This window comes from Photobacterium sp. WH24 (assembly GCF_019204055.1).
Classification (GTDB): domain Bacteria; phylum Pseudomonadota; class Gammaproteobacteria; order Enterobacterales; family Vibrionaceae; genus Photobacterium; species Photobacterium arenosum.
The window spans coordinates 1-57671 of sequence record NZ_JAGSOZ010000001.1 but is presented as its reverse complement, the minus strand read 5'-3'; the positions used below and the strand labels follow the sequence as shown (position 1 = coordinate 57671).

The following is a 57671-nucleotide window of genomic DNA, read 5'->3' as shown; positions in this document are numbered from 1 at the left end:
CAGCCCGACAGCCCCATGGCCGCACCTGCGACCAACACGGCTACCACACGGGGCAGACGAATTTTAAACACCATGATCTCGACCATCCGGGTCGATTCACCAAACAAAGCTTTGAATGCCAGCCAGGGCGTGAGTTTGGCCGAGCCGATACTGACCGCCAGCAGGCTCATCGCCACCAGCGCCAGCATCAGCAGCGCACCTAACAGCACAGCCCGGCGCTCCACCAGCAGGGTCTTGTTGCCGAACTGCCACAACCACTTGCCGTACGGGATATGCCGTGCCGGTTGAGCTGGGGTTAACGAGGCTGCTGGTCGCTCACTGGCAGCCATGTGCTGCGACATACTTTTGTCCATCATTCAGGCTCCTACTTCACCGCCAGCAGCGAGCGGAAACCGCCACGCCGGACCACGCCAATCAGCACAGGCGCCCCTATCATGGCCAGCAATACCCCGTTGGGCATTTCATAAGGCTGGATCATCCAGCGGGCCAGAATATCGGCGATCAGAATAAAACAGACGCCGAACAACGCCGAGAAAATGACCTGCAAAGACAGCCGCACCGGCTCCACCATACGGGCGCAATAGGCCGCCAGAAAACCGACGAAACTGATCGGCCCTGCCACCGAAATGGCACAGGCGGTAAACAGAGTCGAGGCCAGCAGCACGCCGATGCGCACCCAGTGGGTATTAATACCAAGCGAGCGGGCCTGCTGCTCCCCGAGCTGCATCATGGTGAGCTGGCGGGCCAGCAGGAAGGTCAGCACTATGGCAGCCAGCATAAAAGGGGATATCAGCGCCATCGCCGTCATATCGGCCGCCGCCAGCGAACCCAGGTTCCAGAAGCGGAACTGATCCAGCACCACCTGGTTAGACAGCAAAATATAATTGGATAAACCGCCGAAGGTCGCGTTCATCGCTACCCCGACCAGTATCAGTTTGAGCGGGCTGGACTTGCCCATCACATGGCCGACCAGCAGCACTACTATATTACCGGCCAGCGCCCCCAGTCCGGACCAGACCAGATAGCCCTGGGCGGATTCAACGCCAAAATAGGTCAGGCCGGTGACCAGCCCCAGCACAGCGCCGGCATTAACGCCCAGCAAGCCCGGCTCCGCCAGCGGGTTACGGGTGGCACTTTGTAATAATGAAGCGGCCAGTGACAAGCTGACACCAACCATCAGGGCGCATAGGGTGCGCGGCAAGCGCAGGGTATCCATCACCATGGTCATGTGTTCAGACGGAACAATAGCAGAGAAATAGTAGGCCAGCGCTTCTGCTGTGCCGTACTCCCCGGCACCGACCGACATAGACATCACAGAAAAAAAACAGACACTGAACACGCCTGCTGCCAACCAGACGAGGTGAAGTTTCGACACGCTTGCAACTCCATGTATAACAACGAAGCTGAGCATGATATCAATCCGTCTTTTCAGAGAACAGCATTAAATAAAAATAGTTCTCAATATCTTTATCAAGTACAATTTCGAGCTCTTCATTCAACTTATTGATACACATAATAAGGAGCATTATGTTGCGACTAAGCCTCTTTACGGCCCTGGCCCTGTTCTGCATGGCAAGCCAAGCCAGTGCTACCGATACCCGCACCATAGAAGATGCGCTGGGTGAGAAAGTCACAGTCCCGGCGCACCCGAAACGCGTCATTACCCTCAGCGAGATCGATCTGGATACCGCGCTGGCGCTGGGCATGACCCCGATCGGCACAGTCAATGGCCGCGGCCAGCAAACCCTGCCCCGTTATCTGACCCCGGCCATTAACGGCGAGATTCAGGTCGTCGGTGATCTGTCCCGTCCGAATCTGGAAACTATTCTTGAGCTGGAGCCGGATCTGATCCTGACGGCGCCAAACCGCCCGGAAGTGATTGAACTGCTGGGCGAGATCGCCCCGACTGTGGTCACCTTCAACTACGGCGAAAACTGGAAAAGTGTGTTTAAACGCACCGCCAATATCCTGAACCGTCAGGCCGATGCCGATGCCTTTATGGCGCGTTACCAGGCCCATGCGGAAAAAACCAAACAGGCGATTGGTGACAAGCTGGGCCAGACCATCAGCGTGGTGCGCTGGAACCCGAAAGGCCCGGCTTACATGTTCCGTGACTCTTTTGCCAGCCAGGTAATCACCGATGTCGGCATGAAGCGCCCGGCCAACCAGCAGGATCCGGGGCATACCCACTCTATGTCGCTGAGTCTGGAAGCCCTGGCTGTGCTGGACGGCGACTGGATGGTGATCGGCACTCTGAGCACCTCAGGCGAAGCGGTTGAAGCGATGAAACAGGCCGAGAACACCCCGGCATTCCACCAGCTGAACGCTATTGAATCCGGCCGCTTTGCTCCGGTTGACGGCTCGCTGTGGACCTCAGTTGGCGGCCCGCTGGCCGCGCTGAAAGTGATGGATGACATCGCCAGACTGGTCAATACCCCGGATGCCCGGCCGCTGACGCAGTAAACTCTCACAGAGCCAGCGCTGTTTATAAGAAAGATCAGCGATAAAAAACCGCCTGACGTCAATCTGGCGGTTTTTTCCGTTGTGACAACAGGCCGGATTAACTGACAGCAAGCTGCTTGCGATCCACTTTTCCGCTGGCAGTTGTCGGCAGGCGGGTCAGCCAGACAAAACGTCCAGGGATCATATAACCGGGCAGATGGGCAGACAGAGCCTTGCGCAGTTGCAGGCGGGTCATCTCCGGCGAACCGCTGTTCCCACTGTGCTCCCCTTGTTCCAGATACGCGACCAGAGTTGCCTGCTCGCCTTCTCCTTTCAGTGTAACCGCGGCATCCCTGACGGCGGCTAACCCGCGCAGGCGCGCTTCAATCTCACCCAGCTCAATCCGGTAACCACGCAATTTGACCTGACCGTCCAGGCGGCCAAAATACTGATAGCTGTCATCCGCCAGCCGCCGGACGTGATCACCGGTACGGTAATAACGCAGGCCATCGGCACGGTTGATGAACTGGCGTGCGGTCAGATCCGCCCTTTGCCAGTAACCATCACTGAGCGCATCGCCATAAATACACAGTTCCCCTTCCTGGCCCACAGCCACCGGCTGATCATTGTCATCCAGCACCAGATGCCCATAACCGGCCAGACTGCGGCCGATAGTGATCGGCTGATCAGGCTGCACCTGTGATATCAGTGACCAGACCGTCGCTTCCGTCGGGCCATAGCAGTTCCACAGCTCCGCACAGCGCGACAACAACTGCTGCGCCAGCCCGCCATCCAAGGCTTCACCGCCGGTTAGTGCAGTCAACCCGGTCTGGCCCTGCCAGCCGGTATTGACCAGCATCCGCCAGAAAGTCGGCGTGGCCTGAAGCGTATTGACCGAGGGATAGCGCGCTAAAATGGCGGCAACGGCATGGGGATCTTTATGCTCTTCGCTGCTGGTGAGCCGCAAACGCCCGCCCACCAGTAAGGGCGCAAAAATCTCCAGCATCGAGATATCAAAAGCGATTGTGGTGATCAGCAGCCAGTGACAACCGGCGTCCAGATTCAGCCTAGCTAGCGCCGCACAAAGAAAAGTCGACAGCGCCTGATGGCTGATCACCACCCCTTTCGGCTTGCCGGTCGAGCCGGACGTGAACATCATGTAGGCCGTGGTGTGCGGACGCAGCAAGGGCGATCTCATTGGCGCCACATTGCCCGCCTGCAACGGCCATTCGCCTTCAGGTTCCACAGACAGCACCGGGCAGCAAAAGCCGATTGGCGCGGAAGCATCCCCGCCCGTCTCCAGCACCGCATCCAACTGCGCTTCCTCAGCAATGTCTCTCAGCCGTCCGGCCGGAAACAACGGGTCGAGCGGCACAAACGCCACACCGGAAAACAGGCAGGCCAGCAAGGTTGCGATCAATGCCGGCGAGCGCTCGACATGAATCCCCACCCGATTGCCCGGCTGCAAATCTGCCTGATTCAGTTGCTGCTGAACCCGGCTGACTGCTGCCAGCAATTGACGATAGCTGATGGATTGCTCGCCAAAGTCAATCGCCACCCGGCCGGATTCGGCCGCCCCGATCAGGGCGGCCTCCAGCATAGGCGCTAAGTCCGGCGCAGTATCTGCCCGGAGCTTAGCCCGAAGCTCAGCCCGAAACTTGGCCCGATGATTAGTTGCTGACATCCGCCACCTCCTGTTCAGACTGCTGGTCCAGCGGCTCTGAACTGGCAGCACTCAGTGCCCGGCACATCGCATCCGGTGTGGCATGCTGATACAGGAAGGCTAAGGTCACAGACTGCGTGATGCCCACCGCCGACACATCATGCATATTCAGCGCATGATTCAGGCGCTGTACCAGCGTAATGGCTGCCAGAGAATCTATCCCCAGCGCGCACCAAGGCTGATGCCAGGTGTCATGATCCGGCGTCACTGGCAGCGGGGTGCTCTGCTGCCAGACCTCACAGACCAGCTCGGCCATTTCAGTTGCAATCACGCCCCGCGCAGGATGATCTTGCACAGGCCGGACTTTCGCCTCCTGATATGGCAGGGGCTGAGTCGCTCCCTCGAACGGGGTCAGCGGCCATGCCTGCTGCGGATCGGCGGCGATCACCTGCAGCAGTTCCTCCTGCCACAGCATCAGCACCTCACTGGCACGAGACGAATCGACCTGCGCACCATCAAACTCAAAGCGCAGCGACAGCTGACCGCCCACTTCATTGACGATCAGACTGAGCGGGATCTCCACTTTTTCAAACGCCGGGCCAAACTCGGGACGCAGTCGCCCGTCAGCTGTCTCGCTCTGACGATTGGCATTCCCCTCAGCGCGCGGGTAGTTCTCGTAGACAAACACGCTGTCAAACAAGCGGCTACGTCCGGCCTGCAGAGCCATCAGCGACTGGGTCGCATGCTGGTTCAGCGCCATGGCCTCGCCCTGCAACTGCGTCAGCTGGCTGGCCAGCGAGTCGCCATCCTGCCAGTGGATGATCAGCGGCAAGGTGTTGATATACAGCCCGACACTGGCGGCAATCCCGGCCACCGACGCATCACGCCCCGGCACCACGTTACCGACAATCGTGGTGGTTTTCGATGGCTGGCCGGTCAGGCGGGCAACCAGACGGTGCCAGGCAAACTGCGCCACCGTACTGTGGGTTACACCCACCTGACGCGCAAAGTGCTGCAGCGTCGCCTGGTCCTGCGCGCTCAGCACCGTTTTCACGATTTCAGGCTGTTGCTGCAGCGGTGAAGAAGCGAAATCCGGGCCAAACAGCAGGCTTAAATCATCGGCCTGTGCTGTTGCCAGTGCTTTGCCTGCCCAGAAGGCAGCGGTTTCAGGCTGACTCGATTTGGCATATTCGGCATGAGCCAGATAGGCCTGATCGACCGGCAGCAAGGCGGCCAGATCGTCGCTATTGTGATCCGCCAGCGCCTCATAGGCCTGATGCAGCGCCGCAAACAAACGCGGACCGCTCCAGCCGTCAATCACAGCATGGTGACAGCTGAAGATCACCCGGATATCCTCGTCGTCCAGGCGGAAGCAGCGCACACGCAGTAAGGCATCGCCATCGAGCGCCATACCGCGCTGACGATCATACTGGCAGTATTCGGTGATCAACGCCTCGGCATCGTCCTCGCCGGTCAGATCCACCACCTCAAACGGCAGTACGATCTGGCGCTGCACCACCTGAAGCAGTTGATCACCGGTACTATAAGGGCCGCTCAGCACAGTGCGTAAAGCCGGGTAAGCGGCCACAACCGCTTGCCAAGCCTGCTGGTAACGCGCCAGATCCAGCGGCTGGCGGTAACGGATTGGGGTTTGCAGCAGATAAGCTTCATCGTCCGGGCAACGCTGCTGATGGGCAAACATGCTTTGCTGCAGCGATGAAGCCGGCAGCAACGCTTCAATCTCAAACCGCTTGCTCAGCCTGTCCAGCTCCGGCTGCGTCAGGCTCACCAGCGGATAATCCGATGGCGTCGACTGCCGTCCGTGGGACTCGGCATGCTGCTCGCAGTAATGGATCATCGCCAGCAGGTTGGCTTTGAACGCCGTCATGAACTGCTCGCTCAATGCCTGATCCAGCACCCCGACCTGACGCAGCGTCAGCTGGCCGTCGTAGATCCCGCCATGCAGACTGAGCAGCTCCGCGCCCGGGTTCAGCGGCGAAGCGGTCTGCCCCGGAATCACAGGCAAAGGACGCCACAGTTCGGCCTGCTGGCCCTGCTTCTGGGTCTGACGGCCGAGATAGTTAAAGACAACCGGCGAGAAGGTCAGTTGCTCACCCTGAGGGTGATAGCAGCGCAGGGCATTGAAACCAACCCCGTTATCCGGGATCTGACGCAGGGTTTCTTTGGCCTGCTTGATGGTTTCAGCCAGTGACGGCTGTACAGCGACAGTGCATGGATAGGTACTGGTAAACCAGCCCACGGTGCGGCTGACATCCAGCTGTTCGCCAATCTCTTCCCGGCCATGGCCTTCGAGCATCACGGTTGACTGCTCACCCCAGCCCAGCGCCTTGAGTGTTACGCTCAGGGCCGACAGCAGCAGGTCACGCACCTCAGTGCTAAACGCAATATTGGCCGGACCCACCAGACGGTCAGTCTGTGTCTGATCCAGCTGCAGCATGGCCTGACTCGGAATGACGTTACCGTCTTTGTCTGTATTGCGTGTGGCAGGCAGCGCACTGCCAGCGCCATTACGGGCGCTCTCGAGCCGGCTGTACCAGTAGTCGAACTGCGCCGGATGATTATCGGCATAGTCCTTCAGCGCCTCGCCCCACTGACGGTAACTGGAGGTTTTATCTGCCAGCGGCAGCCCTTGCGACAACCGCTGCAGATCGTCAGCCAGGATCCGCCAGGACACCGCATCCACCACCCAGTGGTGCAGCGCCACAAACAGACCGGTCTGAGACGTCGCGCCCTCCTCACCCGGCAGATGGCGGATCCGCGCCCAGGCCATGACAGGCCCGTGCTCGAGATCAAACTGCGACTGCAGCGCGGTCAGGGCATCATAAAGCTCATCTTGTGTCATGGCGGCCGCATCCAGCTCTGTCAGCTCAGGCACAGTGACAGAGGCCTGATAACGCTGACGGCGCACGCCATCCTCTTCCGTGACCCGCAGACGCAGGGCGTCATGATGCGCCAGTAAGCGGGTCATGATGTCTGTCAGGCGGGCCGTATCCAGATCCGGAATCGCCAGTACCACCGCCTGATTCCAGTGCGCCGGACGGGCGAAAGGCTGGGCATCGAACCAGCGCTGAATCGGATGCAAATCAAAGGTGCCGGACAACTGACCCTGCTCAGCATCGACCGCCCGTTCCGTCTCAGCATGCGCAGCCAGGGTCCGGCACAGCTTACGTACCGTCTTGGCTTCAAACACATCTTTGACGGTACAGGCAAAACCGGCATCACGCAGACGGGTGTTAAGCTGGATACTCAGAATTGAGTCACCACCGAGGCGGAAGAAATCATCTTCCACGCCCAGCTCGGTATTGAGCACCTCGCGCCAGATAGCCAGCACCTGGGCTTCCGTCTCCGTTTCCGGCTGAGCACCTTCACCCGTCACCCGCTGGCGGGCCGGCAGGCGGCTGATATCCAGCTTACCGTTAACCGTCAGTGGCAATTCATCGAGCACCAGCAGCTCTGCCGGCACCATGTACTCAGGCAAAATGCGGGCCGCGGCCGACAAAATCTGGCCCGGATCCGGCTGCTGCTGAGCCACGGCAGATGAGGTTTCTGCAGTGGCATAGGCCACCAGCTGGCGCTGCGCGCCTTCACCGGCGACGATCACCCGCACCTGATGCAGCTGCGGCGCCACTTTGGCGATCTGGCTTTCAATTTCAGCCAGCTCAATCCGGTAACCGCGCAGTTTGACCTGCTGATCCATCCGCCCCAGGTATTCCACCTCGCCGTTATTGAGCCAGCGCGCCTTATCACCGGTGCGATAGCAGCGCACGCTCTGCCCGGCAATCTCAACGGTCACAAAGACTTTAGCCGTCAGATCGGGTTGGTTCAGGTAGCCCCGGGCCAGACCCAGACCGGTCAGACACAGTTCACCCGCAACACCCACTGGGCACAGCTGGCCCTGCGCATCGAGGATCAGTGCCTGAGTATTTTTGACCGGATGACCGATAGTCACCGGCTCACCCGGCTGCAGCTCTTTCACCAGCGCTGTCACTGTGAACTCGGTCGGGCCATACATATTGAGCAGGCGCAATTTACCCTGCCAGCTGGCCGCCAGAGTGGCCGGACAGGCTTCGCCGCCGAACGCGACTATGTTGAGCGAGCTGAGCGGTCGCGGTGCCATGGCGGCAAACAACGCAGTCGAGCTGATCATATGCGTGGCGCCGTGTGCCTCGGCCTGATCGAGCAAGGTGTCATCCGGCTCGCCGAGCACCAGCTGAGACCCGGCAAATAATGGCAGTATGGCCGTCATGTTCCCGGCATCAAAAGCCAGTGACATAGGATTAAACATCACGCTGTCTGCGCTCAGCGTCAGGCGTGCAGTATGATCGGTCAGCACATTAACAAACGCGCCGTGCTCGACTTCCACCCCTTTTGGCAGACCGGTCGAGCCCGAGGTATAAATTACATAGGCCAGATCGTCCGCACCGACCGTCACGGCAGGCGGTGTCTCGGGCAGCAGTGACAGCGGCTCAGCCACGGAAGTCTCTGTGACATTAATCACTTTGCCCCCTGTCAGCGCGCCATGGGACTCAGCAAACTGCGCGTCAGGGGCAATGATCAGGGTCAGTTGCGCGTCATCGACCAGATGCTGCAGCCGGGCGCTCGGATAAGCAGGATCGAGCGGGACATAGCTCATGCCAGCTTTCCAGGCCGCCAGTGCCGCCACCGCATACTGAGTGGTCCGGCTGGCGACCACGCCAATTTTGTGCTCCGCGGGCTGAGCTTCGCTGTGCGACTGCTGAGCCAGTAAATAATGCGCCAGTCGGTTTGCTGCCTGCTCCAGCTCCTGATAGCTCAGGGTCCGGTCGAATCCGGTCACGGCCGGCTGAGCCGGACACTCTGCCGCATGACGGCTCACCTGCTGATGGATCAGCAGCGGTGCATCGACGCGGGCCGGCAAACCTGCCAGTGCCTGAGCGATGCTGACCTGATGCGCTTCATCCACCACAGGCAACTGCATCACATTGGCGAGAGGCGCGGCCAGAATGCCGTCCAGCAACGTCAGGAACATGTCTGCAAAGCGGGCCACTGTCTGATGTTCAAACACCCCTTTGCTGTAGAGCCATTCCAGCCGGACACCGTCCACCAGCTCGGTGACTTTCAGTGACAAATCGGTTTTTGCCGGCAGTACCGGCGAGGGTTCTTCCACCGCACCACAGCCGGGGATCAGATCGTTAAAATCTACCTTGGCCTGATAGACCAGCATGATCTGGAAGATAGGGTTCAGGGCTGTGGTCCGGTCGGCCCCGATCGCTTCACTGAGCGATTCAAAGCGGAACAGCTGATGATCAAACGCCGCCAGATCCTGCTCCCGGCAGTAACGCAGGTAATCGGCAAAGCTCAGGTGCTCATCAAGCTGGGTGCGCAGCACTATGGTATTGACGAAAAAGCCCACCACATCTTCGATATCGGCGCGCTCACGGTAGGCCAGCGGCGTACCAATCACCACATCCTTATCGCCGCCCAGACGGGCCATCAGCAGCGAGAACACCGCATGCAGGCCGATAAAATAAGAGCTGCTGTTCTGCTGGCACAGTCGCTGGAACTGCTGCCACTTCGGCAAGGAGATGGCAGAGAACACCAGCGCACCGTCATTGTTGTGACTGGCCGGACGCGGTTTATCCAGCGGCAGCGCATGCACTTCCGGGATACCTTTCAGGCGCTCGACCCAGAACGGGCGAAATTCTTCGTGATAGTCGCGAAACGCCGGCGAGTTGAGCCAGTGGGCGTAATCGATATAGTTGACCGCTGTCGGTTTCACCGGCTGCTGCTGGTTATTCTGATAGGCCAGAAACGCCTGCTTGAAATCGGCAAACATGTTTTTCACCGACCAGCCGTCTGAAATAATGTGGTGCTGGGTCAGCATCAGCAGATGCTCTTCCTCTCCCAGCCTGACCAGTTCGACCCGGGTCAGCCCGCCCTGTTCCAGATCAAACGGCCGGTAAATGTCTTCCTCGACCATCTTCAGCAGTGCCTGCTCGCGCGCGGCTTTGTCCAGATGGGACAAGTCATGGTGCACAACCGTCAGCCCGGTCTGCGGCGCAATATGCTGCTCGCCTTTGCCCTGGCTGTTGCGCAGAAAGCGGGTTCGCAGACTGGCATGTTTTTGCGCCAGTGCCGAGAAGGCGTATTCCAGCGCGCCGACATCCAGCTTGCCGGTCAGACGAAAATGCACCGGCATGTTGTACAAATGCGAGTTGTCTTCATATTGCTCAATAAACCACAGGCCGCTTTGCGAGAAAGAAAGCGGCCCGGAGGCCGCCTGTTGTACCGGAATGGGTTGCTCATAGGCCTGACGGGCGCTCAGGCAACGGATGATGGCGTCTTTGTTGTCGCGGATCTGCTGTCCGATTTGCGGCGTCAGTGCCTGCTTGCTGCACTGAGAGATCAGCTGCCCTTTCTCGTTCAGTGCCAGCCGGACGCCTTTGCGCTCAAGATCCGCCAAAAATGAAATCATGTCTGTCATTGTGTTTTCCTGTTTCACTGTTAGGCGCCTGCTCAGGCGTTAAGAATGGCCCCGCCGTCCACCACGATATCCTGCATGGTGACATGGCTGGCCAGATCGGAGGCCAGGAACACCACAACCTGAGCGATTTCCTGTGGCTGAGCGATTTTGCCAAGCGGGATCCCCAGCTTGAACTGCTCGGGGAAACCGGCAATGGTGCGCTGCTCGGCATCCTCGCTGTGCCACAGTGAGCGCTGCATCGGGGTATCGGTCGAACCCGGCGATACCAGGTTGCAGCGCACACCAAACGGCGCCAGCTCCAGAGCAGCGCAATTGGCCAGACTGCTCAGTGCCGCCTTGGACGCACAATAGGCTGTCATGTGCTGACGCGGAACGTGCGCCGCATTAGAGCTGACAGTCACCACAGCGCCGTGACGCTGCTGCTTAAACACAGGGATCACCTGCTGCAGCAGGTAAAACACACCGGAAGCGTTGACGTTGATACAGGTGTGCCAATCATCCACTGACAGCTCCTCGGTCTGTCCCATCCGCAAAATCCCGGCGACATTCGCCAGTACATCAATCACAGGGAAGGCCGCCAGAATGGTTTGTGCCACCTGCCTGACCGCCTCCGGGTTGCTGATATCCACCTCATAGGTGACAAACGGGTATTCAGTGCCCGCTTTACGCGCGGCACTGAAATCAATGTCCAGGCCGATCACCTGAGCGCCCAGCTGGTGGAAGCTCATGGCGACCGCGTGCCCGATGCCACGAGCGGCACCGGTCACCCAGACCACTTTGTTCTCGAACTGACCGCTGAAGGTCATTGCTGTTTGCTGCTGCGCTGCCATCACCACACCATCTCCACTTCGTCTTCGCTTTGTTGCTGCATCTCATCGAGATAGCGGCAGAAATCACTCAGCACCGGGCGGTCAAACACATCGGACACCTTGATGCTGACGTCAAACTCCGCGCCCAGACGGTTCACAATCTGAATGGTCTGTAAGGACTGTCCGCCCAGCTCAAAGAAATTATCCTGCGACTGAATCGCGCTGACCCCGAGGATCTGCTGCCAGACAGTGCCGACCCGGCTTTCGGTTTCGCTCGCCAGCACCTGCTCGGCGCTGTCATTCTGATAGCCAGCTACCAGAGCTTTGCGATCCACCTTGTTGCTGCCGGTTTTCGGCAGGCTGGCAAAAAAGCGGAAATCGGTCGGGATCATCGCTGGAGGCAGGTTTTCCTGCAGGGCTTTTTTGATGCTCAGGGCTTCAAGGCTGTCGTGCTGTTCACCGGCCACAAAAGCCACCAGACGGCGGATACCGTTGTCGAACACCATGCCCTGTACGCAGGCTTCGTCGACCCCGTCCAGAGCCAGCAGATGGGATTCCACTTCGCCCGGCTGAATGCGGTAACCACTGATTTTGAACTCGTTATCAATACGCCCCAGATAAATCAGCTGACCATCCGTTATAGTGACCCGATCGCCGGTGCGATAAGCCCGGCGCTGTTCATCACCCACCTGCAGGCTGGTAAAGGCCGGATGGGTCTGTCCCAGATAGCCGTCCGCCAGGGTGTCGCCCAGAATAACCAGCTCACCTGTGCTCGCCGGACGGGACTGCGCATCCAGCACCAGAACTTCAACCCCGGGCAGCGGCAGGCCAATAGGTAACTGGCTGTGCTGGCCGTGAAAATTCTGCAGCTCGCTGCAGGTGGCCACTACCGTGGTTTCCGTCGGGCCATAGGTGTTAAACAGACGCACGCCGTTCGTTATACCGCCCTGATCAACCACTTTCTGCCACTGGGCCAGCGGCTCGGGGTACACGGCTTCACCGCCGATAATCACGCCTTTGAGCGTGTTCGGCAGGGTAGCTGTGCCCGCCTGCAGGCTGACCACCCATTCGTTCCAGAACGCGGTCGGCAGATCCAGCAGGCTGATCCCGGCGGCGGCGATTGAATCAGAGAAGGTGGCCATGGATTCGAGCATGGCGTCGGTTCGCAGTACCAGCGTGGCTCCCTGACTCAGGGTCACGAAGATTTCTTCAATGCTGGCATCGAAGTTGAACGGCGCAAACTGCAACACCCGATCGCTCGCATTGATGTCATATCGGGTGGCAGCGGCGGCCACGAAGTGATTCATCGCATAATGGCTGATGGCCACGCCTTTTGGCTGTCCGGTCGAGCCGGAGGTAAACATGATGTAGGCCAGATCGGTGTCTGCCGTTTCAGGCAAAGCCACAGGCGCGGCATGCAGATGACCGGCCAGCTGAATCGAGACCGGCAGTACCGACAGACGGTGCTGGTGCTGGGCTTCCGTGATCAGGGTGCGAATGCCGGCCTGGCTGACGATGCTGCTCTGACGCTCAATCGGCTGTTCAGGATCCAGCGGCACGTAGACCGCGCCGCTCAGCATCACCCCCAGTACAGTGATGATACACGGCAGAGAGCGGCTCAACGCCACCCCGACTTTTTCGCCCGGCTGAACACCCTGTGTCAGTAAGGCGCTGGCGGCGGCATCGGCTTTCTCCATCAAACTCTGATAGGTCAGCGACATGCCGTCCTGCTCAAGCGCGATAGTGTCCGGGTGCTGAGCGGCATGGCGACGGATCGCGGCCAGCACTGAAGTCACCTCAGTCTGCCCGTGTTTTTCACCTTGAATCATGGCATCCAGTCGCGCCTTGGCATGCAAGCCACCCAGCAGAGTGTCTGTGCTCTGGCCCGGAGCCGCTAACCAGTTCGCCAGCAGGCTCAGCAGCTCCTGTTGCAGATTTGCCAGCTCGCCTTGCTCGTACACCGCCGGGTTGGCATCAAAGTCCACCACCGGCAGCCCTTCCGATTTACTGTGCAGCTCGATAGTCAGATCTTCCACCGGTCCGGCACTGAGATTCAGGGTATCGGCTGCCAGGTTACCGTACTGCAACGGATGATCGAACGGCATGATATTGATCAGCGCGCCATACAGACGCTGACTGCCGCCGACCCGGTTCAGGTCACGGCGCAGATCTTCATAGCGGTAGTGCTGGAAACGGCGCATTTTCTTTTTGTGCGCCGCCACTTTGCGCGCCACACTCAGCAGATCGTCGTCACCGCACACCTCGACCACCAGCGGCACTATGTTCATCTGCATGCTGGGTACGGTCAGAGATTTTGAGCCCAGACGGTTCATCACCATCATCCCCAGTACCACCTGCTCGGTGTCGCTGTAGTGACGCAGATGCGCACAAAGCGCGGCGAGGAAAACATCAACCCAGGTCAGTTGGTGCTGATCAGCCAGGCTTTGGCACTGCTGCCAGAGGCTGTCGCTGAAGGTGCTGCTCTGACGGCGAAAGCGGGCCGCAATCGGCGCCACATCGCGGCTGTACGATGAAGGCGCGGTATTACCGGCCAGGGTATCGAGCCAGAACTGGCGGGCTTTACCATAGGCGCCGGAGTCACGCCGTTGCTGATCTTCATCCAGCACCGCCTGAAACGATCCGAACGGCGATGGCGTAACCTGTACACCCTGTACCAGCAGGGAATAAATCTCAGCGATCCGCTGGAAGACCAGGGTGGTGCCAAAACCATCCAGTGCGATATGGTGGACGCAGTTATAGAGATAATCCTGCTGCCCGCCGCGAAGCAGGGCAAAGCGGCCGGGCAACTGCTGCTCAAGATCGAACGCCAGCGTCATATCCTGCTCGGCCCAGCGGCGCACGGCAGCGAGCTCGGCGTCCTGTCCGCCGGACAAGGCAAGATCCACCACCGCAAATGCCAGAGGTTCAGCGGCCGCAACCCGGTAAGGCTGCTCATTCTCGCTGCGGTAGTAACAGAACAGGCACTCGCTTTCCGCCACCGCCTGGCGTACAGCCATCTCCAGTTTTCCGGCATCCACTTTGCCGTCAAACACAATACATTCGGCGGTGTTAAACAACGCCTTGTCTTCATTGAGGGTGTGCCCCAGCCACAGCCCGTGCTGAGCGGTATTGAGTGCTGTCATCCCTGTACCTCCTTGTTCACATTGTCCAGCGCTTGTTCCAGTAAGCCCCACCAGTGATTAAAGGTCAGGGTTTCCGCCAGCTGGACAAAGTTCATTACCACCCCGTGCTTACGCCATTCGGTGATCAATGACATGATCTGCACCGAATCCAGGCCGTAGTCGATCAGGTTCTCTTCCGGATCAAACTCGTCTTCCTCTTCTTCCACCAGTCTGGCAATGCGTGCCAGCAGGCCGCTGCGGGTCAGCACTTCCGGCAACTCGCTGTGCTGTGAGCTAGCCTGCTGAGCAGTACCAATCAGCGCAGCGGTCGATACCACCATGCCAGCGCGTCCGGCAACATACCTGAGCGCCATGTCATGCTCTTCGAGCGAGAAATCGGCAATTGCATCGCCGATCATGAAAGGCTTGATGTCGCGCATAAAAGCGTCCACCGCCGTCATCAGGCAGCCAATGTGGCCGTAAATGCCGCCGATCAGCAGCTGATCACGGCCCAGCTCTTTGAGCATGTGCTCCAGCGGCGAGCGCTGAAACGCCGAGTAACGCCATTTGTCGAGCACGGTATCGCCCTCTTCCGGCGCCAGCGCCGCAACCACTTGTTGCAGCTCAGGGGATTTGTTCAGACCCGGCCCCCACATGTCGTTCAGCAAGGCCCGGTCTGCCATGTTCTGCTCTTTAGGCTGGGCGGTGTAGATCACCGGAATGCCGTTGGCTTTACAAAACCCTTTCAGGGCCACCAGATTGCTGAGCAGGGTCTGCATCAGGGCGCTGTCACGCTCATAAAAACTGACAAAATATTCCTGCATGTCGTGGATCAGAAATGCCGCTTTTTGCGGCTCAAAGGCCCAGGACACTTTGTTGGCAGGAAAAGCCTCGGCAGCAGGCATGGTATAAGTCGGTAATGCTGGAATAGTCATGATAAAACGTCCTTTTCTGGCTGAGGCTGTGACTGGGCTTGTACTTGGTTGGCAATAAGCTGACGCAGGGCTTTTTTGTCAATTTTGCCGACGTGCGTCATGGGTAAAGCGTCAACTTTCTCGATCCGGTCCGGCAGCTTGTAGTCAGCGATGCCGCACGTCCGCAGGTGCTTTCGGATACTGAGGGTTTTCAGCTTGGGATTTGTGGTGACAATGAAGGCGCAGCTTTTCTCACCCATCACCTCATCGGGCATGGCAACCAGTGCCGCCTGAGTGATTTCCGGCAGAGCCAGCAGCTGGTTTTCGATCTCTTCCGCCGCCACTTTCTCGCCGCCGCGGTTGATCTGATCTTTGTCGCGGCCGACCACCATCAGGTAGCCGTCTTCTGTCATCACCACCACATCGCCGGAGCGGTAAAAGCCATCCTGATCAAACGCAACGCGATTATGCTCCGGGCTGTTGTAATAGCCACGGAAGGTATAGGGGCCGCGGGTCAGCAGCGCGCCGGGGGTGCCGCGCGGCACATCCTGGCCGTCTTCATCCACGATCCGCACTTCGTCATCGTCGCTGATCGGGCGTCCCTGGGTATTCAGCACATGCCACTCGCTGTCGTCAAAGCGGGTGTAGTTGACCAGGCCTTCGGCCATGCCGAACACCTGCTGCAAACGGCAGCCCAGTTCGGGCTCAATACGACGGGCAAGGCTTTCCCCGAGCCGGGCGCCGCCGACCTGCAACCATTGCAGGCTGTCCAGCGCCGAGCGATCATCCGCTGCTGCCTGCAACCACAGCGTGACAGCCGGTGGCACCAGAGAGGTCATGGTGACCTGATGGCGCTTGATCAGCGGGAAACAGGTCATCGGGCTGGGCTCTGCTGCCAGCACCACAGCACCACCGGCGTAAAACACGCCCAGCGCGCCCGGTGAGCTCAGGGTAAAGTTGTGCGGCGCAGGTAGCGCGCACAGGAAAACCGTGTCGCTATCCAGCTGACAGATGTCTGCACTGGCACGCACACTGTAGTAATAGTCGTTATGGGTACGGGGGATCAGTTTCGGGGTGCCGGTACTGCCGCCGGACAGCTGGAAAAAAGCCACCTCAGAGGCCGACAGCATCGGCCAGCTCAGATCCTCGGCGGCCTGAGCATTAAGAGCGCGGCTCTGCGACTGTGTGCCTGCTGCTATAGCCGCGGCTAACGAGTCGCCGAAACCGGCATCGCCATCGACCAGCCAGTGCTTCAGGGTAGGCACCTGCTGGCTCAGCGCCTGGGCAAACTCACCATCCGCAAATAAACTGTGGCGGGACGAGACGATCGCCAGCGTCGGCCGGATCTGTTCCGCATAGGCTGTCAGCTCATGCCGGTTATGGCTGAACAAGGCATTCACCGGCACCACGCCCAGTTTCATCAGGGCAAAGAAAACAATATAGAACTCCGCCACATTGGGCAGATGCACCAGTGCGGTCTCACCGGGTTTCACCCCCAGCCGCAGCAGTGATGCCGCCAGCCGCTCGGCATCCTGTTCAAGCTGGCGGTAAGTCCAGCTGCGTTCACCGCACATCAGCGCCCGGTGTTCGGCACGCTCATCCAGGTGGCGCGTCAGGATGTCGGTCATGGGCACATCGGTCCAATAGCCTTTCCGGCGGTACTGCTCGGCAAGCGCTGGCGGCCAGGGCGTAAAGGCAATGCTCATGCTACCCCCTGCTCGCCCAGCCCGAAGGCGTTGAGCATAGTGCCCAGTTTGGCTTCGGTTTCCGCCCATTCGGCCTGCGGGCAGGATGCGTCGACGATACCGGCCCCGGCAAACAAGCGAACGGATTTTTCGCGCACTTTACCGCAGCGGATAGTGACCGCCCATTCGCCATTGCCCTGGGAATCGCACCAGCCGACCATGCCGGTAAACATGCCGCGCTCGTAGCCTTCCAGCTCTTTGATCGCATCGCGCGACAGGTTGAACGGAAAGCCGCAGACCGCAGGGGTTGGATGAAGCAGGCACGCCAGCTGCAGCACGTTATAAGGCAAGTCATCTGAATGCGCAGTTGCGTTATCCGGCGTGTTAAGCTGGCCTTCAATCCGGGTCGACAGATGCCACATGGTCGGGGTGTTGATCAATGACGGACCGGCAGGCACATCCAGCTCACGGCAGTAAGGCTTGAGTTGCTGGGCAATTTCATCGATCACCAGACGGTGTTCATACCTGTCTTTGACCGACTGCAGCAATGCTTCACTGACTTGCTGATCGGCGTCCACACTGGCCTGGCGCTTCGCCGAACCTGCCAGTGGATTCGAAAGAATGTGTTGCCCTTCCTGACGGATCAGCAGCTCAGGACTGGCGCCCAGCAAGACCGACTGATCTAGTTGCGGAATGGCGAAATGGAAGCCGGTCGGGTTTTGTTTGATCAGACGGGCCAGAATATCATCAGCTGATACGTCATCGCTCAGCTCAATATTGAGCACCCGTGACAACACGGCTTTTTCCAGCTGGGTGCGCTGAAATTTTTCCACCGCCTGCGCGACAGCCTGCTTGAACACAGATTCTTCCGGTTCACTGCGCTTTGCCAGCACCTGTAAGGGTTTGCTGGCTGACATTCCGCTGTGTTCACCAAAGGTGTCCGGCTGATGCTCGGTCACTTCGACAGATTCGGGGATATACAGGCAGGATGGCTCAGAAACATCAAACGGAATCGAGCCGATTAAAATGGGGTTTTCAATACCTTTGGCTTTTTCTTCGGCGAATTTCTGTTGAATAACCTGCTGGAATTCACTCTGGCTGTGCTCACCGTGAATGGCTGGTGTGGTGATAATTTGGCTAATCCCTTTACCTCTGACTGTTCGGTAAACAGACGAGAAGAAAAGATCACTATTCGGTGAGAATACCGGATTCAGTATTGGATTCTCACTTTGAGTATGTTGCATGTCACAACTCCCTTTTTACGCAAGAATGTGTGCAGCTTATGACGCATCGTAAACTGGCTGATTGAGTGTTAATTCGTTAGGGCTTTAATTGTTAGAAAGTGACATCACATTGCTTTTGCAGGGAAAAAAGAGCCAATGTTCATTGGCTCTTTGGGTGTCAGGTGGTCCTGACTGATGTTGTTATCAGAAGTCGTATGACACGCCGGCATAGACGCTGCGGGCTTTCAGGATGTAATCAAGCTGAGTCGCGGCTTCGTCACGCTCTTCGTTGGTCAGGTTGGTGACACCCAGTTTCAGGTTCAGATTCTCAATGGCTTCGTAACGGGCACCCAGATCCATGGTGCCGTATGCCGACAGTTTCTGACCTGAACGCACATACTGAGAACCTGTGTACTGATACGAAGTGTACGCGTACAGGTTTTCCAGTGCCTGCCAGTCAAGCTGGACATTGGCAGTATGGTTTGGCGACAGAATCAGATCTTTCTTGGTGTCTTTGTCTTCAGCACTGGTATACATGTAGTTCGCCGACAGGCTCACAGTGTCTGTAATGTCCACCCAAGCCATGGTTTCCACGCCTTTCACTTCAGCTTCTGCCACATTGAAGTAGCTCAGCTCGGTGCTGACGCGGTCCCAGTTTTCTGCCTGAATCATGTCGTCAATGTCGTTCTGGAACAATGTCAGACCGGCGCCCCAGCGAGCGGCTTCATAGCTGGTACCCAGCTCATAGCTCAGCGAGGTTTCGGCTTTCAGATCCGGGTTACCGACTACGCTACAAGCACCACGGCAGGCCAGTACTGAGTAAGAATCACTGTACTGGTTCAGGCTCGGTGCTTTGAAGGCTTTTCCGACGCCCCCTTTCACGACCCAGCTGTCGCTGATTTTATAAACCGCATACGCACGCGGGCTGAACTCTCCGCCGTACACTTCGTGATCGTCATAACGGCCGCTCAGGGTCAGGGCCAGATTACCCAGCGAGAACTCATCCTGCAGGTAAACCGCCGCCTGACTGTAGTTCACCGAATCAGTGTTCAGGGTCAGGTTATTCTTCAGCTTGGTATCACGGTATTCCGCGCCACCGGTCAGCAGGTGCTCACCCAGATAGCCGGACAGCTGCACATCCACGGTATTATTGGTTTGATCAATATTACCGACCGCGCCGTTGAGCTCGGAATCGTCTCTCAGCTCAGACATATCCAGGTTGTAACGCAGGCGGGAATCAAAGTCGGCCCAGTAACCATAGTGAGTCAGCGCGATGTTATAGCGCTCCATCTCCTGCACGTTGTTGACCGCAGTTCCCCAATTGTTCCAGTCCGCATCACGATCATCTTTGCTGTAGATCAAATCCAGATCGATATCCTGCTGCTCATTCACCAGCCACTTCAGGTTCGAGTACAGGTTCAGCTCGTCGCGCTCTTCCAGTACATCGGTATCCGGGTTAACAGACTTATCCGTGCGCCAGGCATCACGATCGCTTTTTTCAACGATCAGATTACCCAGCAGGGTTTCAGGGATCAGCGCACCACTGACATACGCATTGATCTTATTGGTGTCGCCGCCGGAGCCTTCGGTGATACCGTCAAACTGGTAACCGACAGAGCCCTGCGTGTCTTCCGTTGGTTTGCGCAGGATGACGTTAACCACGCCGCCCAGCGCATCGGCCCCGTAAAGGGATGACATCGGGCCACGGATCACTTCGATACGCTCAACCGCGGACATTGGGATACTGGACAGGTCAAAGTCGTTGCCGTAGGCGCTGAGCAGGCCATCACGTGAGTTAATGCGACGACCATTGATCAGCAGCAAGGTGTAGTCTGAAGACAGACCGCGGATTTTGATTTCATTCCGGCCGTATGAGGTGCCTGGATTGATGTTGATACCCGGCAGCTTTTTGATCGCTTCGGCGACATCATTGACCACCAGGTTATCCAGTTCTTCACGCGTGATATAAGACACTGAAGCAGGAGCTGTCAGTTCCGGGTGCTCCGTCTGGCTCGCTGTCACCACCATCACTTCTTTGTTGGCCACTTCTGCCATCGCCGTAAATGAAGAGACCATACCTACTACACACAAAGCCCGGTTCAAACGAGTTAACTTGATCACACTATCTCCTTGTTGCTGAAACATTTCAACACTCCATCAATAACAATGGCGCAAATGATAATTATTGTTATTATCATCGTCAACAAGAGTTCAATAGAATTGATAATTTTTTTCATTCGCATTTGAACGCAATAGGAGAAATAGAAAAACAGTTGCTTATAAAGAGCACGGTAAAAAGCAGGGAGAGTACAAAAAAATGCAGAAAAAAGAAGAACTAGCGGAAAGCTCCGGGATTAACCCGGAGCGCGTTGTGAAACCTGAGCCTGTTTGAGCGAAGGGATAAACCAGCAAGCAAGCAGTGGTACGGCAATAGCGCTGGCTATAGTGACAGATGCCAGCATATCCAGTCCCAGTAACTGATGCTGCGGCCCTGAAACCAGATAGATAGAGCCCACGATACTGGCGACACCAGCTGCCAGGTTAGACATCGTCGACTGATAGGTCATGAAGGCCGCCCGATACTGCGGAGGGGGAACCCTTGAAGTGAATGCTGCCAGCACTGCGCTGCGCGCCGAACTGGATGCCATCAGCAGCATAAATATCAGATAGACCCATTTGTCCGAACTGTCGCTGACAAAGCCGTAGTACACCACAGCCGCCACAATAGCACTGAGACCAAACAAGGCCGTTTGACCTGATCCCTTATCCATCATCCTGCCACTGTATCGCATTGCAAGTATGCTCATGACCCCGCCCAGCAGGTACAGGTAACTGATTTCGTTACGCGGGAAACCGAGGTTAAACTGGAAATAAGCCGACAGATTCGGTACTAACAGGAAATGCCCGAACAGGCTGATCCCCATCATCGCCATCGCCAGCAGAAACGGTGTTGACCCAACCATCCCGGCCAGCCCTGCCGATAGTGCTGCCGGACTTCCGGCCATTTGTTGCTGTGGCACCAGCGACGGCATACAGATCCGTACCGCTACCGCCAGTATCAGTCCCATGCCACCAAAGAAGAAGAAAGTCATCTGCCAGTTCAGCCACTGCGCCAGCAACAAAGAAGCCGGGACAATAATGATCGCCGCCAGCGAAAAACCGCTGGCAACAAAGGCCATCGCCCTGCCCCGTTCAGCCACTTTGGTTACATCAAGAACGGATGCCATGATTAATCCACTGAGCGGGCCCGAGAAACAGCCAGCGGCAATAAACATCAGCAGCAGTTGTTCCGGCGTAGCTGCCAGACCGCACAACGCAATCAGGACAGAGCGAAGCAAAAGAAACAACGTCAGTGCAGCCCGCCTATCGAAGCGATCCAAAACAGGGGCAAGAAAAAATCCAATTATCGCGGAGCCGAATGTCGCACCACCGCTGATGTATCCAATATGCTCACCTTGTAAACCAATATCCCGGACTAAATCTGGCCCCAGCGGCATCACCATCATCAGGGTTCCGACCGAGAGCATATTGATAAGCAGAGCAAGCCTTAACACTGACTTAGCATTCAGCGTGTTGCTGTCCATGACGGCACGACCCATTCACAAAAAAAGCGATTGTAACTGCCGGCCGGAACAAACTCAATAATGATAATTATTATCAGTAAAATACTCGGAACGGGTAAACGTGAACACAGACTCTGACATCCTGGAGTAATGCACCTTTCCCTGTCGGCCGGAGGGCAAAGACGCAGCCAGCTCTGTGTTCAACTCAAAGTACAGCCACTGATCATCCATGCCCAGAAACGAGACATCCAGAAAGTCGAAATAGCGCTGAACTTGCGGATATAAGGCTTTAAAAATGCTCTCTTTGGCGGAAAACATCAGGGTCATCAACCAGATTGCATTTTGTTCATCTGTTTCCAGCCTGGCCAGCTCCTGCTCATTGACGACCATCCCCTGCATGCCAGGCACAATATCCGCGTTAACGGGTAACTCAATATCTAAACCGACACCGGCCTGCTCATGATGTTGAGGACAAATCACACAGGCTGCCAGCTGGTCATGGTGGCTGATGCTGCCAGTCAGCCCCTGTGGCCAGACAGGTGCACGGTTGTCGCCAACCGCTATCTCGACCGGTGCCATTCCCCGCTCTTTCAGCAGTTGTTGCGCCAGATAACGGCCGGCCAGAAATTCCGCCTGTCGCTTAGGCACTGCCCGGCTTATTGCGTCAGGCATCTTGACGCCAAACTGGTTGAACAGGGACGGCGAGTAATGGTGCAGATCAAACCCGGCCAGTAACACTTCAGTGCCACATCCGGGCAAAGTGACTGAGCGCAGCGGCTGAAAGAAAGCGGACGGAGTCATCATAAAAGCAAAGCCATAGCAGAGAACAATGGCTGTCATTATTATGATTGCGGTATCGTCATACAATCCTTTGTTAGGCAAATGCATTCAGATTTTCGGTGCAACGCGCGAGACTCATCGCTCAGTCACCCGATTCCGCTTTTCTCTCCTCCCACGCTTTCAGTAACTTTTCCAGCCCTTTAATACTCACATCACGTTGTGGGAATGGGATACTGACTCCCTGCTCGTTAAGCGTTTGATAAATATCGAACAGAAGTTCGGATTTGATAATCATGTACTGTTTGATATCGCGGACAAAGCAACGAAGCTCGAACAGCAAAGCGCTATCGGCCATCTCGGTGAAGACAACGGTAGGTTCGGGATAACTGAGGATCATGCCATGCTTTTTGGCCGCCTCCATCAACACTTGTTTGACGATATTGAGATCGCTGCCGTAGGCTACACCAACCGGGACTATCAATCGGCCATGGTCGGATCGCAGGGTCATATTTTTTACGATACCGGCGATCAGATCCGAGTTGGGCACCACCACATCCTGCAGATCAAAGGTTTCGATTCGCGTTGATCGAACAGCTATCTTACGAACAAAACCCGAATGACCGGAAACCTCAATCCAGTCTCCCTCTTTGATCGGCCGCTCGATCAGCAGAATAATACCGGAGACAAAATTCGACACTATGGTCTGTAGGCCAAAACCAATACCGACCGACAATGCGCCAGCCACCACTGCCAGGCTGGATAAATTCAGACCCGCCGCTGACACAGCAATAATGATAGCCAGGGTATAACCCACATAACCCAGGCCTGTCACAATAGCGGTTTGTGCACCGGGGTCGGTCTTGGTTTTCGGCAGCACAGAATGACGCATGACGTGCTGAATCCATCGCGTGAGCAGCACACCGACAAACACCACCACCAGAAACGTAATAATAACGTCCAGAGAAATACGGACATCCCCCAGCTCAACGCCATCGGACAACAGCCGCCAGATTTCTGCAATATCGGTAAGCCGGGCGCCCCATGTTAGTGCCAGCATTGGAGCAAACAGCATGAACATAATGACAATCAGCACTATGGGTAACAACCCCTCGCTGACACTCGCTTCTGTGTCTTGCTCATTGTCACCTCCCATGATCCGGTTAATGACATTCAGCAGGCCGTAGTAAATAACCATGGCAAAGGCAATCAGCGCAATGGACATCACCATAGGTATAATGGCCTGCCGCGCCAGACTGTCGTAGCCCACGCAGACAAAAACGACACTGAGAATACTGGAGGCCTTCATCAACCACACCAGCGCGTTAAGCACACCACGACTGACATGATTCGCCTGCTCGCTTTGCTCATCGGTCTCATCGGCTTTCCTGGCGGCCTTGCTTAAAACTTTCGCCAGTTGCCACATTAACCAGCTGCCGAACACGATAACAGGCAAGGTCAAAAATGCCGAACTGGCCGCTGAAAAGGCATGATCCGTTTTGACTGCCGTCAAGAGGATAATCAGACCGAGAAACACCCCGAGCAGCTGGCAGATCCGCATGCCACGCCGGGCTGAAGCGTCATCAAGATGGATAATTCGCTGTTCTGCTGCCTTGGGCCGGAATATCAGAAACCCCAGCCAGTGGCTGACAACAATATACACAGCCGCACCCGCCAGTGCGCTGATCGTCGCTTTCACAGCCGGCAAAGGCAACTTCAGTTGGCCGATTGCCACAACTAATAAGAGCGCGGTGAGCAAAGGAAAGAACAGCCTCAGTAATGTTGAGAACACATTGCAGATCAGAATCTGGCTTTTCTTGGTCAGGTTATGGCTAAACCTGTCCAGCCGGTTGATCACCCAAGGCTGTATCACCAGCATAGTCAGGAGAGCCAACGCCATGAACACCAGAAACGGGGTTATGGATGCACTCATATTACGGGCTTGTTGCGGATCTTGCCTGACGGCATGGAACTGCTGTGCTAACACTCCGGCATACTGTTTCAGTTCGCTCAGCGCGTCTCCCCACCGCTCTGGCCATAACGGGGTCGGGCTTTTATTCAGCAATTTTTCAGACAGGTTCTGGCGGATCACCTTGTCGACTTCGCCTACCAGGAGGTTGGCCCGTTCATACGCTGCATCGGCAAGAAAAATCGGAGCACTGGCTGTGGCCAGTTCATTTTCCAGCTCGGCACGACGGCTGGCAATGACCTCAGGTTCGCTTTCCCCTTCCTCCGGTTCCGGACCAAGGGATTTTATTTGCGCTTCCAGCCATCGTACATCCACCGATTTATCTTGTGATAACTGATAAGCTTCACCCCGCTGTTCAGCCAGCGTGGCGCGAATGCGTTCTAGTTTAGTGGTCTCTGCAGTAGTTGCCTGCAGCAGCACCCGTGCTTCTGACGCAGTGCGATCCCAACTGACATAAGGCTCTTTTTGGTGCAGCGCTTTCAATGCTGGTGCTTCTGCGTTTGTCGCACTGGCACCAAGCAGCCCCTGAAACAGGATGACAAAGAGGCCGCTCAAGGCGGTTGCGATGAGTCGATGCCACTGGCCTGGCCATATTCGTTGCTGCATGCTTTAAATCCAGCACAGGAACACAGACTGAGCTTATGCAATAACAGTTGGTTACGTCGTCATAAGAGTAAGAAATCCGAATCGTTATCTGTGATCAACACCAGAGTGACAGTGACAGGTTTTCCGTTCACTCAGGTATTGAATACCTCGCATCAAAAATGCCGCACCAGGCGGCATTCAAGCATTTATAGGCTGGGTGGGGTCTATTCTAAATTGGTGGCACTGATCTTGTGGATAGCCAGATCTGCGCCGTTGAACTCATCTTCTTCGCTCAGGCGCAGGCCCGACAGCTTATCCACCAGACCGTAAACGATAAACGAACCAGCCAGTGCTATCGCGATGCCTATCACAGTGCCCAGCAATTGCACCACGAAACTGACGCCACCTAATCCGCCTAACGACTGCAGGCCAAAGATGCCGCCCGCAATGCCACCCCAGGCTCCGCACACGCCATGCAGTGGCCAGACGCCGAGCACATCATCAATTTTGGTGTGATTTTGCATGTAAGTAAAAAGCCAGACAAAGATCGCAGCAGCGACGATACCGGTAATCAGCGCCCCCAAAGGATGCATCAGATCCGAACCGGCGCACACAGCCACCAGACCGGCCAACGGGCCGTTATGAATGAAACCCGGGTCATTTTTACCCAACACGACGGCGGCCAGAATTCCGCCCACCATCGCCATCAGAGAGTTAACGGCAACCAACCCGCTGACACCGTTAATCGACTGTGCCGACATCACGTTAAAGCCAAACCAGCCGACACTTAAGATCCACGCCCCCAGCGCCAGAAACGGAATGTTAGAAGGCGCGAAGTTAGTGTGTTTGCCTGCCCGGATACGCCCTTTACGCATCCCCAGCAGCATCACCGCCACCAGCGCAATCCAGCCACCGACCGCATGAACCACAACAGAGCCGGCAAAATCATGGAAAGCGGCGCCAAACTGGCCTTCAAACCACGCCTGCAGGCCAAAGTTACCGTTCCAGATCATACCTTCATACAAGGGGTACACCAGGCCCACGATAAAAAAGGTAGAAATCAGCACAGGGTTGAAACGGGCCCGCTCCGCAATACCGCCGGAGACTATCGCCGGGATCGCCGCCGCAAAGGTCAGCAGAAAGAAGAATTTGACTAAGGCGAAGCCATTACCGGCCGACAAAGTTTCAGCATCAGCAAAAAAGGTGGCGCCATAGGCCAGCCAGTAGCCGATAAAGAAGTAAGCGATGGTCGATACAGCAAAATCAGCCAATATCTTCACCAGCGCATTCACCTGGTTTTTCTGCCGTACTGTGCCCACTTCCAGAAATGCAAAACCAGCATGCATCAGAAACACCATGATGGCGCCCAGCAGCAGGAACAAAGTGTCCGCACTTTGTGTGAGAGCCTGCACGGCTCCCGTCACCTGTGTCATAGATTCAGTCATTGAACTCTTCCCTAAGTCACGCACAAAAAATGTGCAAAAATCAACCACAAGCCCCAAGTTAGGGCGAATCAATCATGAATAAGGGGCAAGCAATAACTGTTCCAATTCAATTCGTTAATTGCTAAATTCGTCAATAAAACTAAGTAACTGAAAATCAATAACAAAAAATTGTGTGCTTTGCTGCACTTCCTGTGTGCCAGGATTCTGCGCACCAATACAGTGCCATTCGATCCATAATGGTGCAATTTGTGCACCGTTTCCTGCCCGATACTGGTGAAACGGCACATAAAGATTAACAACAATGCGGCTCAGCGGTTAAAGAAAAACCTTTCCGGCAGCCCTTACTCTTTACAAACAGCTTGCTGATTGTTTGTCGCTGGGCGGATGGGACTCATTAAATATTCTAAATTAGCATAATATGCAGTGTGTTTATTGATGATTGACACATATTCACACTGAGAATGAAATCGATTTCACTTATAAACTGAATCTGTACGCCTTTCTGTCATTCGGCAGATTTTTAAGAAATCCTGTTTAACCTTGGGTTGCATATCATAAAATATGCATAAAACCGCCATTACCCTGCTGTTTCCTTATTTCTTGGTCGGAACTGATATGTTACTTTTGTCAGCAGTTGGCGTGGTTTTTTCTTACTGGCTTATTTTACTGGAAAAAAATTGTCCCTTTTTTTACCCAACCGAGTGCAAATGTATATTCCTTTAACGAAATCCATCGCACTTTTCAGCTTGAGTAAAACCTTTAGACAAGGATATCAGTAAAATAATTTATGACTTTTGCGAATGCCTTTCGCATTCTTTTTTTACTGCGAGCGGGAAGCCATTCTTATGGAATATTTAGAGCGGATTAAGCGCCTGGCCAAGATTCAGGGGATTAGCCAGAAACAGCTGGGTGAAACTCTTGGCTTACAACAAGGCACCATGAGCCGTAAGCTGTCAGGCAAATACGGCATTGAAGTACGTGAGCTGGAAAGAATTGCTGAAACCCTGAACACCTCCATCAGCTATTTGCTGACCGGACAGATTGATTCAGGTACTCAGGCAACAACGGCCATCAGTCACGAAACGGGGCACAGCACGACATCGACTTACATTCCTATTATTCATCGCAAAGACTATCTGTCTTATCGCGATGGCGGCAAAGTCGACGTACTGAGCAAGCGGGCGATACCGCATCATTTGGATCGCGACGATTGCCTTGGCCTGCTGGTAGATAACGAAAACATCGCCCAGTGTGCGCCGCTGGGCAGCTATGCACTGGCCACACGCAAAGCACCTTATCGCCCTAAACAGCCGGTATTTGCGTCGGTGCGGGGCAGCGAGCCCGATTTCTACCACATGACACAACTGGCAGATGGCGTGGTGTTTTCCACATCCCAGCCGGATTTTCCGAACCTGTTTGTCAACCACGACGAGTTCAAGATTCACGGCTACATTATCCAATCCGACTGGTCATTCGACCGCATCTGATTGCACCGCTGGTTATCCTGCCCCCTCCCCCTGATTTGCTCATGCTCTTGCAGATGCCCGTCAGGGGTGACAGCGCCCTTCCAATGCGTACAATAACGACGTGAAATGAAGGAGCCCATCATGCACACCACCAATCCAGCACCAGAGCGCCAGATTCGCATTATTGTCGCCTCGACAAACCCGGCCAAAATTAGAGCGGTAGAAAACGCCTTCCACCAAGCCTTTCCGGCGCAAGCCCTGCAGATTAGCGGTGTTGCCGTGGACAGCGGTGTAAGAGCACAACCTATGTGTGCCGAAGAAACCCTGACCGGCGCCCGAAACCGGGTAGTGCATGCCCGGGAACTGCAGCCTGGCGCGGATTATTACGTCAGTCTGGAAGCCGGGCTTGATGGTTGTGCCACGTTTGCCTGGATGGTGATAGATAACGGTAGTCAGCGGGGTGAATCCCGTTCAGCCTCTCTGCCTCTGCCGCCAAAAGCGCTGGCCCGCCTGCATGACGGAGAAGAGCTGGGGGATGTAATGGATGATATGTTTCAGCAGCAGAATGTGAAGCAACAAGGTGGCGCCATTGCTATGCTCACAGAGCACAAGCTCAGCCGCAGCAGTGTTTATCAGCAGGCTCTGATACTGGCCCTGATCCCTTTCATGAACCCGGGTCTGTACGATCCTTCTGCTTTTCAAGCGGGAGGCTAGCCGGGGACTGGGCACAAACGCCAAATATGTGCTCATTTCACGAACCCCACCCTAACCCTCCCCTTGCCAAGGGGAGGGAATATTCAGTGCTTCAGTAAGCTCAGTACGATCCCTCCCCCTTTTCAGGGGGAGATCAGGAAGGAGGTGACAAGGCACTTCAGCCTTTCGGCTGCTGTTTCAACAGAAATTCTGACAACCAGTCGCGGATCTCCGCATCGTGGTGTTTCAGTTCATTGGAGCCGCGTGTGATAGTCGCGACGCCAACGCCCAACAACTCACTGATTTTACGCTGGCTACGCTCACCATTCAGCAGTTCATGGAAGATATTCACCCTGGCGATCAGTGATTCACGCTCATCCGGGGTTAACAGCAGACGAAGGAGTAACTCATCTTTGCCTTCAGCAGAGGCCTGACGAAACAGAGAGACTATTTGCTGCCAGTCAGAAAAGTCCGGCGTATCGGCTTTGGTTGACATGGTTTTCCTCAAAAATTGCCTGCATTGACAATTAGTAACCCACACAGGCGTTTTAATTCTGTCTGGATTCTACCCTGAACCACAGCCTTCCACCAAACCTATAGCAGCAGTTTGTCTCAATACTTAGCGTTCAGTTCCTCAGTGGTCAGTAACTGGACCTGCTGATTGGTCAGCTTGTCGTAGTAGACTTCAAACATCAGCACATTCTGGACATAACCGCGCGTCTCACCGAAAGGAATGGTTTCCATAAAGGCAAAGGCATCCAGTTTACCATCACTGATTTTTCTCCAGCTGGTGACTCTGCCCGGGCCGGCGTTATACGCCGAGAAAGCAAAGATACGGTTGTTGTCGTAACGCTCCAGCATCATTTTCAGGTAACCGCTGCCCAGCCGGATATTGACCTCTGGCTCAAAGAGACTACTGCTGCCCGCATATTTGTAGTTCAGCTTACCCGCAGTTTCTCTGGCTGTGGCAGGCATCAGTTGCATCAGCCCGCGAGCGCCTACCGGCGACATTGCCTGCGGATTCAGCGCACTTTCCTGTCGTGCCAGCGCCATCATAGTGGTCACAGATAGATCACGCTGCTGACCGAATGACTTAAACGTCTCGGCAAAAGCCAGCGGGAAACGTAACGACAGGTGTTCCCACATCCGGCCATATATGGTGGCCTGCACCGTCAGATGGTGCCAGTTTTGCTTACCTGCGTAGCCCGCCAGCGGCCAGATTGCTTTCGGATCGAGATCTTTCATCAGATACCACCACTCCAGGTTGGCATCAAACACCTTATCCTGCGCAATCATTTCTTCAATCCGCTTTAACGCTGGCTGATAAGGGGTCACATCCTGCTCTGCCTGACTCAGGGATTCCACAGGGAAATCAACACCTTCCCCCAGAATCGTAGCAGCTGCGGCACTGTAAAAGTTCCGCTCGCCGAGCAATGCCTGATATTTCGGCTTGGCAACCACAGGATCGGTTTTGGCCAGCAAATGCGCCTGCCAGAATTTCCACCGCAGCGTATTCTGTTCTTCGGCCGACAATTGCGGGATCCACGCCTGCGCTTCGGTCCAGTTGCCTTCACGAAGGGCAAGACGGATGCGCCGTCCAATCAATTCATCATCACTGCTTTTGCGCAGCATGGCATCACGCCAGCGGACAAGATCGGCCTCTTCGGCATCCATCAGCCGTGACGCCGTATAATCCGCCAGCGATTGTTTCTGCCCTGTATTGAGCTTTTGCCCGTTCGCAACCCGCTCTAGCTGGCTCAGGGCTTCTTGGGTATCCACGCGCGCCAGGCGCTTATAGGCTGCTACTGTCAATTGCCGGTTATAGTCGGTCACTTTGCTTTTTTTCGCGAAGTCCGCCACACCCTGCGGTTTGGCAAACAGTGCGAGCAGCGTATCTCCGTCTTTTCTGGCGTTACCCGTCAGTTGTTTGTCGAGATATTTAAGCAACCCCTGATTGCCGGCTTCAAACACCAGCAGCATGCGATCCAGAATCAGCTGATTGGTACGTTTTCCGGCTTTTTCCCAGGCATCCAGCATGGGATCGCAATCATCGTCAAGAGACTGGCCGGTCAGCCAGAGTGACTGCACGCCCTGCCAGGCTTCGTCCTTGCGGCCCACTTTGCTGAGCGCCAGATAATACTGACACTGATAACTTTCTCTGTATGGCGGCTCAGTCTGAAAGGTCACCAGATCCTGCCAGCGGTTGGCCTCTGCCAGCACATCCTGATAGGCATAACCCAGCTTGATGGTGAAAGGCAGATCCTGAAACTTTTTGATGAATGCACTCACTTCGGCAGGGGAGCGCTTATCCAGATTGTCCTGAAACTGGCGGTAGTCGAGATAAGGGGTCAGCGGATAGTCATCAAGCCTGGTGCGATAACTCTGATAAGCCGACTGATCCTTGCGTTCCAGCGCATCCTTAGCGGCTTCATACCATTTTCTCTGCTCTTCAAGCGAGGCGGCCTGTGCCACGCTTCCTCCCAACAGCACCCATACCCCCAGGCCCAGCATCCAACGGCTACAACGGTGCATAACGGCTTCAGACTGCATATATACTCTTTCCAGCTCCAGCTTCACTCAGATTAAAATTCAGCACGTTTAATTAACACTGTTATCCTAGCGTTCCATACCCTCGTCAACGTCAGCCCCGGGTCAGGCTCAGGTCAATAACGAAAACCTGCTTACAGGGGCATGTATTCATCTTAACCGTCATTGTGAGACATTGCTGTTAAACTTAGGGCCAGAATGGTTAAAATACCCCTCTCTCCAATCATTAGAGATGACCTACGGAAATGGCTGAATACGTCTATACCATGTCGCGAGTGAGCAAAGTTGTGCCACCTAAGCGACAGATTCTGAAAGATATTTCATTAAGTTTCTTCCCTGGCGCCAAAATCGGTGTACTGGGCCTGAACGGTTCCGGTAAATCCACTCTGCTGCGTATCATGGCAGGTATCGATACCGATATCGAAGGGGAAGCCCGCCCGCAACCCGGCCTGAATGTCGGCTATCTGCCGCAGGAGCCGGTACTGGACGAAAGCAAGACAGTGCGTGAAGTGGTCGAAGAGGCCGTTTCCGACGTGAAAAACGCCCTGACCCGCCTGGATGCGGTATATGCCGCTTACGCCGAACCGGATGCGGATTTCGATGCCCTTGCCAAAGAGCAGGGTGAGCTGGAAGCGCTGATTCAGGCCAAAGACGGCCACAATCTGGACAATACGCTGGAGCGTGCTGCCGATGCGCTGCGCTTGCCGGAGTGGGATGCTCAGATCAAACTGCTGTCGGGTGGTGAACGCCGTCGTGTGGCTATCTGCCGCCTGCTGCTGGAACAGCCGGACATGCTGCTGCTCGACGAACCCACGAACCACCTGGATGCCGAGTCTGTTGGCTGGCTGGAGCGTTTCTTAGTTGATTACACAGGCACAGTGGTGGCGATCACGCACGACCGTTACTTCCTGGATAACGCCGCCGGCTGGATTCTGGAACTGGACCGTGGTGAAGGTATTCCATGGCAGGGCAACTATACGTCCTGGCTGGAGCAGAAAGACGCCCGTCTGAAGCAGGAAGCCTCTCAGGAGAAAGCGCGCCAGAAAACCATTGAGAAAGAGCTGGAGTGGGTACGCCAGAACCCTAAAGGTCGTCAGGCCAAATCCAAAGCACGTATGGCCCGTTTTGAAGAGCTGAATACCTCAGATCATCAGAAGCGTAACGAAACCAACGAACTCTTCATCCCGCCGGGTGATCGTTTGGGCGACAAGGTGATCGAAGTCAACGGCCTGACCAAATCTTTTGGTGACCGTGTTCTGATCGACAACCTGTCTTTCAGCATGCCTAAAGGTGCCATCGTGGGCATCATAGGTGCGAACGGTGCCGGTAAGTCGACCCTGTTCAAGATGCTGAGCGGCTCTGAGCAGCAGGACGCAGGGACTATCGAGCTGGGCGACACAGTTAAGTTGGCCTCTGTTGAGCAGTTCCGCGACAGCATGGATGATAACAATACTGTGTATCAGGAAATCTCTGAAGGCAACGATGTGATTCGCATCAACAACTTCGAGATTCAGTCGCGTGCTTACGTGTCCCGCTTTAACTTCAGGGGCAGCGACCAGCAAAAACGCATTGGCGAGCTGTCTGGTGGTGAACGTAACCGTGTCCACCTGGCGAAACTGCTGAAAGCCGGCGGCAACGTACTGCTGCTCGATGAGCCCACCAACGACCTGGACGTAGAAACACTGCGTGCACTGGAAGAAGCCCTGCTGGAATTTCCTGGCTGTGCCATGGTGATCTCGCACGACCGCTGGTTCCTGGACCGCATCGCGACCCACATTCTGGACTACCGCGATGAAGGCCAGGTGAATTTCTTCGAAGGTAACTATAGCGAATATACCGACTGGCTGAAGAAAACACTGGGTGCGCAGGCTGCAGAGCCGCACCGTATTAAATACAAGCGTATTGCCAAATAACCGTCTCCGGACAAATTTGCAATCACTGAACGCAGGCTGCCATTTGGGCAGCCTTTTTTATTGCATGATTACTTAATAAGCAAATCATTAAAGTCGCCTGTTTAATCAGGTTCAGCGCTGTTTCAGCACAGGATGAATCACCACTCGACTCCTCAGCGGAGCCGCGGCACTGCAAACAGAGATCACGTCAATATAGAAAAAACAGAACCAAAAAGGCCAGCAGACCCTAAACTCGACAATATAGGCTCATACAGGTAATCACAGACTATGAACGAAAGACGCCAGTTTATCCGTATTGTTTATCAGGCCCCGGCGCTGGTGCGTCAGGCTCAGTCACACTGGCCTGCTGATGTTCGCGATATCTCGCTGCATGGTATTCTGCTCGGCCGGCCTGAACACTGGCAGCCGGATGACAACGCCCCGTTTGAAGTCGATGTCAGCCTGCATGACACAGATATTCACATGAGAATGGTCACTGAACTGGTCGCCCATGACAGCGACTGTCTGCGGATGAAGATAGTGAATATTGATATCGACAGCATTTCTCACCTGCGCCGCCTGATTGAACTCAACGTCGGTGACGACGAGCTGCTTTATCGCGAATTTGAACTCCTTGCCGATCTTGCTGACTGAAACCCACAGCGTTTCACCTGTGCTGCCCGGCAGACCCAAAAGAGAAGATTTCTCTATGCTGGTACATCACTGTGCTGTTTATAGGGAAATACTTAGCATATGATACTGCCATAAACCGGTATAACTGCTCTCACGACAGCACCCTACTGATTCAGTTATTTCTCCGCTGAGTTCATTTCTTATCACGTTATTCACATAATCATTAATGTTCATATTGACAAAATACCTGAGTTGTATGGTAAGTATGCGGTTGCTTGTCAAACAAAGCAGAAAAATACCAATATCAAAACAGAATATAATTAAAAACACTTTCTGTTACTTTAGAATCAAAAAGTCACCAGGCCAGGCTAGTTAGTAACCATGATGAATTTAGATAAAGTGGACATGAAAATCATCGAGTTATTGAGAAATAACTCAAGAGAGAGCATCCAAAAAGTTGCAGAACAGGTCAATCTCTCACGCAGTGCCGTAGACAAAAGAATACAAACACTCATACAGGAGAACGTCATAACAGGCTTCACAATCAGTACTTGCTTTGATCAGCGCTTATCCCCTTCTGATGATATCCATTCTTACCTGTTGATCAAATCCGGAAGCGTAGACTGTAAACAGATTTTCAAACACCTCAAAAGTGCCGGTTATGATTTTCAATTCGAATCTATATACGGTGAGTTCGACTGCCTGATAAGGGTCAACAGCACCCGTCTTCCGTTACTGTATGAAATTAAAAAGTTCATCATAGATATAGGCGGTATTGAATCCATCCATATTCTTCCAGTGTTAGACATTAAACATGAATAAGGGGCTTAACAGCCCCCATATTTTAGTTAGCGTAAAAGTACATTTCATTGTTCAAGCTTTCAAAGACACTGACCAGTGAACCTGATTCAACAATGAATGTATAACTGGGATCTGCCGGAGTAAACATCACTTCTTTATGATCCAATAAAGACACATCTAAAATAATCGGGATCGATGTGTCTAAAACAAAAGGGCATAACGCACCGGCAATACAGCCCGTAATCGTTTCCATCTCTTCATTGTTGCAGATAGACACTCGTTCACCAATAACATCCCGAATCTTCTTTTGATCAAAGCGATTTTCTTTATGGGTAACAAACACGCAGTAGCCGCCGCTTTTACGTTTCAGAAATAAGCTTTTACTGGGTGCTGCTGTCCAGCCTAACTCTTTAGAAACTTTCAAATCGGTTTCATAATCCAGTATAGGCTCATGTTTATATGAACGATAATCCAGGTTTAACGTTTCAAACAACTTCACATTGTTATTATATAAAGTAGATATATTCATAATTACCTTAAGCTAACTCAACCTCTGAATCCCTGACTAAAGTACACTGACACAGTAACCTGTATTCAGTCGGACACAAAGCCAGAATCTCAAGTGTGCCTTTCTCATTCTCATGTACATCGCCGAGATGATCTATATTTGTGACCGGTTTTACGGCACAAGAACCACAAATGCCACGCATACAATTAAACGGAACACTTCTAAGCCCATCAAACTCAAACAATTCTGAAACAGGGGTTCCTGTTTCTGCTTCTATCGTTTCATCTGTGTCTTTAATAATTAGCTTAGGCACTGATCAACTCCTTATTAAATACACCATTAAGAACATGCTCAACGTCCTGAATATCAGACTCTAAATCAAAGGCATTATCATTGGCTAACCACACAAGACACGGGCAAGTGAACAAATCTTCCGTGGCCGGTAATTCTTGCCCCTCTTTCACTGTGACAAAATAATCAATCAAGGATGGAATACGTTTTAGCTTACCGTCACTGATGGCATCGACACCTGAAAATTTTGCAGTGTGTTTATTGACATGAAAATACACTCTACCCTGTTTAACTAGCTTCGAATCTAGTTCCGGTACTCTGTGTTCTGACACCAGTGAAGCAATCGTATCCAGCAAACTGGGAGAATAACAACTTTCAAATAATGATGGGGCAACACCACCGTGTATCCGTGTCGCAGCTTCAATCATTACCGGCCCTTTTGCTGGGCTCAGCATCAGTTCCATATGCACAAGTCCGTACGTAATATCGAGTGCTCTGGTGGCCGCAACAGCATATTCGCGAATTGGAGCTAAATCCGGGGCATAAGGATCCAATAGTTCCAGTCGATTATAAACAAATGGATTATTACCAGACTGACCTTTTACGTATTTACATATAGCCACTAAAGTGATTTGGTCCCCATTGACTATCAGATCTAAAACATACTCCTCGCCTTCAATAAACTCCTGAACAAGAAACTGATCATTTATTTTTCCTGTACTGTTTATTTTCCCCCAAGGCAGGGAAGATATCTTATTAATTACGTCATCTCTGCTATTGCAGAAGTAGACGTTTTCAGAACCTGCAGAGTTAACTGGCTTGATGATATACTTTTTGCATTTAATTTCATGAAGCTCATTAAGACCTTTTCCATCCATATCAACCAGAAATGTCTGAATATAGGCTAGTCCATGTTTTTTCAATGCATCTTGCATTTCATTTTTATTTCTTCTCAGACCGGTAGTCAAAGGTGAGTTTCCCGGTAAACCTAATTCACTGGCGAGCTTATCTGCCAGTTCAACACCTAACTCTGACCCGGCAATAACCGTATCGTACTTTTCATTCTGCAATGCATCAATTTCGAGATGGGATACATTATTATCATAGTTTTCGATGTTAATCGTATCCAGAATGCCTTTCGGATCATGCTCTGAATCAAAATACACATCGCATTGAATATTGTTTGCTTGCAGTTTCGGTCGGATCATTTTTCCGCTGGAAGCTGGGTTTACTATCAATACTTTACTTCTCATATGCACCTTCCAATGTGATTACTTTTTTGCTTCTAGTTAACAGCATGATGACAACAGCGGAGAAAACACCGACCAGTATCAGTGATATACCATAAGCTTGACTTGAGAATGAAAAGTAAGTCAACACCATAGTCACCAGCATTGGAATGGTTCCTGATACAATATAGAACAGATAATTAGAATGACTGATAGCACTATTAACATCACTTTGAGCAGCATCAGACTTCAATATTTCCGTTCTTGATGTAATTCTCACGGAATTAACCGCATAGCCGATGCAGAAACAGAAGAGTACCGATAAATACGGCATATCCATCAAGAAAAGCCCGATATCCCCTACCAGTAACAGTACCGCACTGAGTAAATAAACATGTTTATTCTGAGGAAGAAGTGCCGCACATAATGCGCCTATTCCAGCCAAACCTGATGCAAACCCCAGGATATCAGGCCCCCACTCTCTGAAAAGCTGATAATACACTGGTACGAAAGTGTTGAATGCACCGATGTGCAAACCGGTTAAAACCGACAAGGCAACCTGGATAATAAAACGTTCTCTTTTTCCTGAAAGTGCTTGCTGATTTTTTGCTTCAGTTTCTGTCTCTTCTTTATCAACATCAGAAACAAACAAATAGGATACTGATAATAAGACAGACATCACTGCTATGTAGTAAATGAAGCTTTCAAACCCCATAGCTTTGAGGTACCAACCCCCAAATAATGCACCGAAGAAAGTACCAAACTGAATGGTTGTTTGCAGCACCCTGGACGCCTTCGAGGCCTCAATCAGTTTTCTTTTCACAAAACTGGAGTTTTTCACTTCAAAGGTATTAATACTGCAAACCATATTACATGATGAAAAAACCGCAATCATAAAGATGATGTATATCAAGCCAGTGGCATTAAAATACAAGACGGTAGCCATGCAAGCAAAAAAGATAGCCCTGAGCGTTGTGATAGTGGATTTCTTGTAGAAGATATCTTTCTTTTTAATTATTTTACTAAGAATATAAGGCGTAACCGCTCCAATACTGACAATCATTCCCATATAAACAGTAGAACTTGTTATTTCAAGTATTTTCCAGATCATGACAATTTGAATTGACATATCAAGAAAAACAGAAAATGCAAGCAATAGATACGTTTTAAATAATGTTCTATTCATATCTTCCCTTTATCTTTAATTCAAAAAACACATGAACTGAGAACAACTCAGAAATGATTCAATTGCCATGTATTACCTCCTATGTAATAAGAAGATCTTACTGGATGGCTATTGAAAATATTGACTAAAGATAAAGAGCAATTCACTTTTTTCAGTGTGAAATTAACACCTGAAGTGTGAAATTGATTAAAAGCGGTAAACCTTTCATCTCCCTGAAAACGCATGGCTGACGGGAACAGAAGCCGGTTGCTGTGTTCGCCTTACACACAACAATCGGCCAGGCAGGAGAATCTGAATAATATAAAAGGTTCGTGGTTTAAACGGCGACCCGCTCAAACGCGGCCAGCGCTTCTTGCAAGTCTTCAACCGCCATGATTTCAATACCGGGAAGCGGGCGGCTCGCATTGGCTTTCGGGATAATCGCACGGGTAAAGCCTTGCTTTGCCGCTTCCCGAATCCGTTCGACTCCGTTCGCTGACGGGCGGATATCACCGTTCAGGCCGATTTCACCAAACACCAGTACATCCTGTGGGATCGGTGCGTTTTTGAAACTGGAGAATATCGCCAGCAAAACAGACAAGTCCGCCGAGGTCTCTTCGATCCGGATCCCGCCGACACAGTTTACAAAGATGTCCATGTCCGACAGCATCACACCACCATGGCGCGCCAGCACGGCAATTGACATCGCCAGCCGGTTAGAGTCATACCCCACGCTCAAACGGCGCGGTACTTCCGTCATCGACTGATTGCACAGTGCCTGAATCTCCACCAGCAAAGGGCGTGTGCCTTCCCAGAGTGTGGTACATACCGAACCTGCATGGTTTTTGTTAGAGCGGCTGAGAAATATCGCCGACGGGTTCTTGACCTGCTTCATGCCTGTTTCTGTCATAGCAAAGAAACAGGATTCAGAATCAGCACCGAAGCGGTTCTTCGAGGTGCGCAATACCCGGAATTTTTCATCCGAGGTCGACGAGAGTGCGAACAAGCCATCGACTATGTGAATCAGCTGCATCGGACCGGCTACATTCGAGTCTTTATTGATGTGGCCGACAATCATGAAAGTCACGCCTTCTGTCTTGGCAAAACGGGTCAGAGCCGCCGCCGACTCTTTGACCTGACTCGGGCTGCCCGCCGCCGATTCATTGTGCGCCACTGTCATGGTCTGGATAGAATCAATAATCACGAAGGAGACTTTCTGCTCAACCACGTGGTTGAGAATTTGCTCGACCGAGGTTTCAGCTACCACCTGTATTTTATCGATATTTGGTGTCGCAAGGCGCTTCGCCCGCTGCGAAATCTGGTGAATCGACTCCTCACCCGAGACATACAGCGCCTGACGGGATTCCGCAACCGCCCCGATGCTTTGCAGTAACAAAGTGGATTTACCGGCACCAGGATCACCGCAGAGTAAGAGCACGGATCCCGGCACGATACCGCCACCCAGCACGCGGTCAAGCTCTGAAATACCCGAGCTGAAACGCGGCAGATCTTTACTTTCGACATCCGACAACGTCTGCACTTTGGTCGACGAGCCGGCATAACTGCTGGCAGCTCCGCCATTTGCACTGCCAAGTGCTGACTTGGTTTTGGGAATGGTAAATTCAGTAATGGTATTCCAGGCGGCACACGCACTGCACTGGCCCTGCCAGCGTGGAAAATCGGCGCCGCAATCACTGCAGACGTAAGCTCTTTTGGTTTTCGCCATTGTATCCCTTTTGAGTCTTCAAGCCGTGACCAGAAAGGGCCACTCAGTGCAGGCGACAGCCAATCTGTGGCTAAGAAACAGACAGGACATGCGTCATGCCTGACTTTCCGCCTACAAGCTTATGACAATTCTTCGTTTTACTGCACAATAGGGATCATACCCGATAGAGACCTATTGCTAAAACCACTATGTTGCTGGATGAATACAAAGGACTGATAGAACAACTGCTCCCGGCTTATGACAGCGGGGATTTTAATGACTTGTTTCAGCACCTGACCGCGGATCTCAGTGGCCCGGTACGCTTACAGGTTAAAATGGAAATCAATCGCCTGATGGCCCCCTGCCGCCAGCCTGTTGATTTACGCGGTAAGGTCAGTGGCGAGTGTCGCCCCTACGACATGCACGGTATGACGCACTGGCTGGATGATGTGGCAATGAATGTCTATCGTCGCCGAATCAAAACCTATGGCGAACAATACCGGGTCGGCCTGTTTGAATCGCTGATGAATACCCGCAACAACTTCCGGGTTATGCAGCAGCAGGACACACAAGCTCCGCCACCAGAAGAAACGGCAGAAGCGCTGCCTTTTGGGGCCGAGCTGCTGCGTTTTGGCTACCACCTCAGCCGCAGCGAACAACGTATCCAGATCACCACACCGGTTGTGCTGACTCTGCCCTATTCACAGGAAGTGAACGGCACCACATCAGATATTTCGCCTTCCGGCGCACGCTTTCGGGTGTCTTCCGCCTTCCGCTACCATACCGGTCAGGTTGTCACCGCGTTTTTCCCCGAACTGGCCAAGCAACTCAAAGACGAGCGGCTCGTGCAGGGGATCAGCTACCGGATTCTGGGGGTATCACCCCATGCAGATAACGACAGCTATATCTGGCTGCGGCTGATGCTGATTGAATCCAGTGACGCCCTTAAAGAGGCGATTGAAGCCCGTCAGAAAATGGCGGCCAGCCGCTCGCGCCAGAACCATGAAGATAAAATTATTCAGTCGCGCACCCGGGGCTATGAGCACAGCTTCCTCAAGCATACCAGCAGCATACCGCTGTTTTTTGCCGGTAATGAGCTGAAGTATTGCCTGCAGACAGAGCATAACCGCCACCTGTGGGAACACTGGCATGACGAGCGTAATCAGTCGGTGATCAATCATCTGCTGTCTGAAGATCGTATCCGCACTCTGGGACAGGAAGGCCTGAGCCAGGGCAGTACGCTGATTTACAGCTTTACCCATCAGCACGAAGGCAAAACCTATTTTTATTCCGCCGCCTTGCCTGAGATGAGCGTGGAAGAGCGGCAGTTGTTCTGGCAAATCGGGGCAACAAGAGAAAGCTGGCGGGTTGTTCGCCTGACGCTTTACCCTATCAGCCAGGATGACAAAATCCAGCTGCAGGAAATCGCACCTGAGCTGCTGGAAACCCTCTCCAGTCTGACCCATATCGGGGTACTGCAGAATTTAACCAACAAGGATGGCCAGCACGACTATCGCCTGACAGAAAAACCGGCACTGCCCAGCAAGTACTTACACACATTCCGTCATCCGCGAAATCCCGTTTCCGGCTCGCGTGCCATTTACTTTGATCCCAAGCCACAGCGCAGCGAATCACGCTTTCTGTTCCGCACACCTGTCAGCCTGTCGCAGCCCACCGCTGCGGACAAAGAAGCCAGTATTCTCAGCGGAACCAGTATTGATGTCTCCACCCGCGGTCTGAACATTCGCCTGACTGAACCGCTGGATGCCAAGCGGGGTGATGTGCTGAAAGTCACTTTCGATGAACTGCTGAAAATGGCCAAAGATGCCCCGCTGAAACGCATTCCTTATCAGGTTGTCCGTTTGAGTCCCGACAGACGTAATGTGCAACTTGAAACCGGGCGGGGCGATGACGCCACACGCAGCGAACATTTTCTGCGACGGCTCATCAAGCACAACGAAGAGCGGCTGCCTGTCAGTGAAGAAATCATGCCTGCCGGTCCGCTATTGCAGGCCATGCACCAAATGCTGCTGACACGGCTCAACTGTTTGCCCTTCTTCTGCGAAAAAATTGATAATCAGGTAAAAGTACGCGCGTTGGGCGCTAACCAGCCACTGCCGGCGCTTGGTAAACTGATGATGGAGCTGGGTAATGGCAAGCAGATCAATCTGGCACCCATTTTCCAGAACAGGGTGAAAGCTTTGCTCAGCGAACCGATGCGCCCGATAACCGTCAGTGAGCCTTATGTACACGAAATGTATCTGGCGGTACTGCCTCAACCGCTTGGTCAGCCCAAAGTGCTCAGCAAGCTTTTCAGTGATTTTCCGACAGGCGACACCCGCCGCCGATTTGCTCAGCAGGCCAGAGAGCAAGGGCATTTTCTGGCGGTACGTATCACCACAGTCCCTATGCTGGATCCGACAACCGCACTGATCAGCCGGGAGCTGGCAGAGCTGTCCCGCCTGGCCATGCACCGCGCCAGAGCGCTGGAAAATGAGTTTACCTCGCTGATGGGATTCGGTGAGTTCTACGACGTGACCGATGAAGTGCTGCTGAGGCTGGGCCTGTAACGCGCATTAGGTTAAATGAGAGCACCAAAAACAGGTATTTCTGACAGGTTAATCTATCGGCCTCTCCCTCACAACAAGAATGCAGCTTCAACGTGTTTTGAGGGAGCAGGTCAGATCCGGGTTTACACACAGCTGAAAGGCAGGTTAAGCCCGCTCCTTGTCGGCCAGTTCGAAATGCGCCATCTGATCCGCATAGGCTTAAAGGCCGGACGGCTGGTTAAACGAACCACGTAGGCTTCCGAAGCCGGGCGGTTACTGACAGCACGCACTTGCGGTATACGCAGCACGTCAGCCATCAGCAGGTCCGCCGCCGTGAACCGATCGCCTGCTAGCCATTCTCGCTCGCTCAGCACACACTCGAGCTGCGCCAGACGCTTGCCCATCCACCCGGTAAGTTCATTGTCGCTATGACCGGAAATCGTCAGAAACCACCAGGGTACGCTGACCATTTCGATAGAGTTGAGCGCCGCAAATACCCATTGCAGCGTGTGCGCCTGACCAATAGCATCGCCCGGCATCAGCTTGTCAGATTGCTGCGCAATATGCATAAGGCATGCGCCACTTTCAAATAACTGCAGTTCACCGTCACTCAAAAACGGCACCTGACCAAAAGGCTGACGGGCAAGATGATTGGTCTCGCGGTCATCAAAGGGGATCGTTTGCACTTTGTATGACAGTCCTGCTTCCTCGCATGCCCATCGCAACCGCAAGTCACGCACGAATCCGCGTGGGCCTTCAGGTACCCAGTCTAACGTCCAGATAGTCAGCTCGCTCATTGTTCAGCTCTCCCGCTCAGTTGCCCAACCAGTAACATAGACTTTCACTGCATCAGGCTTTGTCACACCTGCCCAGCCTGATTCACTATGCCGCAGCCGGTTTATGATATTGATTTAATCAAGCTTAGCTTCAATATCCGCGGTGAGGTTTATCTGGGTAAGGAACTGGCAGCAGAATCATTTTAAAAGGACAACAATGCCTTGCTATTGTCCGAAAATGAATACGGGACTAATCTGTCTGAGGCAGTCGCGACGCTGTTTGGGCAGACGATACACAAAGCTGAGGCGACATTCCAAGCACAGTCAGACCAAGAATCGCAATGGCAGCTCCCAGCCATATTGTGGCATGCAGACTGAAGCCTGAATCCAGTGTCAGACCTGCCGCAAAGCTGCCGAACATAATCCCGGCGTTAATCACAGAAGCGTGCAAGGTATTGATAAAGGCCCGTTGCCCCTGTGGTAACGACATCAGTCGGCTGACCAGGGCCGGGTTGAGGCTCACCCCACAAAAGCCCAACAGTACCAGACAAATCACTGCTACCCAGCCAATGTCGGCAAACAGCGCAAACATCACAAAAACAGTGATCATAATAGCCAGACCGCTCATGATTGTTGCTTTAGCATGTTTCACAGCCAGGCCAGCAACGACATAGTTTCCAACCAGCATACACAGCCCGTAGGCCAAGAGTAACCAGGTAACAGCCCCTTCCGGCAGAGCCGCTAAATCAGTCAGAATCGGCACGATAAAGCTAAACGGCGCATAAACCGCACCAATCACACAAAAGCTGGTCGCAAAAACCCACCATAACCTCACATCCAGTACCCCTTTCAGCTCTTGCTTTAACGGATGTGAAGCTTCTGCTGGTAAAGACGGAACCGCCTTCAGCGTCAAGGCGGCACTGAACACTGCCAGTGCCACGACCACATAAAAGCTTTCACGCCATCCCCAATATTCTGCAATCAATTTTGCCAGAGGCAGGCCGACAATGGTGCCCAACATGATACCCGCCAGTACCATTGCAACGGCTCGCAACGTATCTTTGGGGGCAACCATCCTTGAACAAAGCCCAATCGATACCCCAAAGAATGCACCGGACACCATACCCGTAACAGCACGCGCCAGCATCAGCTGGCTATAGCTGTGTGCCAGAGCGCCAAACAGCTCACCCAGGATAAAAATGGTATACAGGCAAGCCAGAATCATGCGCGGCGGGAAGCGAGAAAGTGCAAGCATGAGGATTGGGCCGCCAATGGCCATACTGGCAGCAAAAGCTGAAACCAGATAACCGACCTCAGCAATTGAAACCCCCAGATCTGCTGCCAGCGCAGGCATAAAACCCAGCACCTGCAACTCGCAGGAAATCATGATAAAGATACCGAGACTAAGAAGGTAAATCCCTGAAGGTAGAGGAGATCGCATAAATTCATTCCAAATGACGTTTGAGATTCACCCAGTATCATTTATGACATATGATCGATAAACACTTTGAAATCATTTCACTAATGACTTAAATCATGAATGCTGATCTCAATGCCATCAGGCAATTCATTAAGGTGGCCGACAACCAAAGCTTCACCGTTGCAGCCACGCAGCTAGGTATCACGCAATCGGGTATTTCCAGAGCGATAAGCAGACTGGAAGCACAGTTGGGTGTTAAATTGTTGCACCGCAATACCCGCAGCCTGAGCCTGACCGCAGACGGTGAATTATTTCTGTTTCGCGTCCGCCCATTAATCTCCGGACTTTCTGATGCTCAGCATGAAGTGCAGCATCATGGCAATGCCCCCAAAGGCACGCTGAAAGTCAGTGCACCTTCCGCATTTGGACGGGCTATCCTGATTCCAATCGTCAGTGAGTTACTGGAATCCCATCCCCAGTTACACATCGAACTGGTTTTGACCGATCGAATAGTCGACATTATTGATGAGGGATTTGATGCGGTCATTCGCAGCGGCCCCGTTGCCGATGCCCGAGTAATAGCCAGGCGCTTATCGCCAGCCAATTGGGTCACAGTGGCCTCTGCTAAATACCTTGCCAGACGTGGCGTCCCAAAGTATATCAACGAGTTATCGCAACATAACTGCCTGAGAGTTCGTTTATCTTCAAACGGGCTGGTTAACCCATGGCGGTTTACAGATAACGGAAAACCCATCAGCATGGATGTGGGTGGGAATCTGATTCTTGATCACGGCGACCCTTTGGTTGAAGCCGCTGTCTCCGGCACCGGTATTGTACAGTTGCTGACTTTCTTCGTTCGGCCATATCTCGCCGACGGACGCTTACAGGAAGTACTCAGCCACAATGCACCGCCTCCTCAGCCGCTGACTTTACTCTACCCGCCATCACGGCAATACTCGGCCAAACTGACTGTGTTTCGCGAGGCGCTCATATCCCACTGGGGTGATCAGGAAGCAGGTACATGACGAGCAGGGGTGCTCCCGTTTGCTGAGGTGCAGGTCTACATTTTTCATATCATTTTATACTGTTGAGAACAGAGGAAGGTCATTGTCCATTTAAGTACATTGTTATAAGAAGACCTGCTGCAACCCAATCTCATGAGCAAAACCGCCGACCAGTACCTTGCTAATCCCCTGTTCGTTCGACTCAACTGACGCGGTAATGATTGACACACAGTCCATTGCCCTTCCTTGCTCGAAAGTAAAACCTTCCGAATATTTGCTACCAAGGTGCTTGGATAAATAGCAGGCTAAGGCGCCGCTGGCACTGCCGGTTGCGGATTCTTCCGGGATGCCAAACAAAGGGGCAAAGTTCCGACAGCTCGCAGTCAGGTCGCTGTCTTTCTCGCACAGTTCAAAAGCATGGAGACTGACAAGATCATGTTCTCTGCAAAAATCACTGAGTAAGTCTTCATTTACCTGGATTCTATCCAGATACCCCAATGGCACGGGAACAATCATATCTGGCAAGCCTGTTGAAATAACCTCGGCAGGTAACCCGCTTGACGCCAGAACTGTCGAGTCAATGCCAATTAACGCTGATATCGCCTCACAATCAAACACCCCAAGGTATTCAGGTAATTTCTGCGCCATAACGATATGACCATCAGGCTCTATAGTGACGGCAAGTAAACCTGCTTTAGTCCTCTGAACATATTGTCCATCGGTTACGATCCCTTTTTGATACATTGTTGAAAATGCAGCTAAGGTGGCATGACCGCAGAAGTCCACTTCATCCGTTGTGGTAAAAAAAGACAGCTCAAAATCGGCTTCGTCGTCTTGGGATACAAACGCCGTTTCTGAATAACCAACGGCTTTGGCGATGTTTAGTTTTTCTTCGTCAGAAAGATTATCTGCATGCAGCACTACGCCGGCAGGATTTCCGCCGGTGGTATTGGCAGTAAAGGAATTAACCAAATAAGCGTCAATTTTCATCGATTTTAATTTCTCCGTAAAATGTTGTTCCACAAAACGTTTATAAAAAGACATCCATTCTTGTGGAACCTATGTCGCGCTTGCGTTCGGTGTGCTTCTCGGCATTGTTTGATGCGCGCCCGGCACTCTTTGTCTGCTCAAAGAGTGCCGGGGAGTCCATGTAGCCTTATTAACTGACTGCCTCAAAGCGTATGAAGTACATTTCTAAATCCACATCAATGTCCAATGAAACGTCGTAACGGCTGCCTACTATATTTTTGACCGCTGAAACCCAAAACTTCAATGCCGCTTCATTTTCCTTTAGAACACGAATTTGCCACTTACCTGGATGATTAGCTACAACCGCTAAAAGCGCCTTTTTACCAACCCCCTTTCCTTTGAACTTACGCAATACGAAATACTGCTCAATATCAAAAATCTCTGGTTCAATCGAATAATTTCGAACTAATGCAAAGCCAGCAATTTCCTTATCAACATAAATAAAGTAAGGCACATGACTAGCTTCTTTCCAGTACGAATCCAACGTCTCAGAATTGAACGTATACAATCCTTCTGAATTTGGCCCCCACCCCATAAACTCTGACATATCATAGACATAATAAGAGAAAAGATTCTCCAATATATTACGCGAACCCAGGTCTATTTGTTTGAGAGATACTTCCATATTTCCTCTTGCCGGCTACTGCCCCTCTGAAGCATTTGTTATTTTATACTGCTGCCGAGCTTTTATAGTAGTAGCGATAATAGCCAATTAAGTTACTAAAAATAAAGAGAACTTCCATCAAGACGGCGGTTGGTGAGCCTACAACATAATTATGTATAAGCCAAAGAGCTGTACCGACAATCATAAACTCTCTTAAACGACGGTCATCTTTATTAAACGCAGCGATCGATTGAAAAATGGATGCAAAACAACTAATTACACTGGCTAACCCAGAGTAGGTTACAACAGTCGAGATAACTGATGCAGTGCAGAATAGATATTTGAGCTTTGGCGAAGTGGAAAATACGCTCACCAAATATCGAATGGTAGCGATAACCATTAGACTTGCTGCAGTCCATTGCTCAAGCAGAATAAAATGACTGGAAATCAACGTTCCAGCGAAGAACAGACAAGTTACAATTTTTCGCCTGTCTTTGAATTGGAATGACATCAAATCAAAGCAAATAGCCACAGCAACTAAGACTTGAGATAGGAAAAATGGTGTCACTAAACCTCCTGTAAATATAACGAATGACATGGACTGCCTCTCATCAGGCTTTGCCACACTAGGTTAGTCTGACTACAAATCGCCGGAGGCCACCATGCCACAACCCGTCTATGGCATTGATTCAGCCAAATCATAACTTCAGTATCCGCAGTGAGTAAACCAAGGCAAGACTTTGATTCAAAATCAATAATGCAAAAAACCTCCCGATTCTGGCCAATATCCCACTGTGTTCCTTTAGGTACGGGCGCCAAAAACGATCTCAAGGATGCCGTCGTAAGTTGCGCTACTTATACCTGCCCTTCAACACACTTCGTCCGGATCAAATCAGCCAACCAGTAAGCGATTTTGCTTCTGCATCGTGACCGTGATCATTGAGTCTACAAACAAACAGCATTGCTGATAGCCGAAAAAAGCGAAACCGACCGATTTCGCTTTTTCCATTGTTTCAGAATCACCTACCAGCCGATTTTCTGCGGCCAGAGTGAAGCGGAAAGAATACACAGCACGCCGCCGAGATCGGCGTAGCGGACGGCGGCTGGTGCGGCTGCTACCACTTTGGGTTTGGCATGGTAAGCGATACCCAGCCCGGCAGCGGCCATCATCACCAGATCATTGGCGCCGTCACCGACCGCAACCGTGTTGTGCCTGGCGATATCGTATTCTTCTGCCAGCTCGCGCAGGATATCGGCCTTGGTTTGTGCATCAACCACGCTGCCGAGTACCTGACCGGTTAGTTTACCGTCAACGATTTCCAACTGGTTGGACTGGGCGTGAGTCAGGTTCAGCTCGTCTTTGAGATAATCAGAGAAATAGGTAAAGCCGCCGGAAGCAATCGCGGTTTTCCAGCCATAATGGTGCAGCGCCATCACCAAATCGCGCATTTCCGGCATCAGAGGCAGCTGGTTGCGAACCTGCAGCAGAATGTCAGCACTGGCGCCTTTGAGTGTGCCGACGCGCTGGCGCAGGCTCTGTTCAAAATCCAGCTCCCCCTGCATGGCTCGCTCAGTCACTTCCGCCACCTGCTCACCGACACCGGCCAGTTTGGCAATTTCATCAATACATTCGATTTGAATCGCCGTGGAGTCCATATCAAACACCACCAGACCCGGCTCGGACAAATCCGGCAAGTCTTTATAATGGGCGTAATCAATCTTATTGGCGTCCAGCGCACTGATCAGGGTGTCGGACAAGGGATTGGTCAGCAGCAGCACATCGTACTCGCCCACCTTCCAGGCGGCCACCGGCGACAGGCTCTCACCAGTCTGGGTTTCAAGACGATCGATACGATCTGTGGTCAGAGATTTACTGTAAATCACTGAAGCCACGTGTTTAACATCCAGATTACTGCTGGCAACACAGTCTGGAAAGCGGGTATGAAGCGAAGTATGTTTTTTTATGGTCAGCACTGTATATCACATCCCTGTAAAGGCGTATTCAACTCCCTTCAAAGTACCCTATTGCAATTTGTCAGGGCAAGTCCCAATATTGCTCAGTTAGCCTTATCGAAGAAGTCACGACTATGTTTAAGTTCAAAACTGTACGCATGCAGCGTATCTGGCAGTTTCTGGTATTAGCCGTTAGTTTTGCCGGCTTGATTACCATGCTGGAGTACGGCGCCCGGCTGAATCAGAACAACTTCAACATGCTGAGTGAGCAGACGCAGTCGCTGTCTCGCATTATCGCCCGTCAGGCGGCCAGCACAGCAGCTGGCGATATTCTCGACAAACAGCAGGACAAGCTGCAGGATCTGGTCAACCGTATTTCCGATGAACCCCTGATACTGGACGCCAGTATTTATGATCTTGAAGGTGTTCCGCTGGCGCAAACCGAAGATGCGATGCCGCTTGAGCAGGTGTCCGGCCTGACCACCCCTCTTTCTACTGCCAGTATCGGCCGCCAGCAACTGGTTCAGCCTGTGATGACCGATGAGGGGCAAGTGGTCGGCTTTATCCGCCTGACGCTGGAACACGGCAAACTGGTCCAGCACGCCGCGGATCAAATCGACACTATGACAAACACGGTGCGGGGCATGCTGCTGGTTGCGCTGTTCATCGGTTTTATTCTGGCTTATACCTTCGGGCGCCGAAAAGACGTGTGGCATTTCCCCTTCCTGCTGACGGCCAACGCCAAGGATTAGGTATTCTCTCCGATGCGGCGAAAGCGCTTGCAGAGCTGCATTGTCCCACGTGGTATGAGCAAAAAAAAGACGACCATGCGGTCGTCTTTTGCTTTGAGTCAGAGGCCGAAGCCTCTTTTGCGCGTCCGCCTGTCTCCACAAGCGTAGACTCAAACTCAGGCGTCTTTATCACCCAGCAGGACAGATTCCAGGGCGATTTCCATCATCTCTAAAAACGTGGTCTGACGCTCATCAGAAGTCGTCGCTTCGCCACGCAGAATGTGGTCAGACACAGTACATATGGTCAGGGCTTTGGCACCGAATTCCGCCGCCACACCGTAAATCCCTGCCGCTTCCATTTCCACACCCAGAATGCCGTACTTATCCATGGTCTTGAAGAAGTCGAAATCCGGGTTGTAAAACAAGTCGGCTGAGAACAGGTTACCAACTTTGACTTCAATACCTTTGGCTTTGGCGGCATCCACGGCATTTTTTACCATGCCAAAATCAGCAATGGCCGCAAAATCGTGACCACCAAAACGGATGCGGTTCACTTTAGAGTCGGTCGAGGCTCCCATGCCGATCACCACATCGCGCAGATTGACGTCATCACGCACGGCACCACAGCTGCCGACACGGATGATTTTCTTCACGCCGAAGTCTTTGACCAGCTCAGTGGCATAGATAGAACAGGATGGAATGCCCATACCGTGGCCCATAACAGAGATCTTGCGACCTTTGTATGTGCCGGTGTAACCGTACATATTGCGCACATTACAGACTTCTTTCACCTCTTCCAGGAAAGTGTCTGCGATGAACTTGGCACGCAACGGGTCGCCCGGCATCAGAACCACGTCGGCAAAATCACCCATTTCAGCGTTAATATGTGGAGTAGCCATCTGTTCGCTCCTTAAATTTGTTGAGTGCCTCATCCATTATGGATGAAGCAGTGGCGCATTCAGCGTCAAACCTCACCACACTGCAGTGCGGTTACAGAAAAGATTTGCCGTAATCCATTGCCGTGGTACCGAAGTAGCTCGCCAGACTCTGGCCGATATCGGCAAAGGTGTCGCGGCGACCCAGTGAGCCAGCCGGGATCTTAGGACCACTCACCAGCACAGGAATGTGCTCACGGGTATGATCTGTGCCCGGCCAGGTTGGATCACAGCCGTGATCGGCCGTGATGATCAGCACGTCGTGTTCTTTCAGCTGCGACAGCAGCTCAGGCAGGCGACGGTCAAAATATTCCAGCGCGGCGGCATAACCGGCCACATCGCGGCGGTGGCCGTAGGCGGAATCGAAATCGACAAAGTTAGTGAACACTATGGTGTTGTCACCGACTTTTTCCATTTGTGCCAGGGTGGCATCAAACAGAGCTTCCAGTCCGGTCGCTTTCACTTTCTGGGTGATACCGCAATGGGCATAAATATCGGCAATCTTACCGACAGACACCACGTCACCTTGCTTCTCTTCCACCAGTTTTTGCAGCACAGTAGCTGACGGTGGCTCAAGAGACAGATCACGGCGGTTACCGGTACGTTCAAACTGGCCTTTACCTGCGCCGATAAACGGACGGGCAATCACGCGGCCGATATTGTAGTCTTCCAGCTCTTCGCGCACGATCTCGCACAGCGTCATCAGGTTATCTAGGCCATAAGTCTCTTCATGGCAGGCAATCTGGAACACAGAATCTGCCGAGGTATAGAAAATCGGCTTGCCGGTTTTCATGTGCTCCTCGCCCAGATCGTCCAGTACCTGAGTACCGGAAGCATGGCAATTACCCAGGTATCCCGGCAGTTGTGCACGTTCGACAATGCGATCCAGCAGCTCCTGCGGGAAACTGTTGCTGGTGTCGCTGAAGTAACCCCAGTCGAACAATACCGGCACACCGGCGATTTCCCAGTGGCCAGACGGGGTGTCTTTGCCAGATGAGATCTCAGCAGCGTGACCGTAGGCGCCGGTGATCTCAGCCACAGGATCTAAGCCTTGCGGGAATTCACCGCAGGACTCTTCCGCTGCCTTACCCAGACCCAGTCGGGTCAGGTTTGGCAGGTTCAGCAAACCGCTCCGTTCGGCATTGTCGGCACGGCCTTCAGCACAGGCTTTGGCAATATGGCCCATGGTGTTCGCACCCACATCGCCGAATTTGACCGCATCTTCAGTGGCACCCAAGCCAAAAGAATCGAGTACCAGGATAATTGCTCTTTTCATCATTGCTCCAATTTAGACATCTTCAGCACGGATGCGACGGTATACCTCTGGTGTCGCCGCCGGTGCCTGCTCAGTGACTGTGACAGCCTGACGAACAGCATTCGCAGCGTCCTGCCATTGTGCTTCATTGCGGGCATGGATAACGGCCAGCGGGGTCTGCTTATCAAGCGTCTGACCCAGACGTATCATGTCAGTCAGACCCACCGCATAATCAATACTGTCAGAAGCCACTTTCCGGCCACCGCCCATGCTCACCACGGCCATGCCCAGTGCGCGGGTATCCATCGCCCCGGCAAAGCCGCTGGTTTCAGCAAACACAGGTTTGATGATCTCTGCATTCGCCAGATAATTATTATAGTTTTCAACAAAATCAGCCGGACCACCCAGGCCGTGCACCATTTTGCCGAACCGCTCTGCCGCTGCGCCGTTGTCCAGCACCGCTTGCAACTTAGCACGGGCTTCGCTTTCGTCTTTGGCCAGGCCTGCGTTCAACAGCATGTCTGCACACAGCGCCATAGTGACTTCAAACAAGCGCGGATTGCGGTATTCGCCGGTCAGGAACTGGACGGCTTCGCGCACTTCTACTGCGTTACCGGCACTGGAAGCCAGTATCTGGTTCATGTCGGTCAGTAAGGCGGTGGTTTTGGTGCCAGCACCGTTGGCCACGGCCACAATGGATTTCGCCAGTTCTTCCGAAGCCTCATAAGTTGGCATGAAAGCGCCTGAACCCACTTTGACGTCCATCACCAGCGATTCCAGACCTGCGGCCAGCTTCTTCGACAGAATAGAGGCAGTGATCAGTGAGATATTATCAACCGTGGCGGTAATATCGCGGGTGGCATACACTCGCTTATCAGCCGGTGCAAGATCACCGGTCTGACCGATAATGGCCACGCCTGCACTTTTGGTAACCTGACCGAACACCTCGTTCGACGGCATGATGTTATAGCCCGGAATGGATTCCAGTTTATCCAGCGTGCCGCCGGTATGGCCCAGACCACGACCTGAAATCATAGGCACGAAACCGCCACAGGCGGCGACCATGGGGCCGAGCATCAGTGAGGTCACATCACCCACACCGCCGGTGGAGTGTTTGTCGACAATCGGGCCGCCAAAGTTCATGTGATCCCAGTTCAGCACCATGCCTGAGTCGCGCATGGCACAGGTCAGTGCAACCCGCTCATTCATGGTCATGTCGTTGAAGTACACCGCCATCGCGAAAGCTGCGATCTGGCCCTCAGACACAGTGTCTTTGGCGATGCCCTGAATAAAGAAGTTAATTTCGTCTTGGGTGAGTGCGATGTTATCGCGCTTCTTGCGGATAATTTCCTGAGGTAAATACATAGGATGCCTCGACATGGCTGGGGAGAGACAATAACGCCCGGCAGACCAAACAGCGTCAGCAGCACGAGCAGACAGGCGCGGTCTTTCCCTTTATTTGGCAGTTTCCTGTGGCAGCCCGTTGAGCCGGCTGCCACAGATCAGGTTCAGAATCGGTCAACCGATACCTGTGGTATCAGTAACCGCCTTCTGCGGCTTTCTCGCCTTCACCCAGCGTATTGAGCAGGTTTGCCAGCAAGCTGGATGCACCAAAACGATAGTGTGCGCTGTCTGCCCAGTCGGCACCCAGAATACGATCAGCCATCGCCAGGAACTGCTGTGCGTCTTCAGCGGTACGTACACCACCGGCAGGCTTAAAGCCTACGCTGTTCTGTACGCCCATGTCTTTGATTACCGTCAACATAATCTCTGCCGCTTCAGGCGTTGCGTTCACTGGTACTTTGCCTGTTGAGGTCTTGATGAAATCCGCACCGGCTTTGATAGAAATTTCAGAGGCTTTGCGGATCAGTGCCGGCTCTTTGAGCTCACCGGTTTCAATAATCACTTTCAGCAGAATGTCACCGCAGGCGGCTTTACACTGTTTAACCAGCTCAAAGCCCACTTCCTCGTTACCGGCAATCAGGGCGCGGTACGGGAACACCACATCCACTTCATCTGCACCGTAAGCAACGGCCGCTTTGGTTTCAGCAACGGCAATGTCAATGTCATCGTTGCCGTGCGGGAAGTTGGTCACTGTAGCAATACGAACATCCGGCGTGCCCTGTTCGCGCAGCTGCTTTTTGGCAACCGGAATAAAACGCGGATAAATACAAATCGCCGCGGTATTTCCGACAGGGGTTTTCGCGTTCTTACACAGTTCGATCACTTTCGCATCGGTATCGTCATCGTTCAGTGTGGTCAGGTCCATCAGTTTTAACGCACGCAGTGCAGCCGTTTTTAAATCGCTCATGACTTTCTCCAGTCGATTATGTTCTACCAAGTGTTCTGTTCACTTTGCCCACTCAGACAGTAGTAACTCTGCCGATTGTAGCCTCAGAGAAACAGAAGCGGACTTGATTCCATGAAGACTCAGGCCCTTTACAGCGTGCCCGATCGACGTCCTTTTCACCGCGCAAGGTGGCATCACCTTGCCAGCCATTCATTTTTGCATCCTAATTCACAGAATTATCAGGATACTTACACGCAGATATCATCAACCTGCGATTCAACGCAGCCATTTTACCAAGGAGCTCAGAGGCAAACCATACAATAGACGTTTCCCAGGGTGGATAATGTGTTGATTCAGCACGCGGCTATCGTCATCTATCCGTCCGGATCAATTCTGAACCTTGTTCAGGAAAAGAAACGTTCAATCAGCCATTGATACAGCTGCCCGCCGATATACACACCGACAATGCCCATCACCCCGGATAACACAGGGGGAGCCGGAATCGGCAGTTTAAGCGCGGAAAACATCAGCCCAACTATCACACCTGCCAGTAAAGCCACTATCACGTCATGCATGCTATCACTCCAGTCGTTGTTACCAGACTGGGAGTGCGATGCAATCCGGTCTGGAAATACTCACAGAGTGTAGACCGCAGAAAACCAAGTGTCTGCTGACCCCTTAAGCATGCGCGTACCGCCTGAGTGAAGGAAGAGTCAATTGACGGTTTTTACCGGCTTTTACTGAAAATGATTCAGATAGTTACTGATTCTGTTGACTGCCGCCAGTGTCAGCGGCAAAGAAAATGCGAGGCGAAAAAAAACGCCACAGCTAAGCTGTGGCGTTTTCAAACTGACGGTTTCTGACTGAATTACAGTGACAGGAACAGACCTGCAATCGTTGCAGACATCAGGTTAGACAGCGTACCTGCGGCAACGGCTTTCATACCGAAGCGGGCAATGTCGTGACGACGGCTTGGTGCCAGACCGCCCAGACCGCCCAGCAGGATAGCGATAGAAGACAGGTTTGCGAAACCACACAGTGCGAAAGAAATGATCGCTTTGGTCTTCTCAGTCATCGCTACACCAGTTTCAGCAACCAGCAGACCACCATCAGCCACATCTTTCAGGTACGGCGTGAAGTTCAGGTAAGCCACGAACTCGTTCACGACTATTTTCTGACCGATGAAAGAACCGGCAACCTGTGCTTCATTCCAAGGCACACCAATCAGGAAAGCCAGCGGCTGGAAGACATAACCCAGGATCAGTTCCAGCGTCAGCTCAGGCATACCGAACCAGCCGCCAAACCAACCCAACATACCGTTGATCAGAGCAATCAGACCGATGAACGCCAGCAGCATCGCACCGACGTTCAGTGCCAGTTGCATACCGGAAGAGGCACCCGCAGCCGCTGCGTCAATGACGTTAGCAGGCTTGTCATCGTGACCTTCATCATCTTTATCAACGCCCAATTGATCCAAAGGCGTTTCTGTTTCAGGTTTGATGATTTTCGCAAACAACAGACCACCCGGTGCCGCCATGAAAGAGGCTGCAATCAGGTATTCCAGCGGTACACCCATAGAGGCATAACCGGCCAGTACACCACCGGCAACAGACGCCAGACCACCACACATCACAGCGAACAGCTCAGACTGAGTCATCTTAGGTACAAACGGACGCACAACCAGCGGTGCTTCAGTTTGACCCACGAAAATGTTCGCTGTTGCAGACATGGATTCGGCACGGGACGTTCCCAGTGCTTTCTGTAGACCACCACCCAGAATGTTAATCACAAACTGCATGATACCCAGATAGTACAGTACGCTGATCAGTGCTGAGAAGAACACAATAACCGGCAGCACTTTCAGGGCGAAAACGAAACCGCCGCCACCGAAGACTTCAAACATCTTGCCTGATACCAGACCGCCGAACAGGAAAGAAATCCCCTGATCGCCGTAACCGATCACACTTGCAACGAATTGTGATGCACCATACAGTACATCACGGCCTACCGGCACATACAGTACGAATGCGCCGAAAAAGAGTTGAATGGCAAACGCGCCACCCACAGTACGTAAGTTAATAGCTTTACGGTTATCAGACAGCAGCACAGCCACAAGCAGCAGTACAACCATCCCAACCAGGCTCATAAACACGCTCATAGTTTATGGCATCCCTATAGTTAAATTTTGGCGTCTCGACAATTCGGCTCTCTCAAGAGTCGGGCGCATTATACGCATGGCAACTTACAGCATGTAATGCACACATCACACTTTGATTGGAAACCGAGTGAAAGATGAACATCAAGTGTGATAGAGGTCACACCAAGTCACCGCCTGATGGATAAAGAAAAGCCAGAGAAATGTCAAAATCATCAAGTTTGAGAAGGCAGTGCAAACAAAACTTCTGCATTTTTGCTAGTAGCAGCAGCAAGTGCCGCCAATGATTCTGACCTCAGTTCAGCCAGAGCCGCCAGCACTAACGCCACTCTGTCCGGCTGATTCGGCTCTCCCTGGTAACCGGCCAACGGCATATCTGGCGCATCGGTTTCCAGTAACATCGCATCGAGAGGTAACTGAGTCATTGTAGTTCGAGTTTTGTTCGCTCTGCGATAGGTGATCGTACCACCGACGCCAATTTTGATACCTAGATCAAGAAGTTGAGACGCTTGCTGCAAACTACCACTGAATGCATGATAAACCCCTCCCCGAATTGGCGGGCAAGATTTCAGGCATTGCATCAGTTCAGGGAAAGCTTTCCGGCAGTGAAGTATCACCGGCAGGTTAAATTGATTGGCTAATTCCAGTTGCCTGATCAGCCAGCCCTTTTGCTGCTGTCTGTCTGCATTCGGGATAGCAAAATCCAGCCCGCACTCCCCGACAGCCACACAGCGGTTGCCCGTCTCCTGACTGACCTTTTTCAGCCTGTTCTCAAGCTGGCTCAGTGTGTCGGCATCATGCTCGGAAGCAAAATACGGGTGCATGCCCAGCGCATAGAAGAGTGCCGGCTGTGCAGGGGATGCCGTGCGGGCACACAGTGTCTGAATGGGCTGCCAGTTTCGCGCCCCCACCGATGGGATCACGATATGGCTGACGCCAGCCTGCCCGGCCTGTGCCAGATAGGACTCTGGATCAGCGGCAAACGGCGGAAAATCGAAATGGCAGTGACTATCTATCAGCTGCACCTGAGGTATCCTTTTTCACTGACTGACACGCTCTTGCCCTGGCAGCGCGCTGCGCCGGATGACGGGCATCGTCTTCATCATAGCGGACGGGTGCACAGCAGCGCCGGTTTTCCGGCACAAAGCCCATACGCTCGCACCAGGCATCATAGTGAGCCAGCCAACGGCGGATCAGAGTTAACACAGTGCTCTCCTCCTTGCAGTTCAGATTCAGACAGCCTGCATGATTATGTCAGGAATAGTTTGAATACTGAACAGTATCATTCCTGAGCTGCGTGACATCAAGCAAGCGAAGAGACATGATGTCAACCGAACAAAAAAAAGCCCCTGAAATCAG

Annotated in this window: 44 protein-coding genes (1 of these 44 running past the window's edge); 9 read left to right on the top strand and 35 right to left on the bottom strand. The window is 53.1% G+C overall.

Translation table 11 applies throughout. The annotated features are described in order from the left end of the window. Together KCG43_RS00220 and KCG43_RS00215 are read right to left on the bottom strand one after the other, a co-directional pair. Nucleotides 1-356: the start of an iron chelate uptake ABC transporter family permease subunit gene (locus KCG43_RS00220; RefSeq protein WP_304622550.1), read on the bottom strand. Its footprint begins 760 nt before the window's first position; 356 of the gene's 1116 nt are visible here — the first part of the coding sequence; it begins with the start codon at nt 354-356; its stop codon lies beyond the left edge, outside the window. Between the two features lie 8 nt (nt 357-364). Beyond that, the gene (locus KCG43_RS00215) at nt 365-1375 is read right to left on the bottom strand and encodes a FecCD family ABC transporter permease (protein WP_370630649.1); all 1011 of its coding nucleotides are present in this window, start codon (nt 1373-1375) and stop codon (nt 365-367) included. 152 nt (nt 1376-1527) lie between these two features. Between KCG43_RS00215 and KCG43_RS00210 the strand changes: the two genes are divergently transcribed. Further along, the gene (locus tag KCG43_RS00210; RefSeq protein ID WP_218382708.1) at nt 1528-2463 is read left to right on the top strand and encodes an ABC transporter substrate-binding protein; all 936 of its coding nucleotides are present in this window, start codon (nt 1528-1530) and stop codon (nt 2461-2463) included. Between the two features lie 97 nt (nt 2464-2560). Here KCG43_RS00210 and KCG43_RS00205 read toward each other — a convergent pair whose 3' ends face one another. The 12 genes from KCG43_RS00205 to KCG43_RS00150 all read right to left on the bottom strand — a co-directional run bounded on the left by KCG43_RS00205 (nt 2561) and on the right by KCG43_RS00150 (nt 26681). Further along, on the bottom strand, nt 2561-4126 hold the full coding sequence (locus KCG43_RS00205; protein WP_218382707.1) for an amino acid adenylation domain-containing protein: 1566 nt from the start codon (nt 4124-4126) through the stop codon (nt 2561-2563). Continuing rightward, a complete protein-coding gene (locus KCG43_RS00200) occupies nt 4113-10589 on the bottom strand; it encodes a non-ribosomal peptide synthetase (RefSeq protein WP_218382706.1) in 6477 nt (2158 codons plus the stop codon). Before KCG43_RS00200 ends, KCG43_RS00205 begins: the two co-directional genes overlap by 14 nt. Before the next feature lie 32 nt (nt 10590-10621). Further along, the gene (gene dhbA / locus KCG43_RS00195; protein WP_304622548.1) at nt 10622-11419 is read right to left on the bottom strand and encodes a 2,3-dihydro-2,3-dihydroxybenzoate dehydrogenase; all 798 of its coding nucleotides are present in this window, start codon (nt 11417-11419) and stop codon (nt 10622-10624) included. Then, entirely contained in the window at nt 11419-14541 is a 3123-nt protein-coding gene (locus tag KCG43_RS00190) for a non-ribosomal peptide synthetase (protein WP_218382705.1), read from the bottom strand. Before KCG43_RS00190 ends, dhbA begins: the two co-directional genes overlap by 1 nt. Beyond that, nucleotides 14538-15455: an isochorismatase family protein gene (locus KCG43_RS00185; protein WP_218382704.1), complete on the bottom strand. Its 918-nt coding sequence runs from the start codon at nt 15453-15455 to the stop codon at nt 14538-14540. The genes KCG43_RS00190 and KCG43_RS00185 overlap by 4 nt, the downstream gene beginning before the upstream one ends. Further along, nucleotides 15452-17140 carry a (2,3-dihydroxybenzoyl)adenylate synthase gene (locus tag KCG43_RS00180; RefSeq protein ID WP_218382703.1) on the bottom strand — a complete coding sequence of 563 codons (1689 nt, stop codon included), beginning with the start codon at nt 17138-17140 and terminating at the stop codon, nt 15452-15454. The genes KCG43_RS00185 and KCG43_RS00180 overlap by 4 nt, the downstream gene beginning before the upstream one ends. Next, nucleotides 17137-18363 carry an isochorismate synthase MenF gene (locus KCG43_RS00175; RefSeq protein WP_218382702.1) on the bottom strand — a complete coding sequence of 409 codons (1227 nt, stop codon included), beginning with the start codon at nt 18361-18363 and terminating at the stop codon, nt 17137-17139. The genes KCG43_RS00180 and KCG43_RS00175 overlap by 4 nt, the downstream gene beginning before the upstream one ends. 183 nt (nt 18364-18546) lie before the next feature. After that, nucleotides 18547-20463, bottom strand: coding sequence for a TonB-dependent receptor domain-containing protein (locus KCG43_RS00170; RefSeq protein WP_370630648.1), 1917 nt, complete (start codon nt 20461-20463; stop codon nt 18547-18549). A gap of 233 nt (nt 20464-20696) precedes the next feature. Continuing rightward, entirely contained in the window at nt 20697-21926 is a 1230-nt protein-coding gene (locus tag KCG43_RS00165; protein WP_218382700.1) for an MFS transporter, read from the bottom strand. Between the two features lie 54 nt (nt 21927-21980). Next, nucleotides 21981-22709: a 4'-phosphopantetheinyl transferase gene (locus tag KCG43_RS00160; RefSeq protein WP_218382699.1), complete on the bottom strand. Its 729-nt coding sequence runs from the start codon at nt 22707-22709 to the stop codon at nt 21981-21983. Nucleotides 22710-22827: 118 nt separating this feature from the next. Next, entirely contained in the window at nt 22828-25257 is a 2430-nt protein-coding gene (locus KCG43_RS00155) for a DUF3772 domain-containing protein (RefSeq protein WP_218382697.1), read from the bottom strand. A 203-nt stretch (nt 25258-25460) separates the two neighbouring features. Continuing rightward, nucleotides 25461-26681, bottom strand: coding sequence for an ammonium transporter (locus tag KCG43_RS00150; protein ID WP_218382695.1), 1221 nt, complete (start codon nt 26679-26681; stop codon nt 25461-25463). A gap of 845 nt (nt 26682-27526) precedes the next feature. Between KCG43_RS00150 and KCG43_RS00145 the strand changes: the two genes are divergently transcribed. Beyond that, nucleotides 27527-28168, top strand: coding sequence for a helix-turn-helix domain-containing protein (locus KCG43_RS00145; RefSeq protein ID WP_192015646.1), 642 nt, complete (start codon nt 27527-27529; stop codon nt 28166-28168). Nucleotides 28169-28288: 120 nt separating this feature from the next. Beyond that, the gene (gene yjjX, locus KCG43_RS00140; protein ID WP_218382693.1) at nt 28289-28861 is read left to right on the top strand and encodes an inosine/xanthosine triphosphatase; all 573 of its coding nucleotides are present in this window, start codon (nt 28289-28291) and stop codon (nt 28859-28861) included. 157 nt (nt 28862-29018) lie between these two features. Here yjjX and trpR read toward each other — a convergent pair whose 3' ends face one another. Next, nucleotides 29019-29336, bottom strand: coding sequence for a trp operon repressor (gene trpR, locus KCG43_RS00135; RefSeq protein WP_192015644.1), 318 nt, complete (start codon nt 29334-29336; stop codon nt 29019-29021). A gap of 116 nt (nt 29337-29452) precedes the next feature. Beyond that, nucleotides 29453-31390, bottom strand: coding sequence for a murein transglycosylase (gene sltY / locus KCG43_RS00130; RefSeq protein ID WP_255557808.1), 1938 nt, complete (start codon nt 31388-31390; stop codon nt 29453-29455). A 242-nt stretch (nt 31391-31632) separates the two neighbouring features. Between sltY and ettA the strand changes: the two genes are divergently transcribed. The 3 genes from ettA (at nt 31633) to KCG43_RS00115 (ending at nt 34734) form a co-directional block, all read left to right on the top strand. Further along, complete coding sequence (gene ettA / locus KCG43_RS00125; protein WP_192015643.1) at nt 31633-33300, top strand: energy-dependent translational throttle protein EttA; 1668 nt, start codon at nt 31633-31635, stop codon at nt 33298-33300. Between the two features lie 267 nt (nt 33301-33567). Continuing rightward, complete coding sequence (locus KCG43_RS00120; protein ID WP_192015642.1) at nt 33568-33933, top strand: PilZ domain-containing protein; 366 nt, start codon at nt 33568-33570, stop codon at nt 33931-33933. 360 nt (nt 33934-34293) lie between these two features. Next, on the top strand, nt 34294-34734 hold the full coding sequence (locus KCG43_RS00115; protein WP_192015641.1) for an Lrp/AsnC family transcriptional regulator: 441 nt from the start codon (nt 34294-34296) through the stop codon (nt 34732-34734). A gap of 22 nt (nt 34735-34756) precedes the next feature. Here KCG43_RS00115 and KCG43_RS00110 read toward each other — a convergent pair whose 3' ends face one another. The 5 genes from KCG43_RS00110 to radA form a co-directional block, all read right to left on the bottom strand. Continuing rightward, nucleotides 34757-35242 carry a YbaK/EbsC family protein gene (locus KCG43_RS00110; RefSeq protein ID WP_218382691.1) on the bottom strand — a complete coding sequence of 162 codons (486 nt, stop codon included), beginning with the start codon at nt 35240-35242 and terminating at the stop codon, nt 34757-34759. Nucleotides 35243-35249: 7 nt separating this feature from the next. Then, the gene (locus KCG43_RS00105; RefSeq protein ID WP_120511573.1) at nt 35250-35534 is read right to left on the bottom strand and encodes a 2Fe-2S iron-sulfur cluster-binding protein; all 285 of its coding nucleotides are present in this window, start codon (nt 35532-35534) and stop codon (nt 35250-35252) included. Beyond that, nucleotides 35527-36765 (bottom strand): ATP-grasp domain-containing protein, encoded by a 1239-nt coding sequence (locus KCG43_RS00100; RefSeq protein WP_218382689.1) that lies wholly within the window; start codon nt 36763-36765, stop codon nt 35527-35529. Before KCG43_RS00100 ends, KCG43_RS00105 begins: the two co-directional genes overlap by 8 nt. Next, a complete protein-coding gene (locus KCG43_RS00095; RefSeq protein ID WP_218382688.1) occupies nt 36755-37927 on the bottom strand; it encodes an MFS transporter in 1173 nt (390 codons plus the stop codon). Before KCG43_RS00095 ends, KCG43_RS00100 begins: the two co-directional genes overlap by 11 nt. Before the next feature lie 316 nt (nt 37928-38243). Further along, on the bottom strand, nt 38244-39632 hold the full coding sequence (gene radA, locus KCG43_RS00090; protein ID WP_218382687.1) for a DNA repair protein RadA: 1389 nt from the start codon (nt 39630-39632) through the stop codon (nt 38244-38246). Nucleotides 39633-39820: 188 nt separating this feature from the next. Here radA and KCG43_RS00085 point away from each other — a divergent pair, with 188 nt between their 5' ends. Further along, nucleotides 39821-42181 (top strand): PilZ domain-containing protein, encoded by a 2361-nt coding sequence (locus KCG43_RS00085; RefSeq protein WP_218382686.1) that lies wholly within the window; start codon nt 39821-39823, stop codon nt 42179-42181. A gap of 122 nt (nt 42182-42303) precedes the next feature. Here the strand turns inward: KCG43_RS00085 and KCG43_RS00080 are convergent, their stop codons facing one another. Both KCG43_RS00080 and KCG43_RS00075 read right to left on the bottom strand, forming a co-directional pair. After that, on the bottom strand, nt 42304-42957 hold the full coding sequence (locus KCG43_RS00080; RefSeq protein ID WP_218382685.1) for a glutathione S-transferase family protein: 654 nt from the start codon (nt 42955-42957) through the stop codon (nt 42304-42306). Between the two features lie 229 nt (nt 42958-43186). After that, entirely contained in the window at nt 43187-44377 is a 1191-nt protein-coding gene (locus KCG43_RS00075) for an MFS transporter (protein ID WP_218382684.1), read from the bottom strand. Between the two features lie 95 nt (nt 44378-44472). Between KCG43_RS00075 and KCG43_RS00070 the strand changes: the two genes are divergently transcribed. Continuing rightward, on the top strand, nt 44473-45381 hold the full coding sequence (locus KCG43_RS00070; protein ID WP_218382683.1) for a LysR family transcriptional regulator: 909 nt from the start codon (nt 44473-44475) through the stop codon (nt 45379-45381). Nucleotides 45382-45483: 102 nt separating this feature from the next. Here KCG43_RS00070 and KCG43_RS00065 read toward each other — a convergent pair whose 3' ends face one another. From KCG43_RS00065 to serB, 4 genes are all read right to left on the bottom strand, one after another. After that, nucleotides 45484-46404, bottom strand: coding sequence for a PhzF family phenazine biosynthesis protein (locus tag KCG43_RS00065; protein ID WP_370630646.1), 921 nt, complete (start codon nt 46402-46404; stop codon nt 45484-45486). 115 nt (nt 46405-46519) lie between these two features. Further along, nucleotides 46520-47014 (bottom strand): GNAT family N-acetyltransferase, encoded by a 495-nt coding sequence (locus KCG43_RS00060; protein ID WP_218382682.1) that lies wholly within the window; start codon nt 47012-47014, stop codon nt 46520-46522. 43 nt (nt 47015-47057) lie between these two features. Beyond that, nucleotides 47058-47561: a YgjV family protein gene (locus KCG43_RS00055; RefSeq protein ID WP_192015628.1), complete on the bottom strand. Its 504-nt coding sequence runs from the start codon at nt 47559-47561 to the stop codon at nt 47058-47060. Between the two features lie 455 nt (nt 47562-48016). Then, entirely contained in the window at nt 48017-48967 is a 951-nt protein-coding gene (gene serB, locus KCG43_RS00050) for a phosphoserine phosphatase (protein WP_192015627.1), read from the bottom strand. A gap of 113 nt (nt 48968-49080) precedes the next feature. On the opposite strand from serB, the gene KCG43_RS00045 reads away from it, so the two are divergent. Further along, complete coding sequence (locus tag KCG43_RS00045; RefSeq protein WP_192015626.1) at nt 49081-49698, top strand: YtjB family periplasmic protein; 618 nt, start codon at nt 49081-49083, stop codon at nt 49696-49698. A 155-nt stretch (nt 49699-49853) separates the two neighbouring features. On the opposite strand, the gene deoD is transcribed toward KCG43_RS00045, so the two are convergent. The 8 genes from deoD to KCG43_RS00005 form a co-directional block, all read right to left on the bottom strand. Then, the gene (gene deoD / locus KCG43_RS00040) at nt 49854-50576 is read right to left on the bottom strand and encodes a purine-nucleoside phosphorylase (protein ID WP_192015625.1); all 723 of its coding nucleotides are present in this window, start codon (nt 50574-50576) and stop codon (nt 49854-49856) included. A 91-nt stretch (nt 50577-50667) separates the two neighbouring features. After that, nucleotides 50668-51888 carry a phosphopentomutase gene (gene deoB, locus KCG43_RS00035; RefSeq protein ID WP_218383261.1) on the bottom strand — a complete coding sequence of 407 codons (1221 nt, stop codon included), beginning with the start codon at nt 51886-51888 and terminating at the stop codon, nt 50668-50670. Nucleotides 51889-51900: 12 nt separating this feature from the next. Further along, a complete protein-coding gene (gene deoA / locus KCG43_RS00030; protein WP_218382680.1) occupies nt 51901-53232 on the bottom strand; it encodes a thymidine phosphorylase in 1332 nt (443 codons plus the stop codon). A 172-nt stretch (nt 53233-53404) separates the two neighbouring features. Further along, entirely contained in the window at nt 53405-54178 is a 774-nt protein-coding gene (gene deoC, locus KCG43_RS00025; protein WP_192015623.1) for a deoxyribose-phosphate aldolase, read from the bottom strand. Nucleotides 54179-54561: 383 nt separating this feature from the next. Next, on the bottom strand, nt 54562-54732 hold the full coding sequence (locus KCG43_RS00020) for a XapX domain-containing protein (protein ID WP_192015622.1): 171 nt from the start codon (nt 54730-54732) through the stop codon (nt 54562-54564). A gap of 293 nt (nt 54733-55025) precedes the next feature. Then, a complete protein-coding gene (locus KCG43_RS00015) occupies nt 55026-56315 on the bottom strand; it encodes a NupC/NupG family nucleoside CNT transporter (RefSeq protein WP_192015621.1) in 1290 nt (429 codons plus the stop codon). A gap of 212 nt (nt 56316-56527) precedes the next feature. Beyond that, nucleotides 56528-57337 carry a TatD family hydrolase gene (locus KCG43_RS00010; protein ID WP_370630645.1) on the bottom strand — a complete coding sequence of 270 codons (810 nt, stop codon included), beginning with the start codon at nt 57335-57337 and terminating at the stop codon, nt 56528-56530. Continuing rightward, entirely contained in the window at nt 57321-57518 is a 198-nt protein-coding gene (locus KCG43_RS00005; RefSeq protein ID WP_218383324.1) for a hypothetical protein, read from the bottom strand. The genes KCG43_RS00010 and KCG43_RS00005 overlap by 17 nt, the downstream gene beginning before the upstream one ends. Between the last annotated feature and the right edge of the window lie 153 nt (nt 57519-57671).

Coding starts and splice junctions, on each gene's coding strand:
- KCG43_RS00060 (WP_218382682.1), bottom strand. CDS start 47,014: ATGGAAGTATCTCTCAAACAAATAGACCTGGGTTCGCGTAATATATTG.
- KCG43_RS00100 (WP_218382689.1), bottom strand. CDS start 36,765: ATGAGAAGTAAAGTATTGATAGTAAACCCAGCTTCCAGCGGAAAAATG.
- KCG43_RS00110 (WP_218382691.1), bottom strand. CDS start 35,242: ATGAATATATCTACTTTATATAATAACAATGTGAAGTTGTTTGAAACG.
- KCG43_RS00180 (WP_218382703.1), bottom strand. CDS start 17,140: ATGAGCATTGCCTTTACGCCCTGGCCGCCAGCGCTTGCCGAGCAGTAC.
- KCG43_RS00205 (WP_218382707.1), bottom strand. CDS start 4,126: ATGTCAGCAACTAATCATCGGGCCAAGTTTCGGGCTGAGCTTCGGGCT.
- dhbA (WP_304622548.1), bottom strand. CDS start 11,419: ATGGCAGCGCAGCAGCAAACAGCAATGACCTTCAGCGGTCAGTTCGAG.
- radA (WP_218382687.1), bottom strand. CDS start 39,632: ATGGCGAAAACCAAAAGAGCTTACGTCTGCAGTGATTGCGGCGCCGAT.
- KCG43_RS00120 (WP_192015642.1), top strand. CDS start 33,568: ATGAACGAAAGACGCCAGTTTATCCGTATTGTTTATCAGGCCCCGGCG.
- KCG43_RS00145 (WP_192015646.1), top strand. CDS start 27,527: ATGGAATATTTAGAGCGGATTAAGCGCCTGGCCAAGATTCAGGGGATT.
- KCG43_RS00190 (WP_218382705.1), bottom strand. CDS start 14,541: ATGACAGCACTCAATACCGCTCAGCACGGGCTGTGGCTGGGGCACACC.
- KCG43_RS00070 (WP_218382683.1), top strand. CDS start 44,473: ATGAATGCTGATCTCAATGCCATCAGGCAATTCATTAAGGTGGCCGAC.
- KCG43_RS00175 (WP_218382702.1), bottom strand. CDS start 18,363: ATGCAACATACTCAAAGTGAGAATCCAATACTGAATCCGGTATTCTCA.
- KCG43_RS00150 (WP_218382695.1), bottom strand. CDS start 26,681: ATGACTGAATCTATGACACAGGTGACGGGAGCCGTGCAGGCTCTCACA.
- KCG43_RS00185 (WP_218382704.1), bottom strand. CDS start 15,455: ATGACTATTCCAGCATTACCGACTTATACCATGCCTGCTGCCGAGGCT.
- deoA (WP_218382680.1), bottom strand. CDS start 53,232: ATGTATTTACCTCAGGAAATTATCCGCAAGAAGCGCGATAACATCGCA.
- KCG43_RS00095 (WP_218382688.1), bottom strand. CDS start 37,927: ATGAATAGAACATTATTTAAAACGTATCTATTGCTTGCATTTTCTGTT.
- KCG43_RS00085 (WP_218382686.1), top strand. CDS start 39,821: ATGTTGCTGGATGAATACAAAGGACTGATAGAACAACTGCTCCCGGCT.
- ettA (WP_192015643.1), top strand. CDS start 31,633: ATGGCTGAATACGTCTATACCATGTCGCGAGTGAGCAAAGTTGTGCCA.
- KCG43_RS00160 (WP_218382699.1), bottom strand. CDS start 22,709: ATGATGACTCCGTCCGCTTTCTTTCAGCCGCTGCGCTCAGTCACTTTG.
- KCG43_RS00045 (WP_192015626.1), top strand. CDS start 49,081: ATGTTTAAGTTCAAAACTGTACGCATGCAGCGTATCTGGCAGTTTCTG.
- KCG43_RS00020 (WP_192015622.1), bottom strand. CDS start 54,732: ATGCATGACGTGATAGTGGCTTTACTGGCAGGTGTGATAGTTGGGCTG.
- yjjX (WP_218382693.1), top strand. CDS start 28,289: ATGCACACCACCAATCCAGCACCAGAGCGCCAGATTCGCATTATTGTC.
- KCG43_RS00210 (WP_218382708.1), top strand. CDS start 1,528: ATGTTGCGACTAAGCCTCTTTACGGCCCTGGCCCTGTTCTGCATGGCA.
- KCG43_RS00115 (WP_192015641.1), top strand. CDS start 34,294: ATGATGAATTTAGATAAAGTGGACATGAAAATCATCGAGTTATTGAGA.
- deoB (WP_218383261.1), bottom strand. CDS start 51,888: ATGAAAAGAGCAATTATCCTGGTACTCGATTCTTTTGGCTTGGGTGCC.
- KCG43_RS00200 (WP_218382706.1), bottom strand. CDS start 10,589: ATGACAGACATGATTTCATTTTTGGCGGATCTTGAGCGCAAAGGCGTC.
- KCG43_RS00165 (WP_218382700.1), bottom strand. CDS start 21,926: ATGGACAGCAACACGCTGAATGCTAAGTCAGTGTTAAGGCTTGCTCTG.
- deoD (WP_192015625.1), bottom strand. CDS start 50,576: ATGGCTACTCCACATATTAACGCTGAAATGGGTGATTTTGCCGACGTG.
- KCG43_RS00065 (WP_370630646.1), bottom strand. CDS start 46,404: ATGTCTTTTTATAAACGTTTTGTGGAACAACATTTTACGGAGAAATTA.
- trpR (WP_192015644.1), bottom strand. CDS start 29,336: ATGTCAACCAAAGCCGATACGCCGGACTTTTCTGACTGGCAGCAAATA.
- KCG43_RS00155 (WP_218382697.1), bottom strand. CDS start 25,257: ATGCAGCAACGAATATGGCCAGGCCAGTGGCATCGACTCATCGCAACC.
- KCG43_RS00075 (WP_218382684.1), bottom strand. CDS start 44,377: ATGCGATCTCCTCTACCTTCAGGGATTTACCTTCTTAGTCTCGGTATC.
- sltY (WP_255557808.1), bottom strand. CDS start 31,390: ATGCAGTCTGAAGCCGTTATGCACCGTTGTAGCCGTTGGATGCTGGGC.
- KCG43_RS00015 (WP_192015621.1), bottom strand. CDS start 56,315: ATGAGCGTGTTTATGAGCCTGGTTGGGATGGTTGTACTGCTGCTTGTG.
- KCG43_RS00080 (WP_218382685.1), bottom strand. CDS start 42,957: ATGAGCGAGCTGACTATCTGGACGTTAGACTGGGTACCTGAAGGCCCA.
- deoC (WP_192015623.1), bottom strand. CDS start 54,178: ATGAGCGATTTAAAAACGGCTGCACTGCGTGCGTTAAAACTGATGGAC.